Raw genomic sequence first — 57,235 nt, forward strand, 5'->3', positions numbered from 1 at the left:
AGACAGGCTCATAGGCCAGAACAATCCGACCAAGCTGCTCGATAGACAGCGCATCGATGACAGCCTGCAACTGGCGGCCCACCACGGCTTCGGTCTGGCCGGCTTCGCGCTCGGCCAGGGTCTCGCCGACACAGACCACGGGCACGAGGCCGGATTCCAGCGCACGCAGGGCCTTGGCAGCTACGGTGGCGTCAGTCTCGCCGTGATAGGTCCGGCGCTCCGAGTGACCCACCAGCGCATAGGTGCAGCCGAACTCGGCCAGCATCGGCGCAGCGGTCTCGCCGGTGAACGCGCCGCGCGCCTCCGCCGACACATCCTGCGCACCCCAGGCCACCTGGGAACCCGTGAGCAGCGACTGGCACTGGGCAAGATAAGGAAACGGCGCGCAGACCGCCAGCTTCGCCTTGGCGGGCGCGACCTTGATGCCTTCCAGCAACGCCGCGTTGGCGGCCAGGCTGCCGTGCATCTTCCAGTTGCCGATGACCAGCTTTTGTCTCACAACGGTCCCCCTCGAAAATCAAACCCGCTATTGTAGCGTGGTCAAGGGGTTGCGGCCAGCGCGCGGCAGACAATCGCCGCCCGTCCGCGCGCCGGGCCGATCACCAGGTCAGCACGATCTTGCCGATATGTTCGCTCGACTCCATCAGGCGATGAGCATCGGCGGCCTGCTCGGCCGGGAACACCTTGTGGATCACGGGCTTGATCTTGCCGGCCGCCAGCAGCGGCCACACGTTCTGGTGCAGCGCCTGGGCGATGGCGCCCTTGAACGACGCCGGGCGCGGACGCAGCGTGGAGCCGGTGATCGTGATGCGCCGGCGCAGGATGTCACCAAGCGGAATCTCGGCCTTGCCGCCACCCAGCAGCGCGATGATCACGATGCGGCCATCGTCGGCGATGCACGACAGTTCGCGGGCCAGGTAAGAGCCCACCACCATGTCGAGGATCACGTCGACGCCCTTGCCCCCGGTCAAACTCTTGACCTCGGCCGCGAAGTCCTGCGTCTTGTAGTTGATCGCCCGATCCGCGCCCAGCTCCTCGCACGCCTTGCACTTGTCGTCGCTGCCCGCCGTGACAAACACCTTGAAGCCCATCGCCTTGGCCACCTGGATGGCCGTGGTACCGATGCCACTGGAACCGCCCTGGATCAGCAGCGTTTCCGCCGCGCCGCGCGGGCCCTTGCCCAGCAGGCCACGGTCGAACACATTGCTCCAGACCGTGAAGAACGTTTCGGGCAGCGCCGCCGCCTCGATGTCGCTGAGGCCCTCGGGCACCGGCAGGCACTGCTCGACCGGCGCGGTGCACAGCTCCGCGTAGCCGCCGCCCTGCACCAGCGCGCAGACGCGGTCGCCCACCTTCAGGCCAAAGCGGTTGGCCGCGTTCGACAGGTCACCGCCCACCACCACCCCGGCCACTTCGAGGCCCGGCAGATCCGAGGCGCCCGGCGGCACGGGATAGTTGCCGGTGCGCTGGAACACGTCGGGGCGGTTGATGCCGGCCGCCGCAACGCGGATCAGGATCTCGCCGGCCTTCGGCTCCGGGTCGGGACGCTGCGCGGGTTGCAGGACCTCGGGGCCGCCGTACTCGCGGATCTCGATGGCTTTCATGATGTCTCCTTATGAATGGCGGGATCGATGCACGCGCGGGCTTGGCACTCGGCGCGCGGCACACGGAAAAATGACTGACCGGCAGTGTAAACAAAAAAGCGGCTGGACATCGCCAGCCGCTTTCATCGCTACTACCGCCGCGAAAATCAGCTTACTGCTGCTGTTCCGGTGCGGCCGAGCTGTCGCCCTGCGGGTTGATCGGGCTGATGCTGCCGCCCTCTTCCGCCAGCGCAGCCTTCAGCGACAGGCGCAGACGACCCTTCTCGTCGGCCTGGATCAGCTTCACGCGCACCTGCTGGCCTTCCTTCAGCCAGTCCTTGATGTCCTTGACGCGCTCGTTGACGATCTCCGAGATATGCAGCAGACCGTCCTTGCCCGGCAGGATGTTCACGATGGCGCCGAAGTCCAGCAGCTTCAGCACGGTGCCGGCGTAGATCTTGCCCACTTCGGCTTCCGCGGTGATGCCCTCGATGCGGCGCTTGGCTTCGGCCATGCCGTCGGTCGAGGTCGACGCGATCGTGATCGTGCCGTCTTCCTGGATGTCGATGGTCGTGCCGGTTTCCTTGGTCAGCGCCTGGATCGTCGAGCCGCCCTTGCCGATCACTTCGCGGATCTTGTCCGGATGGATCTTCATCGTGATCATGCGCGGTGCGTGCGCCGACAGTTCCGTGCGGGCATGGCCCATGGCGTCCTGCATCTTGCCCAGGATGTGCATGCGGCCTTCGCGGGCCTGCGCCAGCGCCACCTGCATGATTTCCTTGGTGATGCCCTGCACCTTGATGTCCATCTGCAGTGCCGTGATACCGGTATCGGTACCCGCCACCTTGAAGTCCATGTCGCCGAGGTGGTCCTCGTCGCCCAGGATGTCGGTCAGCACGGCAAACTTGTTGCCTTCCAGGATCAGGCCCATGGCCACGCCGGCCACGTGCGCCTTGACCGGAACGCCGGCGTCCATCAGTGCCAGGCAGCCGCCGCAGACCGAAGCCATCGACGACGAACCGTTCGACTCGGTGATTTCCGAGACCAGGCGGATCGTGTAGGCGAATTCGTCTTCCTTCGGCAGCACCGGGATCAGTGCGCGCTTGGCCAGGCGGCCGTGGCCGATTTCACGGCGCTTCGGGCTGCCCACGCGGCCCGTTTCGCCGGTGGCGAACGGAGGCATGTTGTAGTGGAGCATGAAGCGGTCGCGGTACTCGCCGGCCAGTGCGTCGATGATCTGCTCGTCGCTCTTGGTGCCCAGCGTGGCCACGGCCAGCGCCTGGGTTTCACCACGCGTGAACAGCGACGAACCGTGGGCGCGCGGCAGCACCGACGAACGGATCTCGATCGGGCGCACGGTGCGCGTGTCGCGGCCGTCGATACGCGGCTCGCCGGCCAGGATCTGGCCACGCACGATCTTTGCCTCGAGGTCGAACAGGATGTTGCCGACTTCGACCTTCTCGGCCTCGACACCGGCCTCGGCCAGCTTGGCCTGCACGGTGGCGTAGACTTCCTTGAGCTTGGCGCTGCGGGCCGACTTCTGGCGCAGCTGATACGTTTCCTGCAGCAGCGGCAGGCCAATCTCGCTCACCTTGGCGATCAGGGCTTCGTTCTTGGCTGCCGGGGCCCATTCCCACTCGGGACGGCCGCCTTCACGCACCAGTTCGTGAATCGCGTTGATGGCGACCTGCGACTGCTCGTGGCCGAACACCACGCCGCCCAGCATCACGTCTTCCGACAGTTGCTTGGCTTCCGATTCCACCATCAGCACGGCGCGCTCGGTACCGGCGACCACGAGGTCCAGGTCCGACGTGGCGATCTGCGAGCGGGTCGGGTTCAGCAGGTACTGGCCGTCCTTGTAACCCACGCGGGCAGCGCCCACCGGGCCGTTGAACGGGATGCCCGACACGGCCAGCGCGGCCGACGAGGCGATCAGCGCCGGGATGTCGGCCGGCACTTCCGGGTTGATCGACAGCACGTGGATCACCACCTGCACGTCGTTGTAGAAGCCTTCCGGGAACAGCGGACGCAGCGGACGGTCGATCAGGCGCGACGTCAGCGTTTCGTTTTCCGACGGACGGCCTTCGCGCTTGAAGAAGCCACCCGGGATCTTGCCGGCGGCGTAGGTCTTCTCGATGTAGTCGACGGTCAGCGGGAAGAAGTCCTGGCCCGCCTTCGGGCTCTTGGCTGCCACCACGGTGGCCAGCACCACGGTGTCTTCGATATCGACGATCACGGCGCCAGACGCCTGGCGGGCGATTTCGCCGGTTTCCATGCGGACCTTGTGCTGGCCCCACTGGAATTCCTTGACGATCTTGTTGAACATGGTCATGAGCGTTCCTTGATTACTTGCTTTGCCGGCCGTCAATACCGATACGGCCAGCTGGCGCCTGCGCTCGCAGCGGCAGGCGAACTGCCGGAGTCGCTCCGGACCGCAGTCTCAGGGAAGTGCTATGCCATTCCATCGCGCCACCGTTCGGGAAATCCGTACGATGACGATGCGCGCGCGATGGAATGACACAAAACCCCGTTTCCTTGGCCGGCTCCGGTGTCACGAAGCTTGTTAAAGCACGATAAAGAGCGAGGTAACTTACTCCGTCGCATCGCTCGATGCAACGGCGCCAGGCGCTCGGGCCCAGCCGAATAGTGACGCAATTACCACTTCAATGCCAACCGGGCAGCGCAAACCACCCGGCCAGAAAAGCAAAATGCCTGCCTCAGCAGAGCTGACGCAGGCATTGCGGCCTCACGTGAAATCGTGCGCGAACCACTGACGCAGGACCCGTGCTGCCATCCGCGGACCTTACTTGCGCAGGCCCAGGGCTTCGATCAGGGCGCGGTAACGGTCGGCGTCGCGGGCCTTAAGGTAGTCCAGCAGACGGCGACGGCGGCTCACCATGCGCAGCAGACCGCGGCGGCTGTGGTGATCCTTCATGTTGGCCTTGAAGTGGGGGGTCAGTTCGTTGATGCGGGTGGTCAGCAGAGCGACCTGGACTTCGGGGCTACCCGTGTCGTTGGCGCCGCGGGCGAACTTCTGGATGACTTCGGTCTTGTTGATTTCGGCAAATGCCATGACGATTTCCTTTTACTTGCGAACGCTGCAGCACGGAATGTGCCGCCTGCGTCGTGCCTTGTCGGAACTTGGCAACCGCCGCCCGGGAACGGACGACAGCCGCGCATTATAGCCCAAAACGGCCCGTCCGCGACATCGGGCGGTGCCACCGCGGTCAGCGCGCCGCCGGGCGCTCCATGCGGCACGTGGTGGGCAGCGTGGTCTGGGCGGTCTTGAGCTTCTTCACCGTCCGGAACCCATAGCCCGAACCTTCGTTGTCGAAGCGCACCGCGCCGCCCTGCCGGGCCATTGCCGAGACGTATAGCGGCTGCAGTACCTGGTGGTCGTCGGCCCGAACCGTCGCGTCGTGGAAGCCGTTCGTGAACCGCATGTTTTCCAGCGCGTAGGCCACGGCCACGGCGTCCGTGGAACCGGCCTGCTCGATGGCGCGCGCCAGCATCTCCACCATCATCTGCATGCGCAGGTGGACATAATCGTCGCGCGGGTCCGGATAGCGGGCGCGGAACGACTGGTAGAACGCGTCGGAGGCCGCGCCGCCCACGTTCGGGTGCCATTCGGCCACCGCCAGCACGCGGCCCACGCCGGCGTCGCCCATTGCCGCCGGGGCGCCTAGGCCATTGCCGTAGAAGGTATAGAAGCGCGCATAGAGCCCGCCTTCGCGTGCGGCCTTGACCATCAGCGTCAGGTCGTTGCCCCAGTTGCCGGTAATGACGGCGTCGGCGCCGCTGGCCTTGATCTTGGCGATATAAGGCGCGAAGTCCTTGATCTTGCCGATCGGATGGAACTCGTCGCCCACGATCTGGATATCGGGCCGCTTGGCGGCCAGCATCTCACGTGCCGAACGCGCCACCTGATGGCCGAAGCTGTAGTCCTGGTCGATCAGGTAGACCTTGCGCACCCCGTGTTCGCCCCGGATGGCCTCGGTCAGCGCCTGCATGCGCATGTCCGAGCTCGCGTCGAACCGGAAATGCCAGAAACTGCAATTCTCGTTGGTCAGCGTGGGATCGACGGCGGAGTAGTTCAGGAACAGCACGCGGGCGTCGGGCTGGCGCTGGTTGTGGCGATTGATGGCCGCCACCAGCGCGCCGGCCACGGCCGAACTGTTGCCCTGGAGCACGAACGGGATGCGCTTGTCCACCAGGCTCCGGAACTGGATCAGGCTCTCGTCGACATTGCCCTTGCTGTCGAACGTCACCAACTCCAGCGGGTGCTGGCCGTCGGGCAGCTTCACGCCACCCGAGGCATTGATGCGCTCGATCGACAGCCGCAGGTTGCGCACCACGGCGTCGCCCGCATTGGCGAACGGCCCCGAGAGGCCATCGATCATGCCGAGCCGGATCGGCTTGCCCTCCGCCTGCGCCTGGACCCCCGCTGCCAGGCACAGCAACGCCGCCCCCAGGCAGGCACCCAGCCCGCGCTTCACCAAACCTACCATCTACCCACTCCAATACTGCTGCGCAATGCAGGACGCGCGATCTTACGGCAGTTGCCACCGATGCCGCAACGCGCCCGCCACGCCACCGCCGGCGCACATCGTCGTCGTCAGGCCACTACACTTGCGGATATCTCACCAGACGACACTCGGGGCCATGGCCATGCAACACCCTCTCCTCCGTTTCCCACACGCCCGCCGCTGGGCCGCCGCCCTGCTGCTGGCCGCGACGATGTCAGGCTGCGCGACGCTGGCGCCGGTCAATACCGGCCTGAAACTGGTCGGCCAGCCACAAAGCGCCGTACAGGCTACTTTTGGCAAGCCGACCGATGTCTATCAGCTTGCCGATGGCACGACCCGCTGGTTCTACTCGGAGCAACCGCTGGGCGAATATTCCTACGCTGCCGATTTCGACCGCGAAGGCCGGCTGACCAATTTCCGCCAGATGCTGACCACGGCGGAGCTGTACAAGGCCAAGATCAACGTCTGGACCAAGCAGGACGTGCTGGAGCACTTCGGCGCGCCGCGCGAACCCAACCAGTACTACCCGCGCCTGAAACGCGAGGCGTGGAGCTACCGCTTCCTGCACGAGGACCAGTGGTACTCGATGTTCAATTTCATGTTCGATGATGCCGGCGTGCTAAGGCAGACGCTGATCACGCCGGACCCGCTGCGCGACCGCGCCGAGCGGGACTAGCTCCCCCACTCTCCCCGCGAGAAACGGAAAAACCGCCCTGCCGCGCTGGATCAGCGCCGGGGGCGGTCCTTGCCAGCCGGGCCTTCTGGGCCCGACCGGCGCATCGCAGGTTTCCGAATCAGATCTGCGGGTTGATCTTCTGCACGGCCTTGTCGTGCAGCTTGTTCAGTGCAGCCAGGTAAGCCTTGGCCGAGGCGGCGACGATATCGGGATCGGTACCCACGCCGTTGACGATGCGGCCAGCCTTCGACAGGCGCACGGTCACTTCACCCTGCGCCTGCGTGCCCGCCGTGATCGCGTTCACCGAGTACAGCACCAGTTCGGCGCCGCTGCCAACCTTACCTTCGATCGCGTGCAGCGTGGCATCCACCGGGCCGTTGCCCTCGGCCTCGCCCACCTGCTCGGTGCCGTCGGCGTTGAACACCACGCGGGCGTGCGGCCGCTCGCCCGTTTCGGAGCGCTGCGACAGCGAGACGAAGCGGTAGTGCTCATTGGCGTGCTCCTGCTCCTCGTCGGACACGATCGCCATGATGTCTTCGTCGAAGATCTCGGCCTTCTGGTCTGCCAGTTCCTTGAAGCGCGTGAACGCGGCGTTGACTTCCGCCTCGCTGTCGAGCGCGATGCCAAGTTCCTGCAGGCGCTGCTTGAACGCGTTGCGGCCCGAGAGCTTGCCCAGCACGATCTTGTTGGCGGTCCAGCCCACGTCCTCGGCCCGCATGATCTCGTAGGTATCACGCGCCTTGAGCACGCCGTCCTGGTGGATGCCCGAGGCGTGCGCGAAGGCGTTGGCGCCCACCACGGCCTTGTTCGGCTGCACCACGAAGCCGGTCACCTGCGACACCAGCTTCGAGGCCGGCACGATCTGCGTGGTGTCGATGCCGACATCCATATTGAAGTAGTCGCGGCGCGTCTTGACGGCCATCACCACCTCTTCGAGGCTGGTATTGCCGGCGCGCTCGCCCAGGCCGTTGATCGTGCATTCGATCTGGCGGGCACCGCCAAGCTTCACGGCAGCCAGCGAGTTGGCCACGGCCATGCCGAGGTCGTTATGGCAGTGCACCGACCATACCGCCTTGTCCGAATTCGGAATGCGTTCGCGCACCGAGCGGATCAGTTCGGCATAGCCTTCCGGCACGGCGTAGCCCACGGTATCCGGCAGGTTGATCGTCGTGGCGCCTTCGGCGATCACGCCTTCGAGCACGCGGCACAGGAAATCCATGTCCGAACGGCTGCCGTCTTCTGGCGAAAATTCGATGTCGTCGGTGAACTGGCGGGCAAAGCGCACGGCCAGGCGGGCCTGTTCGTACACCTGATCGGGCGTCATGCGCAGCTTCTTCTCCATGTGCAGCGCCGACGTGGCGATGAACGTATGGATCCGGAACGAGTTGGCGGGCTTGAGCGCCTCGGCTGCGCGGGCGATGTCCTTGTCGTTGGCGCGGGCCAGCGAGCAGATCGTCGAATCCTTGACCACCTGGGCAATCGAGCGGATGGCCTCGAAGTCGCCATTGGAGCTGGCCGCAAAGCCGGCCTCGATCACATCGACCTTCAGGCGCTCCAGCTGGCGCGCGATGCGGATCTTCTCCTCGCGGGTCATGGAGGCACCGGGCGACTGCTCGCCGTCGCGCAAGGTGGTGTCGAAAATGATGAGTTTGTCAGACATTTGTGGAGCTCCTGGGCTGTGCCTTATGTGCTGTGTGTGCCGTATCTGCCGACGACCCGCATTCCGTACACCGGGCATTCGGTCGGAATGCAAAACGCCCCGGCGTGCATCGATGCAGGCCGGGGCGTTTGAAAATCCTGGTGATTTCCGCGCTAGGGCGAAACGACGATCCCTTAGCGCGCGCGCAACCCGACCTGACGGCCTAGTAGGCCACCTAGTGCGGTGCGGGCGATGAGGATCTGGCGCGAAATCATGTCGGCGACTATAGCCGGTTTGCAGCAGGCTTGCAACCGGGGCGTTTCCCGGGGGCCAGCCGCGAACCGGAGGCTACCGCTCAGCCAATCACTTCGGCGGGATGCGCAGCTTCTGGCCCGGATAGATCTTGTCCGGGTGCGTCAGCATCGGCTTGTTGGCCTCGAAGATCTTGTTGTACTCGGCGCCATTGCCGTAGGCGGCCTGCGAGATGGCCCAGAGTGTGTCGCCCTTGACCACGGTGTGCCACTGGGATTCGGCGGTCTCCACGTTGACCGACATCTTGTCCTCCACCGATTCCACGCCCTCCACGTTGCCGGCGCACAAAATGATCTTCTCGCGCGTGGCCTGGTCCGGTGCAACGCCGAACACGGTCACCTTGCCCTGCGACCCGTCCACGGTCACGGTCAGTCCCGTCGCGCTCAGGCCCATCTGCGCGATATACGCCTCGATGGCGTCGCCGGCGGCACGGTTGGCGGCCTCGGCCTTGTCGCTGGCGGACGGGTCGGCCTTTGCAGCCTCCTGGGCCGCCTTGGCCTCGCCCTTGCCGAACAGCTTCTCTCCCGCTTCCTTGATGAAGTCGAACATGCCCATGACATTCTCCTTGGTGTGGCGCAGAAAAACGAAGGGCGCCCGAGAGCGCCCTTCATCAGAAAAACTTTAATTGTCCTTGCCGGGGTTGCCGCCGGCACCCAGTGCACGCTGCTTCCGTACGCCGCCGGGATCGCCATGGATGGACCGCCAGGCCCACAGGATGTAGCCCGAGATCGCATAGGCCACGAACAGGCCGAACAGCGCGACGGGCGGGTCCGACGACACCACCACGAACAGCACCAGCACGAGCACCATCATGCCGAACGGCACGCGGTAGCGCACGTCCAGGGCCTTGCCGCTGTAGAACGGCGCGTTGGATACCATCGACAGGCCGGCGTACATCGTGATCCCGAACGCCGCCCACGGCATCCACAGTTCCTTGACCGGCAGCTTGTTGTCGATCGCCAGCCAGACGAAACCGGCGATCAGCGCCGCCGCGGCCGGGCTCGGCAGGCCCTGGAAAAAGCGCTTGTCGACCACGCCGATATTGGCGTTGAAGCGCGCCAGACGCAGCGCCGCACAGGTGCAGTAGACAAACGCGGCGATCCAGCCCCACTTTCCGAGGTCGTGCAGGATCCACTCGTACATCACCAGCGCCGGCGCCACGCCGAACGAGGTCATGTCGGACAGCGAATCGTACTGCTCGCCGAAAGCGCTCTGGGTATTGGTGATGCGCGCCACGCGGCCGTCCATGCCGTCAAGCACCATGGCCGCGAAAATGGCGATGGCCGCCACATCGAAGCGCATGTTCATCGCCTGCACGATGGCAAAGAAGCCGGCGAACAGCGCGGCGGTGGTGAACGCGTTGGGCAGCAGGTAGATGCCGCGCCGGCGCGGGCGCACGTATTCGATGTCGTGCTCGTCGTCGGCGTCGTAGGCGTCGGCCTCGTTGCGCAGCTGGTTATGGCGGAACGGCCGCAGGTGCGTCACGTTGCCGCTGCTGACGCGCTTGTTGCGTCGGTTGAAGGCACCCATGCCTGGTCTCCTGTCCTGACGGTTCGGGGGCCGCTCAGCCCTGGACGTCCAGTTCGGCCAGCACGGTCGCGGACGCCGACACCTTCTCGCCGATCGTCACGCGCGGGCGGGCATCCACCGGCAGGTACACGTCCACGCGCGAGCCGAAGCGGATAAAGCCGTAGCGCTGGCCGCGCGACAGCGTGTCGCCCACCTTCGTGTAGCACAGGATACGGCGGGCCACCAGGCCGGCCACCTGCACCAGCGTCACCAGCTGGCCATCGGCCGCGCGGCGCACCACTACCGCGTTGCGCTCGTTCTCCAGCGACGCCTTGTCGAGGTCCGCGTTGACGAACTTGCCCGGGAAATATTCGAGCTTCTCGACCTTGCCATCGAGCGACGAGCGGTTCGAGTGCACGTTGAACACGTTCATGAACACGCTGATCTTGAGCGCCTCGCGGCCCGCATACGGGTCCATGGTCTTTTCCACCACGACGATGCGGCCGTCCGCAGGCGCCAGGATGGCGTTCGGGGCAGAGGGAATCGGGCGCGGCGGGTCACGGAAGAACTGCAGCACGAAAACCGTGATGATCCACAGCGGCAACGCCCACCAGAAACCCGCGCTGACATGGACCAGCAGCGAGATGATGAAAGCGCCGGCCAGGAACGGCCAGCCTTCACGGGCGATCAGCGGATGAGGATAGTTCATGCAAGCATTGTTCTGTTGGTCGCGCGGTTTTTGCAAACCCTGTCGACAAGGCCGGGGCGGCGCATGGCGCGCACGCGTTTCGCGCCTGTCGAAGCGAAATATAAGAAAAAATCAGGCCTGCGCCTGAAAAAGTCCGACAAGGATAACAAAAAGCCGCCCAGTCCCCGCCGAAATGTCTCCCGATAGGCAGGGAAACCGGCGCCCGACTGGGCGGCTGTGGCAGGTGGCGGGTGTCCGGCCAGCCGGCCGGGCCCGCCCCTGGCCCGTACTGCTTAGTTCTTCGACTGGTCGACCAGCTTGTTCTTGGCGATCCACGGCATCATCGCGCGCAGCTTGCCGCCCACTTCCTCGATCTGGTGCTCGGCCGTCAGGCGGCGGCGCGAGATCAGCGTCGGGGCGCCGGCCTTGTTCTCCAGCAGGAAGCTCTTGGCGTACTCACCGGTCTGGATGTCCTTCAGGACGTCCTTCATGGCCTTCTTGGTCTCTTCGGTCACGACGCGCGGGCCGGTGACGTATTCGCCATATTCGGCGTTGTTCGAGATCGAGTAGTTCATGTTGGCGATGCCGCCTTCGTAGATCAGGTCGACGATCAGCTTCAGCTCGTGCAGGCACTCGAAGTAGGCCATTTCCGGCGCGTAGCCGGCTTCCACCAGCGTCTCGAAGCCAGCCTTGATCAGCTCGACGGTACCGCCGCACAGCACGGCCTGCTCGCCGAACAGGTCGGTTTCGGTTTCTTCGCGGAAGTTGGTCTCGATGATGCCGGCACGGCCGCCGCCGTTGGCGGTGGCGTACGACAGGGCGATGTCACGCGCGGCGCCCGACTTGTTCTGGTGCACGGCGATCAGGTGCGGCACGCCGCCACCCTGCGCGTACGTGGAACGCACCGTGTGGCCCGGGGCCTTCGGGGCGATCATGATCACGTCCAGGTCGGCACGCGGGATCACGGCACCGTAGTGCACGTTGAAGCCGTGGGCGAAGGCCAGCGCGGCGCCTTCCTTGATGTTGTCGTGCACTTCGTTCTTGTAGACATCGGCGATCTGCTCGTCCGGCAGCAGGATCATGACCACGTCGGCGCCCTTCACGGACTCGGCCACTTCCTTGACCTGCACGCCGGCGTTCACGGCCTTGTTCCACGACGCGCCGCTCTTGCGCAGGCCGACCGTCACGTTGACGCCCGAATCCTTCAGGTTCAGCGCGTGGGCGTGGCCTTGCGAGCCGTAGCCGATGATGGTGACGTTCTTGCCCTTGATGAGGGAGAGGTCGGCGTCCTTGTCGTAAAACACTTTCATGATGGTTCCTTCAATTTCTCAAATCTTCGTATAGGGGTGGCGGCGGGACGCTACGGCTATTGGTAACGTGCGCCGCGCCGCTTCGGGATACTGCTGTCGGCTTGTGGCCGTGCTCTGTTGCCGGGGGCGCCGGTCAGACCTTCAGGATGCGCTCGCCACGGCCGATGCCGGAGCCGCCCGTGCGGACGGTTTCCAGGATCGCGGTGCGGTCGATGGCATCGAGGAACGCATCCAGCTTGCCGCCGTTGCCGGTCAGCTCGATGGTGTACGTCTTTTCGGTCACATCGATGACGCGGCCACGGAAGATGTCGGCGGTGCGCTTCATTTCCTCGCGCTCCTTGCCCACGGCACGCACCTTGACGAGCATCAGCTCGCGCTCGATGTGCGCACCTTCGGTCAGGTCGACCACCTTGACCACCTCCACCAGCCGGTTCAGGTGCTTCGTGATCTGTTCGATCACGTCATCCGAACCGGTGGTGACGATGGTCATCCGCGACAGCGACGCATCTTCGGTGGGGGCCACCGTCAGCGTCTCGATGTTGTACCCGCGTGCAGAGAACAGGCCCACCACGCGCGACAGCGCGCCGGCTTCGTTTTCCAGCAGGACCGAGATAATGTGTCGCATCACAGGTCCTCCACGCCGAGCAGCATTTCGGAGATACCCTTGCCGGCCTGGACCATCGGCCACACGTTCTCGGTGGGGTCGGTCTGGAAGTCCAGGAACACGGTGCGATCCTTGAGGCGGAACGCTTCGCGCAGCGCCGGCTCGACGTCTGACGTCTTCTCGATGCGCATGCCGACGTGGCCATAGGCCTCCGCCAGCTTCACGAAGTCAGGCAGCGCGGTCATGTAGGAATGCGAGTAGCGGTTGTCGTACTCGATTTCCTGCCACTGGCGCACCATGCCCAGGTAGCCGTTGTTGAGCGAGCAGATCTTGACCGGGGTGTCGTACTGCAGGCAGGTGGACAGTTCCTGGATACACATCTGGATCGAGCCTTCACCGGTGATGGTGACGACTTCCTTGTCCGGGAACGCCTTCTTGATGCCCATGGCGTACGGCAGGCCCACGCCCATCGTGCCCAGGCCGCCCGAGTTGATCCAGCGGCGCGGCTCGTTGAACTTGTAGAACTGCGCGGCCCACATCTGGTGCTGGCCGACGTCGGAGCAGACGAACGCGTCGCCCTTGGTCAGTTCCCAGATCTTCTCCACCACGTACTGCGGCTTGATGATCTCGGAATCGCGGTCGTACTTGAGGCAGTTCACCGAACGCCACTGCTCGATCTGGTCCCACCACTTCGCCAGCGCCTCGCGCTTCGGCTTGACGTCGCTGGCCTTGATCTGGGCGATCAGTTCCTGCAGCACGTCCTTGACGTTGCCGACGATGGGGATATCCACCTTGACGCGCTTCGAGATCGACGACGGATCGATGTCGATATGGATAATCTTGCGCGCCTGGGAAGTGAAGTGCGCCGGGTTGCCGATCACGCGGTCATCGAACCGTGCGCCGATGGCGATCAGCACGTCGCAGTTCTGCATGGCCATGTTGGCTTCATACGTGCCGTGCATGCCGAGCATGCCCAGGAACTGCTTGTGCGAACCCGGGAACGCGCCCAGGCCCATCAGCGTGTTGGTGACCGGATGGCCCGTCAGCGCCGCCAGTTCGCGCAGCTCGTCGCTGGCATTGGCCAGCACCACGCCGCCGCCGGTGTAGATGTACGGACGCTCGGCGCCCTGCAGCAGCGCCACGGCCTTGCGGATCTGGCCCGAATGGCCCTTGTTGACCGGGTTGTACGACCGCATGTCCACGGCCTTCGGGTACTCGAACTTGCAGGCGTTGCGCGACACGTCCTTCGGGATATCGACGACCACGGGGCCGGGACGGCCGGTGGCGGCGATGAAGAACGCCTTCTTGATCGTCGCGGCCAGGTCGCGCACGTCCTTCACGAGGAAGTTGTGCTTGACGATGGGACGCGTGATGCCAACGGTATCGCACTCCTGGAACGCGTCCTGGCCAATGGCGTGGGTCGGCACGTTGCCGGTGATCACCACCATCGGGATCGAGTCCAGGTAGGCCGTGGCGATGCCGGTGACGGCATTGGTCACGCCGGGACCCGAAGTCACCAGGGCGACGCCGACCTTGCCGGTCGCGCGGGCATAGCCGTCAGCGGCATGCACGGCGGCCTGCTCGTGGCGCACCAGGATGTGTTCGAATTTCTTTTGCTTGTGGAGCTCGTCGTAGATATACAGCACTGCTCCGCCGGGGTAGCCCCAGACGTACTCGACGCCTTCTTCGGCAAGTGCGTGAACGAGGATTTCCGCTCCGATCATTTCGCGAGCGGAGGATGAATTGCTGTCTGCGTGGGAGAATTCCGCGCTGGGCATGTTCATTTCAGTCCTTTGCAATTTTCGGCAAAAAATTGTTTGGATGCTCTCTGCCGGGCTTTTGGCTCGGGTTCAAGCGGTGCGCGTCTGCATGAAAAGACCGCCTTATAAGCGGTCTGATGAGACAACCACTGATGTCGTGTGAACCGCCGATGATACTGCAATGCACCAGCGCGGACAATGGACTTTTGCACCACGGCGCCCCGTGCGGCGCATGGACGCGACAGCCGCCCCGCCAGGGGCAGGCATCCATGTCTGCACATCCAGACAGCAGTGGCCGGGCACAGCCGTTTTTTGCTAGGATCGCAGACATTTCCGGCGTGCCACAGGACTTCCAAGGCACATTTGCCGGTGTCATCCCTCGATTCCTGCCCAACCCGCCGCTTTTCGCCTGCATGGCCACCGACAAGGAACTCTCCGATTTTCTAGCCAGTGTGGAACGCCGCGCCTTCAAGCAGGCCGTGTTCGCCGTGCGGGACGACGAAGCCGCGCTCGATATCGTGCAGGACGCCATGATCAAGCTGGCGGAGAAGTATGGCGACAAGGGCGCCGCGGAGTTGGCGCCGCTGTTCCAGCGCATCCTGCAGAACACCATCCACGACTGGTTCCGCCGCCAGAAAGTGCGCAATACGTGGGTCACGCTGTTCTCGAACCTGCGCGACGAGCGCGACGGCGACGACAGCGACCTGCTGGACACGCTGGTGTCCGAATCGGGCACCGAAATGTCCGAAAGCAGCGCCGACAAGGTTGAGCGGGCACAGGTCATGCATATCATCGAACAGGAAATCCAGCGCCTGCCCACGCGTCAACGCGAGGCTTTCCTGATGCGTTACTGGGAGGATATGGACGTGGCCGAGACGGCAGCCGTGATGGGCTGTTCGGAAGGCAGCGTCAAGACGCACTGTTCCCGTGCAACGCACACACTGGCGCAGGCCTTGCGCGCGCGGGGGGTCCGACTATGAGCAGAAACGAACGAGATATCCACGAACGGCGCATCGCCCGTCAGATCCGCTCGGCACTCGATGCCTCGGCGGACGCGGTGCCGCACGACATTGCCGAACGGCTGGCCGCCGCGCGGCGCATGGCGCTGGCCGCGAAAAAGGCCGAGGCGCCCGCCCACGTGCCGCAACTGGCCATGCCGGGCGCCGCGCGCGGCTACAGCTTCGATGACGGTGACGATGGCCCGCTGCACCGTGCCGGGGCATGGATGCGCAAGCTCGCCCTGGTCTGGACGCTGGTGGCGCTCGGCGCCGGCCTGCTCGGCATCTACCGCTGGCAGGAGCAGAAGCGCATCGAGGAACTGGCCGATGTCGATGCCGCGATGCTGCTCGACGACCTGCCGCCCACCGCCTACGCCGACCAGGGATTCCACGTGTTCCTGAAGCGCGACCACGATCAGTGATGGCGCACCGCACCCCTCTGACCGCCGCGCTGCGCCGCCGGTTTGCCGCACTATGCGTTGCAGTTTCGGCGGTGGCTGCGCTCGGTGTCGATGCTGTGATCGATACGGCACGCGCACAGGGCCACGGCGCCAGCCAGCCGGTGGCGCGGCCCGTGGTCAACGCCCGCCCCACCTGGGCCGAGTTGTCGCCGGGCCATCAGAAGGTGCTCGCCCCGCTGCAGCCGCTATGGGACACCATTCCAGAACTGAACCGCCGCAAGTGGCAGCGCATCGCCGATCTCTACCCGCGCCTCAAGCCCGAGGAACAGGCCCGGCTGCAGGAACGTATGGCCGAGTGGGTCAGCATGACGCCGCAGCAGCGCCGCCTGGCGCGCGAGAACTACCAGATCACCCGCACGCTGCCTCAGGAAAAGAAGGCCGAGGCCTGGGATCGCTACCAGCAACTGCCGGAAGACCAGAAGAAAAAGCTGGCGGCCGCCGAGAAGGTGCCGGGCCGCCCCGGCGCGGTCAGCGCCCTGCCCTCGGGCAAGCGTCCGCTGCCGGAGAGCAGCCGGCCGGCTCACCATCCGTCGCGCAAGGCCGCCAGCCACCCGGAGGCGGCGCCGGCCTCCGCGCCCGCCGCGGAAGCCGTGGCGGGCGCGTCGGCACCCGCCCTGCCCGTGGCGCCCGCTGCCGTGCCGGGCGCCGGCGCTTCGGCGGTGGCCGCCGCTACGGCCGATTCGCTGACGCCCCCTGTCACCGGCGAAGCCTCGACGAACTTCCCGCAGTCCGAGGCGCCGCGCCAGTAATACCGGTACAGCGGCACGGCAAGTCACACGGACGCCCGGCTGGCCCGGACCGTTTGGCATAATGGCCGCTCGATCCCCTGCCCCGCCGCCCAGCGCCATGCCCGCCGTCACGCCAGCCTTTCCCAGCCCGTCCGCCGCTTCCGCCCCGCGCACCCCGCCGCTGCGCCGCCGCCTGCTCTGCATGCTTTATGACGGCGTGCTGCTGTTCGGCGTTCTGATGCTCGCCAGCGCCGTCTATGTGGGCGCCCGCCCGCTGCTGCAGCAGGCCGGACTCGACCATCCCTACGCCCGCCAGGCGTGGATCTTCGTGGTGCTGGCGCTGTATTTCTCCTGGTTCTGGCAACGCAGTGGCCAGACGCTGGCAATGCAGACCTGGCGCATCCGCCTGGAAAACCGCGCCGGACACGCCCCGGGCTGGACGCAGGCGCTGCTGCGCTATGTGCTGGCGTGGCTGTGGCTGCCGCCGGCCGCCGCCGTGGGCCATGCGCTGGGGCTGACCAAGGGGCCGTTTCTCGGCGTGCTGGCCGTGGGCCTGCTGATCTGGATGTCGCTGGCGTGGCTCGATCCGCGCCGGCAGTTCCTGCATGACCGCCTGGCGGGCACCCGGCTGACCGACCTGCGTCCGCAGCAGTCGTGAGCCTGACGGCAGCCGCGCTGCGCCGCGTGGCCGTGGTGGTACAGGCCACGGCGGCACTCGCGCTGGCGGCCTGGCTCGCGCGATGGGTCGGCTGGCCCGTCCCGCTGGCCGTGGCGGCGGCCGTGGCGGCGGTGCTGGCAGGCTTTGGCCTCGGCGTGGCGCTGGCGTTTGCCGCCACGCTCGGCGGTTTCGGCATCGCGGCATCCGACCGCCTGCCGCTTTCGCCGAACTCCCCTTCGCATCCCGCGCTGGGCGCCGTGCCCGCGCTGCGCGGCTACCTGGCCGAATGCCGTGCCGTGTTCCGCATGTTCAACTGGCTGCAGCCGTTCCATTCGCGTCTGGCGTTTGTCCAGCCCGCCCGGCCGCTGCCCGACGCCCCGCCCGTGCTGCTGGTCCATGGCTATGGCTGCAACCATGCCATCTGGCTCGACATGGCGCCGGCGCTGGCGGCCGCCGGTTACCGGTGCGAAGGCATCGACCTGATGCCGGTGCTCGGCGATATCGACGACTATGCCCGCCCGCTGCTGGCCCGCGTGCGCGAGATCGCGGCGCGCACCGGCCGGGCGCCGCTGCTGGTTTGCCACAGCATGGGCGGGCTGGCCGCGCGCGCGGCCCAGGTACTGGCCGTGGCCGAGGCGGAAAGCGATGTGCCGCCCTGCGCCGGCATCGTCACGCTCGGCAGCCCCCACCATGGCTGTGCGCTGGCGCGCCTTGGCGGCGGACGCAACGCGCGGCAGATGCGCTGGCGCAGCCCGTGGCTGGCGGCACTGGCGGCCGCCGAATCCCCGGCCATGCGCGCGCGCATCGTCTCGGTCTTCAGCTGGCACGATTCGATCGCCGGCCCCGCAGGCACCGCATGGCTCGATGGCGCCCACCATATCGCGCTCGGCGGCATCGGCCATGTTTCGCTGCTGCGCGACCCGCGTGCGATCGACGCCACGCTCGCCGCGCTGGCCCACCTGCGCGGCGTGGCGGCCCCGGCACCGTGCGTCACCGATCGCTGAAACTGTCCGGCGAATTCATGTGACATTCATGTTTCCGTCATGGCTCCGTCATGGCGCGCTGGCCCAATGCAGCCATCGCCGACACCGGGGCCGCCATGGTTCAAGCCATCCGATCTACACGCGGTAGTTTCTCCAGGCTTGCGCAGCGCCTGCGCGGCAAGCCTGACGTGGCACTTCAGATGTCGGCCGCCTTCGCGGCGTTCATGCCGCCGCAGATGGACCTGCCGAGCTCGGCAACGGCAGCACCCTCCGCACTGCACCCGACCAGCGAGTCCGCCTCGCGCCCCGTGGCCGAGGGCGATGCCCCGACGCAGCGCTACCGCGCAATCTGGCTCTCGGACATCCACCTCGGCACGCCGGGCTGCCAGGCCACCTACCTGCTCGATTTCCTGAAGCACAACGACTCCGACGTGCTGTATCTCGTCGGCGACATCATCGACGGCTGGCAGCTGCGCCGTGGCTGGTACTGGCCGCAGAGCCACAACGACGTGGTGCAGAAGCTGCTGCGCAAGGCGCGCAAGGGTACCGAGGTGATCTACGTGCCCGGCAACCACGACGAAGCCGCGCGCCAGTTCGACGGCATGGCTTTTGGCGATATTACGGTGCGCGAAGACACGGTCCACGTGACCGCCACCGGCAAGCGGCTCTGGGTGGTGCACGGCGACCTGTTCGACGGCGTGGTGCAGCATGCCAAGTGGCTGGCGCACCTCGGCGATTCGCTCTACACGATGATCCTGGCGCTGAACCGGCATTTCAACCGCATCCGCGCCCGGCTCGGCTTCGACTACTGGTCGCTCTCGCAGTACCTGAAGCACCAGGTCAAGAACGCCGTGAGCTACATCAACTCGTTCGAGCACGCCATGGTGGACGAGGCGCGCCGGCGCGGCTGCGATGGCGTGGTCTGCGGCCATATCCACAAGGCCGAGATCCGCGAGGTGGACGGCCAGCTCTACTGCAACGACGGCGACTGGGTGGAAAGCCTCTCCGCGCTGGTCGAGACCATGGAAGGCGAGCTGAAGATCGTCTACTGGACCACGCTGATCGACCCACCCGAGCCGGTGAGCCGGCGCCGGCGCCGCTCGGCCACGGTGGCCGCCTGACCGGCACCCACTCCCTTCGCGCTGCCTGCGCGCACCGGCCTGCCGGCGTGCGCAGGCGCCGCGTCACCTCCCGCATCACCCCACTTCGGCCCGAACCGCCGCAAGGAGCCTCCCTATGAGAGTCATGATCGTCACCGATGCCTGGGAACCGCAGGTCAACGGCGTGGTGCGCACGCTCAAGTCCACGCGCCGCGAACTGGAGGCCATGGGCCACACCGTGGATCTGCTCACGCCGCAGGAATTCCGCACGATCCCCTGCCCCACCTACCCCGAGATCCGCCTGTCGATCCTGCCGGGCAGCCGCGTGCGCCGCCGCATCGACGCTTTCAGGCCCGAGGCGCTCCATATCGCCACCGAGGGCCCGCTCGGCATCGCCGCCCGCGCCTACGCGATCAGGCACCGGCTGCCGTTCACCACGGCCTACCACACGCGCTTCCCGGAGTACGTGCAGGCGCGTTTCGGCATTCCGCTGGCCTGGACCTACCGCTTCCTGCGCTGGTTCCACGGCCCGGCGCGCGCCGTCATGGCGCCCACGCCCGTGGTGCTCGACGACCTGCACCGCTATGGCATCACCCACGGCGTGCTGTGGACGCGCGGCGTGGACCTCGATGTCTTCACGGCCCAGCGGGCAAACGTTTTAAACACCGCACATCCGATCTTTCTCTACGTGGGCCGCGTGGCGGTGGAGAAGAACGTCGAGGCCTTCCTGCAGCTCGACCTGCCCGGCTCCAAGTGGGTGGTGGGCGACGGCCCGGCGCTGGCCGGACTCAAGGCGCGGTATCCGACCGCGAACTATCTGGGGGTGCTGAAACAGCCAGAACTGGCAAAGGTGTATGCTTCAGCAGATATTTTCGTGTTCCCGAGCCGGACCGATACCTTCGGGCTGGTTCTGCTCGAGGCGCTGGCCAGCGGCCTGCCCGTGGCGGCCTACCCGGTGACGGGTCCGATCGATGTGCTTGGCGACAGCCCGGCCGGCGTCATGCACGAAGACCTGCGGGAAGCCTGCCTGGAAGCGCTGCGCATCGACCGCGCCACGGCGCGCGCGCATGCCGAGAAGTTCTCGTGGCGCGCGGCCTCCGAGCAGTTCCTTGCCCATCTGCGCCCGCTGATGTCGAAGGCGGGTGGCACCGACAACCCGGCACAATCCGTCGCACCCGATCATGGCCAAGCCCCATCCCACGCAACCGCCCGATCCGTCGCTGCACCGGCCGACAGCCGCCCGAATGGCAGCTGAGGTGGAATCGGACTATTCCGTCGAAAACAATCCCCACAAGGGCAATCGCGGCCTGAGCCGTGCCTGGCATGCCGGCATCAACTCGCTGTCGGGCCTGCGTTACGCGGTATTGGAGGAAAGCGCGTTCCGTCAGGAACTGACACTGGTGGTGATCCTGGCGCCGTGCGCGTTCATCCTGCCGGCGACGATCGTCGAGCGCGTGCTGTTGCTCGGCACGCTGCTGCTGGTGCTGATCGTGGAACTGCTGAATTCAAGCGTGGAAGCGGCCATCGACCGGATTTCACTGGAGCGGCACAGCCTGTCGAAGCGCGCCAAGGACTTTGGCAGTGCGGCCGTGATGCTGGCGCTGGTGCTGTGCGGCGGGACGTGGCTGGCGATCGGCGGGCCGCACGTGGCGCGATGGATCGGAACCTGGCTGGGGTAGGTCCGCCACTCAGGGATAGTGGATCGATATCGTGGCCGAGCCGTCGATGGGAATGTCATCCACCAGCGGCGGCAATAGCGAGCGCTTGTTGATGCCGGGGTGGACGAAATAGACCTGGGTGATGGTCCGGAACTGCCCGGGGAACAGGGTCCCGGGCGCCGCCCAGCCGTGCTGGCGATCGGCGTGCGAAAGCCCGTTCATGCCGTCGTCCACCGGCTTGCCGGGTACCCAGGTCTTGCCACCGTCGTTGGACGTGATCATGTCGGCGAGGACGCCGTCGCCAGTGCCCTCCTTGTTCCGATAGATCAGGTACCCGCCGACATACTTGCCGTCCACCATGCCGACTCCGAACACATCGGCGTCGGTGCGATGATTCTTGTCCATGAACTTCCCCAGGCCCGGCGCCGCGGTTCCGGAGCGGTTGTCCGAGGCCGAAATCGACAGGCGGACCGGGTCGCTGCACGTCAGCGTCAGCAGGACCGGCAACGGAATCACCGACTTGAAGTCGTTTTCAGGGACATCTCTGGACAGGATGATGCCGAAATCCGTCACCCCATGTTCCGAAAGCTCCACCGAACAGGCCACCGGCTTGATGGTCCCACGCAGCTTCAGGTCAGATGACTCGGCCGCGCGCGTGGATGCCGGCAGCGTTTGCAGCATGATGGCGGCGAAAGAGACGACGGCGAAACAGCGTGGCATGGCAGGTCTCCGGACAAGGACTATCCGAAGTATTAGAGAAAAAGTGGCGAGAAGGTAGCAACCTCGGCACAGTCAGTGATTGGGCAGACGCTCCGGCCGTGGCTGTCAGGTCTTCTCGCGCCCCGCCTGCCACTTGTCCACCACCACGCGCGGCGCCGCCGCCAGTTTGCCGATCAGGTCTTCGGGGCGGGTCGACACGTGGAGCATGTCGGCATGGACCTGCTTCAGGAAACCCTCGTCCACGGCATGACCGATGAACTGCAGCATGCCATCGTAAAAACCTGAAATGTTGAGCAGGCCAACCGGCTTGTCGTGGTAACCGAGCTGGGCCCACGTGAACGTCTCGAACAGTTCTTCGAGCGTGCCGACGCCGCCGGGCATGGCGATGAAGGCATCGGCGCGGTCCGCCATCATCTGCTTGCGCTCGTGCATGTTGCGCACGACGTGGAGTTCGGTCAGGCCGCGATGACCCACCTCCTTCTGCATCAGCGCATCGGGGATGATGCCGATGGCCGTTCCGCCATGCGCCATCACGCTATCGGCCACGATGCCCATCAGTCCCACCTTGCCGCCACCGTAGACCAGAGCCAGGCCCTGCCCGGCCATGAGCCGGCCGAGTTCCTGCGCGGCCTCGGCGTATTCGGGCCGGAATCCGGGGCTGGAACCGCAGTAGACGCAGATCGATTTCACTTGCGTTCCTTGTCGGCGCGGGCCTGGTCTTCCGCTGCCTTCTGCGTGGCGTACTCGCGTGCCAACTGGTCGAACGCCTCGCGGGCCTTGCCGCGCAGGTAGGGGGCCAGAATGGAGAAAATGTGATAGCTGGAGCCGTGCAGGTAACCGCGGATCTGTTCGGGATCGTTGTACTGGCGCGGATGCTGCACGAACTGGAACGACAGCCAATAGGTGGCTATAACAACGATATTGGTGCACACCGCATCGACCTGTTCGGGCGTGGCCTCCATGTCGCCGTCTTCCTGGAACTGCCGGCAGATCTCCAGCGCAAAGCGCTTCTTCTGCTCGACAATGCGCTTGAAGTTGGTTTCCAGCATCCGGTTGCGCGCCAGCAGGTCGTTGATGTCGCGGTACAGGAAGCGGTAGTTCCAGAGAAACTCGGACATGTACTGCAGGTAGCCCCAGCTCTCGCCCAGCGTGGCCTTGTGGTCCTCGGGCATCTTCAGTCGCCGCTCCATCTCCTGCTCGAAGCGCACGAAGATGGAGTTGATGATGTCGTCCTTGTTGCGGAAGTGATAGTAGAGGTTGCCGGGACTGATCTCCATGGCCTCCGCGATCGTCGTGGTAGTGACGTTTGGCTCGCCCAGTTCGTTGAACAGGCGCAGCGAGACGTCGAGAATGCGGTCCCGGGTGCGACGCGGGCCAGTTTGCGGCTTGGCTTCCATGGTTATCTGGAGAGACTTTCGATCGGCAGGATTGGGATTATAAGCACAGCGGCCTGGCGAATCGGACGGGCCAGTATCGGCCAGGCGACCCGGCCATCACGGAATCAAGGAAACGGCTATTCCCGCAACCCATGCTGACACCGACAATTCAGCCGTGATCCACACGTAATTCGGGAGACTCCGCCATGCGCCCACGCCGTCTGCTCTCTGCCATGAGCCTGCTGGCCGCGGCGGCTGCATTCTCGGCGTCGGTTGCCACAGCCGGTTCCACCGCCCCGTTCCGCGTACGCGCCGACGTGCTGCCGGTATCGTGCGACGTGATCCTGGCCAACAATGGCGTGGTCGACTTCGGCGTCATTCCGGCCCGAAACCTCAGCGACAACGCGTTCGTCATGGCCGGCGAACGCTCCATCAACCTGACGCTGACGTGCGACGCACCGGCGCAGGTCTCGATCACCGCGACCGATGGCCGCAAGGGCACGGCGGTGGCGGGCATGGGAGCCTTCCTGTTCCCCGGCGCGCAGAACGACCAGTCGACCTTCGGCGTCGGCAGCGTCGACGGCAAGAACGTCGGAGGCTATGTCCTGTGGCGCAGCACGGCGGCAGTCGCCGACGGCGGCAGCACCGATTTCATCGCCTCTTCGGACAACGGCGCGGTCTGGCAGCGCGGCACGACCGCCACCAACGCGCTGATTCCCGACGCCCGGATGCACGGCTGGGCGCTGACTGGCACGACCATGCCGGGCGCCTACTCGACGATCAGCCAGACTTACAACATCCGGCTGGGCCTGAACAGCCGCAACGGCCTGCCACCGCTGACCGGCGACACGGCCATCGACGGCCTGGCCACCATCACGATCCACTATCTCTGACCGGCGGCACCCCGCTCAGAACGACGAGCCGGGCTGCTTCAGGAAGTCCACCTCCTCCGCCGAACTCTCGCGCCCCAGCACCGCGTTGCGATGCGGGAAACGTCCGAAGCGCGCGATGAAATCACGATGCTTCACGGCCCACTCCACCACGTCGACGGCACCGGCCGTCTCCTCACGCAGCGTGACGAACTCCCGCACCGAAATATCCTGTAGCGCCATGTCCTCGGCATGCTCGAACGGCAGGTAGCAGAACATGCGATGCCACGGCGAGGGCATCTGACGGTCCCAGCCGTCGGCCAGCAGCCGCTGCGCCAGCGCCAGCGCCTGGCCATCGGTGGCGAAGCTGCGCGGATCGCGACGGAACATGTTGCGCGGGAACTGGTCCAGCAGCACGATCCGCGCGCAGGCGCCGGCGGGCGTCACGGACCAGTCGTCCGGCGCCCCATCGTGCGCGGCCTGCCAGTCGGGCAGGAAGCGCGCGCGGATTTCGGCATCGAACGCATCTGACTTGGCGAACCATTCGCGGCGCGCCTGGTTCCACGTGGGCGCGTCCGGCAGGCCAAACCAGAAGTCGAGCACGGCCCGGGCGGCGGCGGGCGTCTGATCAGCGCTGGACATTGCGCATCCAGTCGGCGGTCTGGAACAGGGCCTGCATCAGCCGCATCTGCAAGGTTTCCGGCACGTTCACGTCCTGCATGGCCAGCGCGATGCAGCGCATCCACTGGTCGCGCTCGCTGGTGCCGATCTCGAACGGCAGGTGGCGGGCGCGCAGCTTGGGATGGCCGAAGCGGTCGATGAAATAGTTCGGGCCGCCCAGCCAGCCGCACAGGAACCAGAACAGCTTGTCGCGCGAGCCGTCGAGCGACGGCGGATGCAGCGCGCGCAGGCCGGCGAACTGGGGCTCCAGGTCCATCAGGTCGTAGAAACGGTCCACCAGCTCGCGCACGCGCGCCTCGCCGCCCAGCAGCTCGTAGGCGGTGATTTCCTGGCGCTGTTCGCCCTGGTTGTCTTCCTTGCCCGTCTCGGGGGTGTTCTCACTCATGGCAAAAATGCTTAATTCACGTCGCGCAGGGTTGCCAGCGCGGGTTGGCGCAAGACCTCGCGCAACCCCAGCCAGCCCCCCGCAAAAGCGCACAGCATGCCAGAAACCACGCCGACCGGCAGAATCCATGCATTGAAGCGATACGGGAAATCGAACACGAATTGCGACAGGCCCCAGCCCACCGCCACGGCGCCCAGGCTGGCCAGCAGCCCGGCCAGCCCGCCCACGACGAGGAACTCGGCATACTGCGTCTGCCGCACCATGGCCGCTGACGCGCCGAGCGCCTTGAGCAGGCCGGCATCGCGCTTGCGCTCGTCGCGCGCTCCGGACAGTGCCGCATACAGCACTGTGACGCCGGCCAGCAGCGTGAAGACGAACAGGAATTCCACGGCGGCGATGACCTGGTCGAGCACGCCCTGGATCTGACGCAGGATCAGGTCGGTATTGACCACGGTGATGTTCGGGAACGCCGCCGTCAGCCGGTTGCCGAGCGCGGCCTGGGCCGGCGGCAGGTGGAAGGCCGTGATGTAGGTGGCCGGCATTTCCTGCATCCGGGCCGTGGGCAGGATGACGAAGAAGTTCACGCGCATCGAGCCCCATTCCAGCTTGCGCAGCGAGGTCACCGGGGCTTCCACGGTCTGCCCGGCGACGTCGAACCGCAGCGTGTCGCCAAGGCGGATATTTAAGGTTTTTGCGATGCCCTCCTCGACCGACGCCCCCTCGGCGCTGTCCCACTTCCCGGCGATCACCTCGTTGCCCTCGGGCAGCGTATCCATATAGGAGAGGTTGAATTCGCGCTCCACCAGCCGCCGCGCGCGGTCGTCATGGTAGGTGTCGGCCTGCACGGCCCGGTCGCCGATCTGGATCAGGCGCCCACGCACCATCGGATAGATCAGGTCGGTCACGCCACTGCCGGCCAGCATGTCGCGCACCGGCTCGCGCTGGTCGGGCTGGATATTGATGATGAAGCGGTTTGGCGCGTCGGCCGGCGTGGCGTTGCGCCACGAGTCGATCAGGTCATTGCGCGTCATGCCGAGCAGCAGCAGGGCCATCAGCCCCACGGCCAGCGCCACGGTCTGCAGCACGGTCACGCCCCGGCGCCGCTCCAGCACGGCCAGCGCAAAACGCCAGCCCACGTTGCCGCGTGCCCGGCCCCGCATGCCGCGCGAGAACGCCAGCAGCAGCCCCAGCGCCAGCACGGCGAACACCGCGCCCGCCCCGACGAAGCCGCCCGCCGTGGTGATGCCCAGTTTCACGTCGCGCGCCGCCACCAGCAGCAGCGCCACGAACGCGGCAAGGCCGAGCGCGTAGGCAATCCACGCCGACACCGGCGGCGGGCCGATATCGCGGCGCAGCACGCGCAGCGGCGCCACCCGCGTCAGCGCCAGCAGCGGCGGCAGCGCGAAGCCCGCCAGCAGCACCAGCCCGGCGGCCACCCCTACCAGCGCGGGCAGCAGCGACGGATGCGGCAGCGAGACCTGCAGCACCCCGCCCAGTGATTTCAGCAGCCCGTAGTGGGCCGCGTAGCCGATCGCCACGCCCACCACGGCGCCGCCCAGCCCCAGCAGCACGAACTCGATGCCGAACGCCGTCAGGATCTGGCGGCGCGACAAACCCATGCATTTGTAGACCGCGCAGGCGTCGGTATGGCGCTGCATGTAGCGGCGCGCGGACATCGCAATCGCCACGGCCGCGATCATCGCCGACAGCACGGCCACCAGCGACAGGAAGCGCTCGGCGCGGTCCAGCGTGGCGCGCATCTGCGGCTGGCCCGATTCGAGCGATTCCACGCGGGTGTTGCGCAGATGCTTCTGCTCGATCTCCTGCCCGGCCCATTTCCGGTAGGCGTCGCCGGCCGCGTCGGGGCCGGCCACCAGCAGGCGGTAAGTCACCCGGCTACCCCAGCCGATCAGTTTCGTGGCGTCGAGTTCGGCCATCGGAAAGATCACGCGCGGCGCGAAGTTCATGAAGCCGGCGCCCCGGTCCAGCTCCTGCGTGATCAGCCGCTCGATCCGGAACGTGCTGCTGCCAAGCTGGATGCTGTCGCCCATGCGCAGGTTCAGCGCCACCAGCAGCGATTCGTCCACCCACGCCGTACCGGGCGCCGGAATGCCCTCGGCCGCCATCTCCGCGCCGCCAGGCACCTGCGCCACCTTGAGGCTGCCGCGCAGCGGATAGCCATCACTGACGGCCTTGAGCGCGGCCAGCTGGCTGGCAGCCTCGCCGGTCTGCGGGCCACCAGCCGGGCGCGCCGTGGCCATGCTCGGGAAGGTCACGGTCTGCGCCACCTGCAGGCCATCGCGTTTTGCCCGGTCGAGGAAGGCCGGCTCGAACGGCTGGTCGGCGCTCAGGCGCACATCGGCGCCGATCATCTGCCGCGCGTCGCGCTCCAGCCCCAACCGCATGCGGTCCGCCAGGAACCCCACGCTCGACAGCGCGGCCACGGCCAGCACCAGCGCAAACAGCAGCAGCGTCAGCTCACCGGCCAGCCAGTCGCGGCGGGCCATGCGCAGGGCCTGGCGCCAGGCGGAAAATCGGACGGGGGGATCGGCGGGAACGGTCTCGGCAGGCATCGGGGCTCGGTGGTCGGAATTCGGCAAGCGGAAGAACGGAAAAACGGGATTCGGCAGGTGGGCGCCCTCAGGGCCGGTGCGACGGCCCCTGCGTGGAGCCGCGGCCGACGCCGCGCAGCCCGGCATGCAGGCGCTTGACGCCGCGCCAGAGCCGGGGCAGCAGCCAGATCGCCACCAGCAGGAACACGCCCAGCAGCACCAGGAACACCACTGGCAGGAAGATCGCCAGCAGCAGGCCGCCCACGGTGCCCACATCCTCGGTGAATGAGGCCACCCAGTTCGAGAAAGGTTCGGGCGAGACGTTGATCAGGGCCCGCGTGCCGGCCTTGGCGGCGTGGGCGGTGCCGGCCAGCGTGCCGCCCACGAGCCCGGCGGCCACGGTCCACTGCGGGTCCATATGGCCGAACGCGGCGGCGGCCAGGATGGCCCCGGCCGGAATGCGGATGAAGGTCTGGATGCCGTCCCAGGCGGTGTCGAAACCCGGCACCTTGTCGGCCACGAACTCGGTCACGGTCAGGATGGCGGCCACGCCGATCACCCACCACGACGACAGCACCTCCAGCCCGGACGGCAGGTCGAGCCAGCCCAGGCGGGCCAGCACGCCGGCCGTCAGCACGGCCAGGTAGAGACGGAAGCCGCTGGCCCACGACATGCCGGCGGCCAGCGCGGCGGTTTCGAGCATGGCATTCCCTCGTTTGCAGCGCGTCAGCGCATTGGCGCAGCCGCGTCAGGCAGTGTAATCCCACCGCCGCCGGCGTGCGCTCCTGCCGCGATTATGCCTTTTTCGCCACCTCAGGGCCCGGCGCTCACCGGTTCGAGGCGGGGCAACTGCGGCAGGTCGGAGGCCACCTCGGCGATCATGCGGCGCAGCCACATCACGTCCGGCGCCGCGTGGCAGCGCTCATGCCAGAGCTGGTAGAAGCGCATGCGCGGGAACGACACCGGCGACGGCACCATCCGGATCGGCAGGTACTGGGCGTAGTGGGCCGCGAACTGGCGGCCCGTGGTGAAGACCATGTCGGTCTTCATCAGCACGTAGGGCACCAGCCCGAAATACGGGAGCGTGACCTGGATATTGCGCTTGTAGCCCTGTTCGGCCAGCGCCTGGTCGATCATGCTGCGCTGCATCGACGCGTACGGCGCCGGCGCCAGGTGCGGCATTTCGAGATAGTGCCGCAGCGTCAGGCCATGGCGCGCCAGCGGGTGCTGGGCGCCGAGCATGCAGACCACCTCGTCATCGAACAGCGGCGAGATATGCAGGTGTTCCGGCGGCGACAGCCAGTTGCCCACCACGATGTCGAGATGGCCCTGCTCCAGCGCATCGAGGAAGTCGGTGGACTGCGTCATCGGGTGCACGAACAGTTTGGCACCCGGCGCCAGCCGGCGCACGCGCTCGACGATGTTGGGCAGGAAGAACGCGTCCAGGTAGTCCGGCGCGCCAAGGTGGAACGTGCGCGTGGTGGTGGTGGGATCGAACTGCTGGGGCGGCCGGGCGATGCGGTCCATCGCCGCCAGGCTTTGCTCGGCCAGCAGCAGCAGTTCGCGGCCGCGTTCGGTGGGCACCATGCCGCTCTTGCCGCGCACCAGGATGGCGTCGCCGGTGATCTCCCGCAGCCGCTTCAGCGTGTTGCTGATGGCCGGCTGCGACTGGCCCAGCCGGACGGCGGTGCGGGTCACGCTCTGCTCGGTGAGCAGCGTGTGCAGTACCCGCAGCAGGTAAGTATCGAGATGGTCGCGTCCGTGCATGGCAGGTGCCCGCGCGCGCGGCGGCTCTTGCGGGCTGGCGCGGCTGGCGTGGGGGAAGGGAACGGCGCATAGTGTATGACAGCCACCCCTGATGCGGTCAAATCGGGCGCCCGCCGGGCCCCGACTACGGGAAGACCCGGAGAATGCCGCCAGACCGCCACGGGGCTGGGCTCCAGGCGCCGGCGCGCCTTCGGGGGCGCGCCTTGATGGGGCATATCACATGGGCCGAATATTGCATCAGGAGGCCAATGCTATGTTTGCAGCCATCCCCGAAAGAGAGAAGACCATGGAGACGCAAACCATCCGCTTTTTCCACCGCGGCCAGGTCCAGGAAGTTGCCGACGCCCCCGTGACCCGCACGGTGCTGCAGTACCTGCGCGAGGACGTGCGCTGCACCGGCACCAAGGAAGGCTGCGCCGAGGGCGACTGCGGTGCCTGCACCGTCGTGCTGGGCGAGCTCAAATCCGACGGCGACGTCGAGTTCAAGGCCGTCAACGCCTGCATCCAGTTCCTGCCCACGCTCGACGGCAAGGCGCTGATCACGGTGGAAGACCTGCGCCAGGCCGACGGCGCGCTGCACCCGGTGCAGGAAGCGATGGTGGAGTGCCACGGCTCGCAGTGCGGCTTCTGCACGCCTGGCTTCGTGATGTCGCTGTGGGCGCTGTACCAGCAGCACACGCCCGGCGCGGCGCCGCCGGCCCGGCAGGAGATCTGCGACGCGCTGACCGGAAACCTGTGCCGCTGCACGGGCTACCGCCCGATCGTCGACGCCGGCCAGCGCATGATGGCCCTGCCGGCCCCGACCGCCAGCCGCCTGAATCCGAAGCAGATCGCCGATACGCTGCGAAACCTCAAGCGCGGCGAGACCTTCCACTACAGCGTGCGCGGCCAGCATTTCTACGCCCCGCGCACCGCCGCCGAATTCGGCGCGATCAAGGCCGCCGAGCCGGGCATCCGCATCCTGGCCGGCAGCACCGACGTGGGCCTGTGGGTGACCAAGCAGTTCCGCGAACTGGGCAACCTGCTCTACGTGGGCCAGGTGGCCGATCTCAACACGGTGGCCGAGCGTGACGGTTTCATCGAGATCGGCGCCGCCGTGACGCTGGAAACCGCCTACGCCGCGCTGGCCGCCGCCCACCCGGACCTGACCGAACTCTGGAAGCGCTTTGCCTCGCTGCCGATCCGCAACGCCGGCACGCTGGGCGGCAACGTGGCCAACGGCTCGCCGATCGGCGACTCGATGCCGGCCCTGATCGCGCTGGGCACCGAGGTGGTGCTGCAGCGCGGCGAGACGCGTCGCACGATGCCGCTCGAAGACCTGTACCTGGCCTACCAGAAGACCGCCATGGCCGAGGGCGAATTCGTCGCCGGCCTGCGCGTGCCGGTGAAGGGGCCGCAGCATTTCCGTACGTACAAACTGTCCAAGCGCTTCGACGAGGACATCTCCGCCGTGTGCGCCGCGTTCGGCATCGATGTCGAGGATGGCATCGTCAAATCGGCCTGCATCGCCTTTGGCGGCATGGCGGCTACGCCCAAGCGCGCTGCGCTGGCGGAAGCCGCCCTGACGGGCCAGCCGTGGACCGAAGCCACGGTGCGCGCCGGCATGGCCGCACTGGGGCAGGACTACACCCCGCTGTCCGATATGCGTGCCACCGCGGCCTATCGTGCCCGTGGGGCCGCCAACCTGCTCTATCGCTTCTGGCTGGAGACGCGCGAAGGCGCCCTGCCCGCCGCCATGGTCAACGTCCGCGCGCCGGGCGCCGGCGAGGCCGTGGATGCCGGTGAAACCGCAAGCGCCTGAGGAGAGCCAGCATGAACAAGCAAACCGAACCCTTCCTGCTCGACGCCAGCGTGGCCGCCGAGTCCACGCCGCAAGTGGGCATCTCGCGTCCGCACGAATCGGCGCACCTGCACGTGGCCGGCACCGCCACCTATACCGACGACATCCCCGAGCTGGCCGGCACGCTGCACGCGGCGCTGGGCATGAGCACCAAGGCGCATGCCCGCCTGAAATCTGTCGGTCTCGACCGCGTGCGCAAGGCGCCGGGCGTGGTGACCGTGCTGACCGTGGACGATATCCCCGGCGTCAACGACTGCGGCCCGATCATCCACGACGATCCGATCCTCGTGAAGGACACCGTCCAGTTCATCGGCCAGCCCATCTTCATCGTGGTGGCCACGTCGCACGACGCCGCCCGCCGCGCGGCCCGTCTGGCCGACATCGACTACGAGGACCTGCCGCCCGTGCTGTCGCCCGAAGCCGCCCACGCGGCCGGCAGCTACGTGCTGCCGCCGATGCACCTGACGCGCGGCGAGCCGGCCGCGCGTCTGGCGTCGGCCACGCACCGCGACAGCGGCAGCATCCGCCTGGGCGGACAGGAGCAGTTCTACCTCGAAGGCCAGATCGCCTACGCCGCGCCGCGCGAGAACGATGGCATGCACGTGTGGTGCTCGACGCAGCACCCCACGGAGATGCAGCATGCCGTGGCCCATATGCTGGGCTGGCATGCGCACCAGGTGCTGGTGGAGTGCCGGCGCATGGGCGGCGGCTTCGGCGGCAAGGAATCGCAATCGGCCATGTTCGCCTGCTGCGCCGCGCTGGCGGCGTGGAAGCTGCTGTGCCCGGTCAAGCTGCGTCCGGACCGCGACGACGACATGATGATCACGGGCAAGCGCCATGACTTCACGTTCGACTTCGACGTGGGCCACGACGACGACGGCCGCCTGGAAGGCGTGCGCGTGGAGATGGTGTCGCGCGCCGGCTTCTCGGCCGACCTGTCCGGGCCGGTGATGACCCGCGCGATCTGCCACTTCGACAACGCCTACTGGCTGCCGGACGTGCAGATCGACGGCTTCTGCGGCAAGACCAACACGCAGAGCAACACGGCCTTCCGGGGCTTCGGCGGCCCGCAGGGCGCGTTTGCGATCGAGTACATCCTCGACAACGTGGCGCGCAACGTGGGCAAGGACTCGCTGGACGTGCGCCGCGCCAACTTCTATGGCAAGGGCGAGCGCAACGTCACGCCGTACGGCCAGACCGTGGAAGACAACGTGATCCACGAACTGATCGACGAACTGGTGCTGTCGAGCGAGTACCAGGCGCGCCGGGCCGCCACGCGGGCATTCAACGAGACCAGCCCGATCCTCAAGAAGGGCATCGCCATCACGCCGGTGAAGTTCGGCATCTCGTTCAACGTGGCCCACTACAACCAGGCCGGCGCGCTGGTGCATGTGTACAACGACGGCTCGGTGCTCGTAAACCACGGCGGTACCGAGATGGGCCAGGGCCTGAACACCAAGGTGGCGATGGTGGTGGCCCACGAACTCGGCATCCGCATGGAGCGGGTGCGCGTGACGGCGACGGACACCAGCAAGGTGGCGAACACCTCGGCCACGGCGGCCTCCACCGGCGCCGACCTGAACGGCAAGGCCGCGCAGGACGCCGCGCGGCAGATCCGCGAACGCCTGGCCGAATTCGCCGCCCGCAAGGCCGGCGTGGACGTGGCCACGGTCCGTTTCAACGATGACCTGGTGGTTGCCGGCGAACTGCGCCTGCCGTTCGGCGACCTGGCCCGCGAAGCCTATGTGGCGCGCGTGCAACTTTGGTCGGACGGCTTCTACACCACGCCCAAGCTCCACTGGGACCAGAAGGCGCTGCAGGGCCGGCCGTTCTACTACTTCGCCTACGGCGCCGCCTGCTCGGAAGTGCTGGTCGACACGCTGACCGGCGAGTGGAAGCTGCTGCGCGCCGACGCGTTGCACGATGCCGGCAAGTCGCTGAACCCGGCCATCGACATCGGCCAGGTGGAAGGCGCGTTCGTGCAGGGCATGGGCTGGCTGACCACCGAGGAACTGTGGTGGAACGCGGCCGGCAAGCTGATGACCCATGCCCCGTCCACGTACAAGATCCCGACGATCAACGACGTGCCCGAGGGCTTCCACGTGCGGCTGTTCCAGAACGCCAACGTCGAGGACAGCATCCATCGCTCGAAGGCCGTGGGCGAGCCGCCGCTGCTGCTGCCGTTCTCGGTGTTCTTCGCCATCCGCGATGCGATTGCCGCCGTGGGCGACTACCGCGTCAACCCGCCGCTGCGCGCGCCGGCCACGAGCGAGGCCATCCTCGATGCCGTGGAAGCCGTGCAGGCCAGCATGGCCCCGGCAGCCTGAGCGAAGCGAGGATCATCATGCAGGACGCCCCGCTCAAGCCGTTCCGGTTTGCCGATGCCGCCCGCTGGCTGCGCGCCGGCGTGCCGGTGGCCATGGTCACGATCGTCGAGGTCAAGGGTTCCGCGCCGCGCGAGGCCGGTATCCGCATGCTGGTGACGGCCGACGACCTTGTCGGCACGATCGGCGGCGGGCATCTGGAATGGCGGGGCATGGATATCGCCCGGGCGATGCTGGCCAATCGCCACGTCGGCGGCAACCCGCACCGGCGCGTCGAGCGCATTCCGCTCGGGCCGGCGCTGGGGCAGTGCTGCGGCGGCGTGGTGAAACTGGCGTTCGAGGTGCTCGGCCCGGCCGACCTGGCGTGGCTCGATACGCTGGAAGAGACGTTTGCCGAGGGCAGATCGTTGCAACGGTCCGTGCCGCTGGCTGGCGCCATCACGGTATCGGACAGCCGCGCGTTGCTGCCGTCCGTGACGCTGCACGCCGACGACAGCTGGACCGACACGCTCGTCCCCTCGCCCATGCACGTGGTGCTGTTCGGCGCGGGCCACGTGGGCCACGCGCTGGTCAAGGTGCTGGCCACCCTGCCCTGCACCGTGCACTGGGTGGACGAGCGCGACACGCTGTTCCCGGGCGGACTGCCCGAGAACGTCGAGGCCGAGGCGTCCGACACGCCCGAGGCCGTGGTGGACCAGGCGCCCCCTGGCACGTATTTCCTGGTCATGACGCACAGCCACGCGCTGGACCAGAGCCTGTGCGAGCGGATCTTCCGCCGCAACGATTTTGCGTACTTCGGGCTGATCGGCTCGAAGACCAAGCGGGCCAGGTTCGAGCACCGCATGGCGGAGCACGGCATCGACCCCGCGCGCTTCCCGGAAATGACCTGCCCGATGGGTGTGTCAGGCATCACAGACAAGGCACCGGCTATGATTGCGGTAGCCATCGTCGCCCAGCTGCTCCAGGTACGCGACCAGCGCATTGCCGCGCTGGCCGCCAACCGGCTGGAGGCGATGCATCCGTAACAGGACGGCCGTGATCCGGCCGTCGCCATAGAAAAGAGGCCCCATGACCATTGATGCCGCGCTGGCGGACAAGATCCGCCGTACCCCCAAGGCCGAACTCCACGTGCATATCGAAGGCACGCTCGAACCCGAGCGCATCTTCCGGCTGGCCCAGCGCAACAACGTCAAGCTGGCCTACCCGGACGTCGAGGCGCTGCGCGCCGCGTACGCCTTCACGGACCTGCAGTCGTTCCTGGACATCTACTACGCCGGTGCCAGCGTGCTGCTGACCGAGGAAGACTTCTTCGACATGACGATGGATTACGTCAAGCGCGCCGCCGCCGACAACGTGCGCCACGCCGAGATCTTCTTCGACCCGCAGACCCATACCGAGCGCGGCGTGCCGATGGGTACCGTGATCGACGGGATCTCCGACGCGCTGGCGCAGGCCAGCACCGAGTACGATTTTTCCAGCAGCCTGATCCTCTGCTTCCTGCGCCACCTCTCCGAGGAAGACGCGTTCGCCACGCTCGAAGCCGCACTGCCGTACCGCGACCGCTTCGTGGGCGTGGGACTCGACTCGTCGGAGCGCGGCAACCCGCCCGAGAAGTTCGCGCGCGTGTTCGCCCGGGCGAGGGAACTGGGCTTGCGCCTGGTGGCCCATGCCGGCGAGGAAGGCCCGGCGCAGTACGTGACCGATGCGCTGGACATCCTCAAGGTGGAGCGCATCGACCACGGCGTACGCGCCATCGACGACGATGCCCTGGTACAACGGCTGGCGCGCGAGCGCATCGCGCTGACGGTCTGCCCGCTGTCGAACCAGAAGCTGAAGGTGTACCCGGATCTGGCCGACCATTCGCTGAAGCGGCTGCTCGACGCCGGCGTGGCCGTGACGCTCCACTCGGACGACCCGGCCTACTTTGGCGGCTACATGAACGCCAACTGGGAAGCCACGTTCGACGCGCTGCCGCTGGACGCCGCCGACGCCTACAAGCTGGCCCGCAACAGTTTCGAAGCGGCCTTCCTGCCTGACGCGCGGAAAGCCGATTTCCTGGCCGAAGTCGACCATTTCTGGTCGGCCTCGCCCGCCAACCCGCCCGCGACGGCCAACGTGAACCCCACGACCTGACCGGGCGCATACGAAGAATGCCGGAGCCGCGCCCGCCGCAAGGTCGACAGACCGCGCGGGCGCCGGCCCCGGCCGCCCCGAGACAAGACGATGACGACCACCGCCCCCACCTCCCGCCCGTCCACAACCCGCGCCGTGCGCGGCCGCATCCTCCATTTCCTGCGCGATCCGCAGTTCCATGAGGATGCCTTTCAGTATTGGGAGGATGGCCTGCTGATCGTTACCGACGGCCGCATCGCGGCGGCTGGCGCCTATGCCGACCTGTCGCGCGACATCCCGGCCGGTGCGGAGGTGATCGACCATCGCGGCAAGCTGATCGTGCCGGGCTTCATCGACACGCACATCCACTATCCGCAGACCGACATCATCGCGTCGCCATCGCCGGGCCTGCTGCACTGGCTGGACACCTATACGTTCCCGGAGGAGCGCCGTTTCAGCGATGCCACCTACGCGCGCGGCGTGGCCGACTTCTTCACGGACGAACTGCTGCGCAACGGCACCACCACGGCGATGGTCTGGAGTACCGTGCACGCGGCCTCCGCCGACGCGCTGTTCGCGGCCAGCCAGGCCCGCAACCTGCGCATGATCACGGGCAAGGTGCTGATGGACCGCAACTGCCCCGATTTCCTGCAGGACACCGCCGAGAGCGGCGCCCGCGAATCGGCAGACCTGATTTCGAAGTGGCACGGCAAGGACCGCCTGGCCTACGCCATCACGCCGCGTTTCGCGCCCACCTCGACCGAGGCCCAACTGGCGGCCTGCGGCGAACTGGCGCGCGCCCATTCGGACGTCTTCATCCAGACCCACGTGGCCGAGAACCGCGACGAGGTGAAGTGGGTGGCCGAACTGTTTCCGGACGCGCGCAGCTACCTGGACGTGTACGACCGCTACGACCTGCTGCGCCCGGGCGCGTTCTACGGCCACGCGATCTATCTCGACCCCGACGACCGCCGCCGCCTGGCCGACAGCGGCGCGGCCGTGGCGCACTGCCCCACGTCCAACCTGTTCCTGGGCAGCGGCTTCTACGACTTCCACCAGTCGGACGCCAACCGGCTGAACGTGACGCTGGCCACCGACGTGGGCGGCGGCACCTCGTTCTCGATGTTCCGTACCATGAACGCGGCGCACAAGGTGGCACGGATGGGCGGCTACCACCTCACGGCGCTGCGCATGTTCTACCTGGCCACGCGTGCCGCCGCCGATGCGCTGGGCTGGCAGGACAAGGTCGGCAGCTTCGAAGTGGGCTGCGAGGCCGATTTCATCGTGCTCGACCCCGAGGCCACGCCGCTGATCGGACGCCGCAGCAGCCGCTGCGAGACACTGGAAGAGCAGTTGTTCGCGTTTGCCATGCTGGGCGACGACCGGGTCATCGACAATGTTTATGTGATGGGAGAGGCCACCCGGCCGGTGGCGGCCTGAGGCGAGCCCGGTCGGGATGCCGGGAAATACCCCTTTCCCGAAGGTGTCTTGACCGGAATCAACACAGAAGTCATCAAACCCTTCTAGCCTGTCGGATTCGCGCCCCTTCCCTCGATTGCCGTTTAGGATGGGCGCAGCCAAGACCACGACTTGCCCGACCATCGATGACTGCCCGACCCGATACCTTTGCCCCGGCCGACGCCGGCAGCCCGGCGGAAGACGCCGGCCCGGCGCGCCGGACGCGCGCCTCCGGCGACCTGCCCCTGCCGGAACCCATCGCCTTCGAAGCCCCGTTCCCGAACCGCAAGACCATTCGCAGCTGGCTGATCCCGCTCGGTGACCGCAGCACGCCTCGCGCGCTGATGCTGTTCGCGTTCGACTACCTGCTGTTCGCGGCCGTGCTGGCCGGCGTCGTCCTGGCCCCGGCCTGGTGGGCCAAGGTTGGCCTCGGCATCCTGGCCGGCCTGATCATCGCCCGCCTGTTCATCATTGGCCACGACGCCTGCCACCAAAGCCTGACCAACCGGCGCGGCCTCAACAAGTGGCTCGGCCGGCTGACGTTCCTGCCGTCGCTGACGCCCTACAGCCTGTGGGAAGTCGGCCACAACGTGGTCCACCACGGCTATACCAACCTCAAGGGATTCGACTTCGTCTGGGCGCCCTACTCGCTCGAAGAGTTCCGCGCGCTGCCGCGCCGCCGCCGCGTCATGGAACGCATCTACCGCAACGGTTTCGGTGCGGGCCTGTACTACCTCATCGAGATCTGGTGGTTCAAGCTGTTCTTCCCGAGCAAGCGCCAGATGGCCACGCGCCGCCCGATCTTCCTGTGGGATTGCGCGCTGGTTGCCACTTTCGGCGCCCTGTGGATCGGCGCGCTGGCCTGGCTGGCCGTCGCCACGGACCAGTCGGTGGTGCTGATGGTCGGCACCGGCTTCGTGCTGCCGTTCCTGGTCTGGAACACGACGGTCGGCTTCGTGCTCTACGTCCACCACACGCACACGAGCGTGGCGTGGTACGACACCAAGCCGATGTGGGCCAAGGCGCAGCCGTTCGTCTCGACCACGGTCCACCTGCGCTTTGGCATGGGCATCGGCGCCGCGCTGCACCACATCATGGAACACACGGCGCACCACGTGGACATGAGCGTGCCGCTGTACCAGCTCAAGCGCGCCCAGGCCCTGCTGGAACACGCGCTGCCGGGCCGCATCATCATCGAGAACTTCTCGTGGCGCTGGTACTTCCAGACCGCGCGCCGCTGCAAGCTCTACGACTTCAAGGCGCTCTGCTGGACCGATTTCCGCGGCCGCCAGACCAGCGAGAACTCGCCGGTCCCTGTGTAGGAACGATTGCCAGCTTCATCGCATTTCAGCCAGATCGGTGGACAGCCTCCGCTCATCTGGCTACAATGCCGACTTCCATTGGGGAGTAGCCGCCCTGATCTCACCGCGCCGCGCAATGCGGCAACCGGAAGACAGGGGCGTACGTCAACAGACTTGACTGCAATGCAGTTATGGCGTGCGCAGCTTCGGACCTTGCGTCCGGCGCCTGGCGAGACCGATGACCATACGTTTCCGGCCGGGCCGGGGAAATGTATGTGTCATTGGCATCTCGCAGATGCGCCTTCGGCCCGGTTATTCGTACCTATAAGAACATGGCATCCTCATTCCTCGTCTCCACGGGAATCGTCGCGCTCGCTGAAATGGGCGACAAGACACAACTGCTTTCGCTCGTGCTGGCCGCGCGCTATCGCAAACCCATTCCAATCATTCTCGGCATCCTGATCGCCACGCTGGTCAACCATGGCTTCGCCGGGGCACTGGGCGGATGGCTGACCAACGTGCTGGGCGCCAACCTGCTGCGCTGGATACTCGGACTTGGCTTTATTGCGATGGCGGCGTGGATGCTGATTCCCGACAAGCTCGATGACGCCGAGGAAGCCCGCCCGGCCAAGGGCGCGCTTGGCATCCTGGGCACGACGATCGTGGCCTTCTTCTTTGCGGAAATGGGCGACAAGACGCAGATCGCCACCGTGGCACTGGCTGCGCGCTTCCATGGCGAGGTACTGGCGGTGGTGGCCGGCACGACGCTTGGCATGATGCTGGCGAACGCCCCGGCCGTGGTGCTGGGCGACAAGTTCGCCAACCGGATGCCGATCGCACTGGTGCACAAGATTGCCGCAGCCATCTTCCTGGTGCTGGGCCTGCTGGCCCTGTTCAACGTCGGCAACTAAGCGAATCGTAGAAACGCCATAAAAAAACGGGGCACGAAGCCCCGTTCAAACCCTCGCCGGTCCGGAACAGCCGGCTGCCAACTGCGCAGCCTCCGGACCGTCGATCACCGATGCACGGTCAAATTCAGTTGGTGGTCTTGGCGCCGCCCTCGAACCACTGGCCCAGCAGCGCACGTTCGTCGTCCGTGATCTGCGTGACGTTGCCCAGCGGCATCGCCTTCTGCTGCACGGCCTGCTGGTAGATCAGCTGGGCGTGCGACTTGATGTCATCCACGGTATCGAGCTTGATGCCCTTGGCGGCGGTAGGCATCATCTTTGGCTGCTCGGCATGGCACTGCACGCAGCGCGAGTTCATGATCTCCTGCACCTTGACGAAGCTCACCGCGTTGGCGGCACCCGCGCCGTCGGCCTTGGCCACCTGCTGGCGCGGCTGCGGCGCGATCAGGAACGCCACCACGCCCAGGCACGCCACCCCGGCCGCCGGCCACGCGATGTTGATCTTGCCCTTGTGCTTCAGGATGAAGAACTGGCGGATGAACACGCCGGCCAGCATGATCGCGATCAGCACCGCCCAGTTGTTCTTGGCCGCGTAGGTCATGCTGTAGTGATTCGACAGCATGGCGAACAGCACCGGCAGCGTGAAGTACGTGTTGTGCACGCTGCGCTGCTTGGCCCGCTTGCCGTGGATCGGGTCCACCGGCTTGCCTTCCCGGAGCGCCGCCACGGTCTTGCGCTGGCCCGGGATGATCCAGAACAACACGTTGGCGCTCATGATCGTGGCGATCATCGCGCCGGTCAGCAGGAACGCCGCACGGCCCGAGAAGATGTGGCACGCCACGTACGCGGCCACGCCGACATAGATCGCCACCAGGATGCCCACGGTCTTGTCGCTCTTGCCGAAGATGCGGCAGATGGCGTCATAGACTACCCAGCCCACGATCAGGTACGACACCGCAAAGCCCACGGCCGCGCCGGGCGACATGTCGTAGACGTTCTTGTCGATCAGGAACGTGCTGGCATTGAACAGGTACAGCACCACGAACAGCGCGAAGCCGCTCATCCACGTGGAGTACGACTCCCAGTAGAACCAGTGCAGGTGTTCCGGCAGCTTGGCCGGCGACGTAAGGTATTTCTGCGGGTTGTAGAAGCCGCCGCCGTGCACGGCCCAGAGTTCGCCGCCGACACCTTTCTGCCTGAGGTTCTCGTCGGTGGGGGGCGTCAGGCTGTTGTCGAGCCAGACGAAGTAGAACGATGAGCCGATCCAGGCGATGGCCGTGATGACGTGCAGCCAGCGCAGCAGCAGATTGGCCCAGTCGAGAATGTAGCCTTCCATGACTTGTCTCCTTTCCCTTCCGCCGGTCTCAGCTGCCGCGGTAGGTCGAGTACGACCACGGCGATACCAGCAGCGGCACGTGGTAGTGGCCGCTTGTGTCGGCAATGCCGAAGCGCAGCGTCACCACGTCGAGGAATGCCGGCTCGGGCAGTTTCGCGCCCTGCGCCCGGAAGTAGTCGCCCGCGCCGAAATCGAGTTCGTAGACCCCCACCTGCAGGTCGGCGCCTTCCAGCAGGGGCTGGTCGGCACGGCCGTCGTGGTTGGTCCGCATCGTTTTCAGCGTCTCGCGGCGATTGTCGACAATTTTATGCAGGGAAACCGACATGCCGGCGCCGGGAGTGCCGGCCGCGGTGTCGAGAACGTGAGTGGTCAAGCGTCCCATCCTGTTCTTCCTTTGGAGTGTGGGTTGTGAGGGGCGCCGCTGCCTTCACTAGCACCATTTGTGGGGAATGGTGCCCGCTCGGTACGTGTTTCAACGCATCCCGGCGCTAGGTTGGTGCGAGGCGACAATGCGCCTGCACCGACCCGGTGACAACTCGGTAGATACCCGTAGTTGTCGAAAACCGTCCTTGGTTTTGTTGACAATAGTGCTTGCATATCCAAATAATTGTCAACAATTTTTAGATCCGCGCAGCCGTATGACCGATATCAAGACGCTTGATGTCGATATCGGAACCGGTCGCTACGATCGCTGACCATCGCCCTTCAAAGTTTCCAGCGAGTGTCCAGGATGTCCAAGAATCTCAAGCTCATTGCCGCCACCCCCGCCGACGTCCTGACCGCGTCACCCGACAACAAGCCAGTCCGCAAGGGATCGGTGGAAGAGCGCATGTATCACGAGATCTATGACGCGATCATGGAACACCGCCTGCCGCCGCGCACCAAGCTGACGGAGCACTCGCTCTGCGAGATCTATGCCACCGCGCGCCACACCGTGCGCAAGGTGCTGTCGCGGCTGGCCGCGGACGGCATGGTGGACCTGGAGCCGAACCGCGGCGCGTTCATCGCCAGCCCGTCCACCGACGAGGCGCACGACATGTTCGAGCTGCGCCAGATGCTGGAGCGCGCCGTACTGGAGAAGCTGGCCTCGCTGCCGAACGTGCGCACCGTGATCGCGCCGCTGCGCAAGATGGTGGCCGATGAGCGCCAGGCCTTCCTCACGCACGAGCGGCCGCGCTGGATTCGCCTCTCGGCCGAATTCCACACCGCGCTGGCCGAGCTGTCCGGCAACCACCTGCTCGTGACGATGATGCGCCGCCTGGTGTCGCGCACGACACTGATGATCGCCAGCGTGGAAGCCCCCGGCCACAACGCGTGTTCGTTCGACGAGCACGACGAGATTCTCGACGCACTGGAACAGGGCGACGCCGCCCTGGCCCGGTCGCGCATGGCGCACCACCTTGGCGCGTGCGCCGACCGCGTGCAACCCGACGAACCAGGCAATTTCGATCTTCGCAGCGTGCTGGGCCGCTCCACCTAGCGCAATGTTCCCGCCGCCGGGCAACAGAGGTCCCCTGTTGCCGATGCCGCCCACCGGTTTTCGCCATCCCATCCGCCCGTCAGAGGCACGGTGAATTTCCGGACAAGAACCGTCGACAAATGCCCACGACAAGAGGCACCGACAGAACGGTCAAGGGCAGAACCCGGCGCGCGTTCCCATCCAAAACCAAAGGAGAGGAGACAACTCATGAATTCCGCAAGCACCACGGTCCCCACGGACCTCACGAACGAGCGGCTGCCCTCAGGGCGGTTGCTGGCGCTGGGCCTGCAGCACGTACTGGTGATGTACGCCGGCACGGTGGCGGTCCCGCTGATCGTTGGCGGCGCACTCAGGCTCCCCAAGGACCAGCTGGCATTCCTGATCAACGCCGACCTCTTCGCGGCCGGCCTGGCCACGCTGATCCAGGCCATCGGGTTCTGGAAATTCGGCATCCGGCTGCCGGTGATGATGGGCGTGACGTTCGCCTCGGTGGCGCCGATGATCGCCATCGGCAATGATCCCAACGTGGGCCTGCTCGGCATCTATGGCGCGGTGATCGCGTCAGGGCTGTTCGGCATCCTGATCGCGCCGATGATGGGACGCATGCTCGGGCTGTTTCCGCCCGTGGTGACCGGTACCGTGATCACGCTGATCGGCGTGTCGCTGATGCGGGTAGGGATCAACTGGGCCGGCGGCGGGCAGCCCACCACGCGCGCCGTGATCGACGGCGTGGTCAAGGAGGTGCCCAACCTAGCCTACGGCGACCTGGGCAACCTGGCCATCGCGGGCCTGGTGCTGGTGGTGATCCTGGTCCTGAGCAAGTTCGGACGCGGGCTGATCTCCAACTGCGCGGTGCTGCTCGGCATCGTGATCGGCACGCTGGTGGCCATGGCCATGGGCAAGGTGTCGTTCGAGGGCCTGCACGAGGCAAGCTACGTGGCGATCATCACCCCGCTGCACTTCGGCATGCCGACCTTCGAGATCACCGCCATCCTGTCGATGTGCATCGTGATGCTGATCACGCTGGTGGAGTCCACCGGCATGTTCCTGGCGCTGTCCGACATCACGGGCCGCAAGCTCAGCCGCAGCGACCTGACCGCCGGCCTGCGCGCCGACGGCCTCGGCACGGTGATCGGCGGCGTGTTCAACACCTTCCCGTACACCTCGTTCTCGCAGAACGTGGGCCTGGTCACGGTCACCGGCGTGCGCTCGCGCTACGTGGCGGCAGCCGGCGGCGTGATCCTGATCGCGTTCGGGCTGTTTCCGAAGATGGCGCACGTGGTGGCCTCGGTGCCGCAGTTCGTGCTCGGCGGCGCCGGCATCGTGATGTTCGGCATGGTGGCCGCCACGGGCATCCGCATCCTGGGTTCGTGCGATTTCAACAAGAACCGCCACAACCTGTTCATCGTGGCGATCTCGATCGGCTTCGGCATGATTCCCACGCTGTCGCCCACGCTGTTCCAGTACCTGCCCAAGTGGACCGACCCGTTCACCCACAGCGGCATCGTGCTGGGCACCATCGTCGCCGTGGCGCTGAACCTGTTCTTCAACGGCATGCAATCGGCCGACGAAGCCATGCGCAACGCCGCCGCCAACTCGCACGGAACGGAGTAACGACACCGACGATTGACCCACGACAATCCATGACGACAATCGGGCGGCAACAATCGCTGCACGCCGCCGCCACGATGTCAAGCCCGCCAGTGCGCCTCTGGCACGCGCTTTGCGTAAGTGAAGCCGCTGCCAGGCGCCCGGCCGAGCGGGCAGATCCAGTTTCTCCCTGGGCATCCGAAGCACCTGAAGCAGACACAAGAACAGATGACACACGATAACTATCCACGCGATCTCATCGGCTACGGCGCGCGGCCGCCGCACGCCCGCTGGCCGGGCGGCGCACGCATCGCGCTGCAGTTCGTGCTCAATTACGAAGAGGGCGGCGAGAACTGCGTGCTGCATGGCGACGCCGCCTCGGAGCAGTTCCTGTCCGAGATCATCGGCGCCGCGGCCTACCCCGCGCGCCACATGAGCATGGAGGGCGTCTATGAATATGGCTCGCGCGCCGGGGTCTGGCGCATCCTGCGCGAGTTCGAGCAGCGCAAGCTGCCGCTGACCGTCTTCGGCGTGTCGATGGCGCTGCAGCGCCATCCGGAGCTGACGCGCGCCTTTGTCGAACTGGGGCACGAAATCGCCTGCCACGGCTGGCGCTGGATCCACTACCAGGGCATCGACGAAGCCACCGAGCGCGAGCACATGCGCATCGGCATGCAGATCATCAAGGACCTGACCGGGGAGATGCCGCTGGGCTGGTACACGGGCCGCGACAGCCCCAACACCCGCCGGCTGGTCGTGGAACACGGCGGGCTGCTCTACGACTCGGACTACTACGGCGACGACCTGCCCTTCTGGACCGAAGTGGAAGTCAGCGGCGGCGCCCGCAAGCCGCACCTGGTGGTGCCGTACACGCTCGACTCCAACGACATGCGCTTTGCCACGCCGCAGGGCTTCAATACCGGCGAGCAGTTCTTCCAGTACCTCAAGGATGCGTTCGACGTGCTCTACGCCGAGGGCGATCCGAGCGGGCTCGATTCGCCCAAGATGCTGTCGGTGGGCATGCACTGCCGCCTGCTGGGCCGGCCGGGCCGGTTCCGGGCGCTGCAGCGCTTCCTCGACTACGTGCAGTCGCACGACAAGGTCTGGATCAGCCGGCGTATCGATATCGCCCGCCACTGGATCGAACACCACCCCCATCGGAGCGCAGCATGAGCCAGACCACGTTTTCCATCGCCGAGCTGAACGCGCTGCCGGAAGCTGAATTCGTCAAAGTACTAGGCGGGATCTACGAGCACTCGCCGTGGTTCGCCGAGGCGGCCGCCAAGCATCGTCCTTTCGCCAATACGGCCGAACTGGCCACGGCGCTGCGCGGCGCCGTCGATGCCGCGGGCCGGGACGCCCAGCTGAAGCTCGTGCGCGCCCACCCGGAGCTCGCCGGCAAGGCGGCCGTGCGTGGCGAGTTGACCGCCGAATCCACGCGGGAACAGGCCGGCGCCGGCCTGGACCAGTGCACACCCGAGGAATTCCAGCGGCTGCAGGGGTTGAACGCGGCCTACAACCAGAAGTTCGGCTTCCCGTTCATCCTGGCTGTCCGGGGCTATGACCGCCACGGCATCATCGACGCTTTTGCAAGACGTCTGGAGAACACACCCGATGTCGAGTTGCAAACTTGCATCAACCAGATCCACCGCATTGCGCAGTTCCGGCTGAACGACTTAGTATCCGCCTGAAAAAAAAGTCCACGGCAGTCAAGGAAGAGAAATCCGAAAGACGCAAAAGAAGCCCAACAGGGCTCCGGCACACAAGAAAAAACGTTTCGCGCAGCATTTCACAACCACGGAGGTCTTTACATGAAGAAGCAGTACAAGCCGGCTCTCAAGCTGGCGGCAATCGCGGCCACCCTTTTCTCCGGCGCGGCCATGGCCCAGTCCAGCGTCACGCTGTACGGCCAGGCTGACATGTTCGTCGGCGGCATCAAGAGCGTGGGCGGCGCCGACCGCGCCTACGTGGCCAACTCGGGTGGCATGCAGACGTCGTACTGGGGCATCAAGGGTACGGAAGACCTGGGCCTGGGCACGAAGGCGATCTTCGACCTGAACGGCTTCTTCCGCACCGATTCGGGCAGTTCGGGCCGCTTCAACGGCGACGCCATGTTCAGCCGCAACGCCTATGTCGGCCTGCAGAACGACCGCCTGGGCTCGGTCAAGCTGGGCCGCAACACCACGCCCTACTTCGTGTCGACCATCCTGTTCAACCCGCTGGTTGATTCGTACGTCTTCAGCCCGATGATCTTCCACACGTACTTCGGCGCCAACAACGGCAGCGTGTACGATCCGGGCATCATCGGCGATTCGGGCTGGAACAACTCTATCGTCTACTCGACGCCAAACTTCGGCGGCCTGGTGGCCAACTTCATCTACAGCGCGGGCGAATCGGCCGGCAACGCCAGCAAGGCCAAGTGGGGCGGCAACGTGACCTACTTCTCGGGCCCGCTGGCCGCCACGGTGGCCTTCCAGCAGGTCAAGTTCGACAACACGCCGTTCGACCTGACCAACCCGCCGACCACCCCGAACGCCAACACGCCGTACATCGTCGGCTTCGACAAGCAGACGGCCGTCCAGGCCGGCGCCTCGTACGACTTCAAGATTCTCAAGGTCTTCCTGCAGGGGCAGTACATCAAGACCGACGTCAATGCCAACCCGAACGGCGATATCAAGCATATCGACGGCCAGGGCGGCGTGTCGATCCCGGTGGGTGCCGGCAACATCCTGGCGTCGTACACGTACGGCCGCGTGCTGAACGAAGTGTCGAGCTTCAAGCGCAACACGATGGCCGTGGCCTACGACTACAACCTGTCGAAGCGCACCGACGTCTACGCCGCCTATTACTACGACAAGATCACCGGCATCGAGCACGGCGACAGCTTCGGCGTGGGTGTCCGCCACAAGTTCTAAACGCGAACCCCGCGTTCGCGAGCCGTACCGCAGCCCTGAAGCCTGCCCTGGTGGCAGGCTTTTTCATGCGTGCAAAGCTCCGCCTGGGGCCATAAATCCTCACGTCCATGGTGCATCGCAGCACGTCATTGCGCGGCGGACAAGGATGGGAAACGGCCGCTTCATAGTCGCTTTCAATTGGCGGCGCCCCGCGCTTATACCTAGATTGGTTTTCCGGACTGTGTGCCGGACCACGTAAATCAGGACGAGTGAGGTGACGCATGCGGCGCTATGTGAAGTCCCGATCGGAACTCATGGCCATATTGAGCCAGTGCCTGGACAACAATCCGGAATGCGGCGAGATGGAATTGCACGCGATGCGTGTGCATCAGCCGGACCATACGGGTTGCAACTGGAGCGCGGAGGTCGATTTGCGGCAGGAGTCGTTCGATGACGTGGCATTGCAGATGGCCGCGGCTCGCTCGATCATCGTGGTAATGCGGGAGCAATACAACGTGCTGCAGTGAGCGGCACGATCGTGCGTATTGACCCGCCGACGCGCTGGTACCCCGGCAGAAGTGCCAGCGCACCGACAAAAAAACCGGGCCGCATCAGCGGCCCGGTTTCTTTTTTGCGATGACGCCCGGATCAGCGGATCGCGTTGGCTTCCGCCACGGCCACGGCCGTCATGTTGACGATGCGGCGGGTGGTGGCCTGCGGGTTCAGGATGTGCACCGGCTTGGCTGCGCCCAGCAGGATCGGGCCCACGGTCACGCCCTGGCCGCCCGTCATCTTGAGCAGGTTGAACGCGATGTTGGCCGCGTCCAGTGTCGGCATCACCAGCAGGTTGGCGCTGCCGGCCAGCTTCGTGCCCGGCAGGAAGTGACGGCGCACGTCCTCGTCCAGCGCGGCATCGCCCTGCATTTCCCCTTCCACTTCCAGTTCCGGCGCCACGCGGGCCAGGATCGCAGCCGCCTCGCGCATCTTCTGCGCCGACGGGCGGTTCGACGAACCGAACATCGAGTGCGACATCATCGCGGCCTTCGGATGCAGGCCGAAGCGTGCAATCTCCGCCGCCGCCAGTTGGGTGATGTCCGCCAGTTCCTCGGCGCTCGGGTCATCGTTGACGAAGGTGTCGGTGATGAACAGCGTGTGCTTTTCGAGCATCAGCGCGTTCATCGCGGCGAACACCTTGGCGTCCGGCGCCAGGCCGATCACGTCGCGCACGTGCTCCAGGTGCGCCTCGAAGCGCCCCACGGTGCCGCACAGCAGCGCGTCGGCGTCGCCCATGTGCATCAGCATCGTGCCGATCAGCGTGTTCGAGCGGCGCAGCGCCACCTTGGCCATGTCCGGCGTCACGCCGTCGCGGCCACGCAGCGCGTGATACGCCTCGTGGTACGCACGGTAGCGCGGATCGTCTTCCGGGTTGATCAGTTCGAAATCCACACCGGGACGCAGGCGCAGGCCCGCCTTCTCGATGCGCATCTGGATCACGTGCGGACGGCCGATCAGGATCGGACGTGCCAGGCCCTCGTCCACCACGCCCTGCACGGCGCGCAGCACGCGCTCTTCCTCGCCCTCGGCGTAGGCCACGCGCTTCGGCGCGGCCTTGGCGGCCGAGAACACGGGCTTCATGATCAGGCCCGTGTGGTAGACATAGCTCGACAGCTGCTGGCGGTAGGCGTCCAGATCCTGGATCGGACGCGTTGCCACGCCCGACTCCTCGGCGGCCTTGGCCACGGCCGGCGCGATCTTCTCGATCAGGCGCTGGTCGAACGGGGTCGGGATGATGTAGTCAGGGCCGAACTTCAGCTCGCGGCCACCATAGGCGGCGGCCACGGCGTCGTTCAGTTCGGCTTCGGCCAGCTCGGCAATCGCCTTCACGCAGGCCAGCTTCATTTCTTCCGTGATCTTCGTCGCGCCGCAATCGAGCGCGCCGCGGAAGATGTACGGGAAGCACAGCACGTTGTTGACCTGGTTCGGATAGTCCGAACGGCCCGTGGCGATGATGCAGTCCGGACGCGCGGCCTTGGCCACTTCCGGGCGGATTTCCGGTTCCGGGTTGGCCAGCGCCAGGATGATGGGCTTGTCGGCCATGGTCTTGACCATGTCGCCGGTCAGCACGCCCGAGGTGGAGCAGCCCAGGAACACGTCGGCGCCGTTGACGATGTCGGCCAGCGTGCGCGCCGTGGTGTCCTGCGCGTAGCGGGCCTTGTTGGCTTCCATGTTGGCGTCGCGGCCCTGGAAGATCACGCCCTTCGAATCGACCACGAAGACGTTCTCGCGCTTCACGCCGAGGCTGACCATGGTGTCCAGGCAGGCAATCGCGGCAGCGCCGGCGCCGGAGACGGCCAGCTTCACATTGCCAATCTCCTTGCCCACGACCTTCAGGCCGTTCAGCAGGGCGGCGGCCGAGATGATGGCCGTGCCGTGCTGGTCGTCATGGAAGACGGGAATGTTCATGCGCTCGCGCAGCTGCTTCTCGATGTAGAAGCACTCGGGCGCCTTGATGTCCTCGAGGTTCACGCCGCCCAGCGTGGGCTCCAGCGCGGCCACGATCTCCACGATCTTGTCCGGGTCGCGTGCGTCGAGTTCGATGTCGAACACGTCGATGCCCGCGAACTTCTTGAACAGGCAGCCCTTGCCCTCCATCACCGGCTTGCCGGCCAGCGGGCCGATGTCGCCCAGACCCAGCACGGCCGTGCCATTGGTGATCACGGCCACGAGGTTGCCGCGCGAGGTGTACTCGGCAGCCATCGCCGGATCCTTGTGGATCTCCTCGCACGCATACGCCACGCCGGGCGAATAGGCCAGCGACAGGTCGCGCTGGTTCGAGAGCGCCTTCGTTGCCGTTACCTGAATCTTGCCTTTGGTCGGGCTGCGGTGATATTCGAGTGCCGCCAGGCGCAGTTGGGCTTCGGGGCTGTTCGGGGCGTGTTGCGGTGCATCACCGCTGGTCTTGCTGCTCATCTGCTTGGTCCAGGAGAGAAGGCGAAAAAAATCGAGGAGCCATTCTAGCCCAGTCAATACGCGCCGGCGGACCTTTGCAACGTGCATTTCAAGGTTTTTGCCGGCCGCGCCGGCAAATCACCTGTGACCATGTGGCACGCAATGCGCGCCGTCTCACCAGTCAACCGCGAAGGTGGACGAATGTCGACGATTGCATGCGGAGCCCGTGCCCCCGGCGGCTACGGTTTGCTGTCCTTTTCCACCTCCAGCGTCACGCGCCGGGGCCGCCCGCTTTCCGCCGGGAAATCGGTGAACGCGCTGCGGATCATGTAGGGCATCACGCCGGTCAGGGTGCCGCCCTCGGTCGTGTTGCGGGCCGTCACCTGGTAGACGCGCTTGCCGCTGGCAGCGTCCTTGAAGAAGACGCGCAGGTTCGAGAATGTCACCGGCACGTCGCGCACCACGGTCTGCGGCGGCCAGTAGCCCGGCCCCCAGCCGTACGGGCCCCAGGGGCGGTACCAGCCGTAGGGGCCCCAGTACGGCCCCCACGGGCCGTACCACGGATCGGGATAGTAGGTTTCGGCCACCCGCACGAAGCCCGGCGCCGCGTCGTAGTCCATCGAGACCAGGTAGCGCGCCTGTTTCGGCGGCAACTGTTCGAAGCCAAGCCCGGCCAGCGATTGCGCCAGCCACAGCTCGTAGGTCTGCCGGTCAAGCTGGTCGGCCTGCTGGGGCGTCCGGTCGAAGGCGTAGGTGCGCGGGGCGTCGTTCTGCCAGCCGGCCTCGCGAAATGCCGTCACCTCGGTGGTGATGGTACTGGCGCAGCCCGACAGCCACAGCGCCCCGAGCGCGATCAGCGCCCAGCTTCCACCCCGCCGTGCCGGGCCGGTCCAGCCCGCCCCGCCGACCCGTCTGCTCCACGCCGTCACCGCTTGCCACATCGTAAATCCTTGAAATAGTTGGTCCGCTCACGTTTCCTCAGACACGTCCGGGGCGTCCGAATTCCCGTGCCCGCCCCCCTCCGGCGCAGCCCGGCAACCCCTTGGCTACAATGAGGGCTCCAGGGACCGTTCCGCACGGCCCGCCGCCCCCGGTCACTCCGAAGACAGGACTTCCCCATGCTGCGCACCGATACGCCCGTTACCGTCTATCGCAAGGACTATACTCCGCCCGCGTTCGCCATCGACCACGTCGAACTGGTGCTCGATCTCGACCCGCAGCGCACCATCGTCACCAGTACGCTGACGCTGCGGCGCACCGCCACGACCGACGTGCCGCTGGTGCTGGCCGGCGAGGCGCTGGAACTGGTCGGCATCCGGCTCGACGGGCAGCCGTTCACGGCGTTCAGCCTGGACGACGACACGCTGACGCTGAGCGGCCTGCCCGAGCAGGGCACGCTCGAAATCACCGCCGCGTGCAATCCGGCCGCCAACACCACGCTGTCCGGCCTCTACGTGTCGAACGGCAACTTCTTCACGCAGTGCGAGGCCGAAGGCTTCCGCCGCATCACGTACTTCCTCGACCGGCCGGACGTGATGGCCACCTACCGCGTCACGCTGCGCGCCGACCGCGCGGCCTGCCCGGTGCTGCTGTCGAACGGCAACCTGCTGGGCGAGCGCGACCTGCCGGACGGCCGCCACGAAGCCGTCTGGGAAGACCCGTTCCGCAAGCCGTCCTACCTGTTTGCATTGGTCGCCGGCAAGCTCGAACGGATCGAGAAAACGATCCGGAGCGCCTCGGGCCAGGACAAGCTGCTGCAGGTCTGGGTGGAGCCGCAGGACCTCGACAAGACCCGGCACGCGATGGACTCGCTGGTGCACTCGATCCGCTGGGACGAGCAGCGCTTCGGGCTGGAACTCGATCTCGACCGCTTCATGATCGTTGCCGTGAGCGACTTTAACATGGGGGCGATGGAGAACAAGGGCCTGAACATCTTCAACACCAAGTACGTACTGGCCAATGCGGAGACGGCTACCGACGTGGATTTCGCCAATATCGAATCGGTGGTGGCCCACGAGTACTTCCACAACTGGACCGGCAACCGCGTGACCTGCCGCGACTGGTTCCAGCTCTCGCTCAAGGAGGGCCTGACGGTCTTCCGCGACCAGGAATTCTCGGCCGACATGATGGGCTCCGAATCGGGCCGCGCCGTGAAGCGCATCGAGGATGTGCGCGTGCTGCGCCAGGTGCAGTTTCCCGAGGACGCCGGTCCGATGGCCCACCCGGTGCGGCCCGACAGCTTCGAGGAGATCAACAACTTCTACACGGTCACCGTCTACGAGAAAGGCGCGGAGGTGGTGCGGATGTACCAGACGCTGCTGGGCCGCGACGGCTTCCGGCGCGGCATGGATCTCTACTTCCAGCGCCATGACGGCCAGGCCGTGACCTGCGACGACTTCCGCGCCGCCATGGCCGATGCCAACGGCCGCAACCTCGACCAGTTCGGGCTCTGGTACAGCCAGGCCGGCACGCCGGTGGTAACCGCCACGACGCAGTGGGACGCCCAGGCCGGGGCCCTGACGCTGACGCTGGCCCAGCGCTGCCCGAAGGTAGGCATCGAGACCCGCGCCGGCTCCCCCGACAAGCAGCCGTTCCACATTCCGTTCGCCATCGGCCTGCTCGATGCGCACGGCAACGACCTGCCGCTGCAACTCGATGGCGAGGCCGCCGCCGGCGCCACCACGCGCGTGCTCGATTTCACGCAGGCCGAGCAGACCTTCCGCTTCGTCGGCCTGCCCGCCGGTGACCGCGCGCCCCTGCCCTCGCTGCTGCGCAACTTCTCCGCGCCGGTCATCGTCGACCATGAGTACAGCGACGCCGACCTGACGTTCCTGCTGGCCCACGACAGCGATGCCTTCAACCGCTGGGAAGCCGGCCAGCGGCTGGCCACCCGTGCGCTGCTGCAACTGGTGCAGGACGTGCAGGCCAACCGCGAGCTGACGCTCGACCCGGCGCTGGTGTCGGCCTTCCGCACCGTGCTGACCGATGGCTCGCTGAACCCGGCGTTCCGCGAACAGGCGCTGATGCTGCCGGCCGAGGCCTATCTGGCCGAGCGCATGGGCGTGGCCGACCCCGCCGCGATCCACCGTGCCCGGCTGTTCATGCGCGAGGGCCTGGCCCGCGCGCTCAAGGCCGAATGGCTGGCCGCCTACGGCGCCAACGCCACGCCCGGCGACTACAGCGCCGATGCCGACTCGATGGCCAAACGCGCGCTGCGCAACCTCGCGCTCGGCTATCTGGCCGACACGGGCGACGCCGACATGCAGGCGCTGGCCGACGAGCACTATCGCGATAGCACCAACATGACCGACCGCTTCGCGGCGCTCTCGGCACTGGTCAACAGCTTCGCGCCGGGCCGCGAGCACGCGCTGGCCGATTACTACGAGCGTTTCGAGACCGACGCGCTGGTCATCGACAAATGGTTCTCGCTGCAGGGCATGCAACGCGGCGAGGTAGGCCCGCACGCCGGCAAGCGCACGATCGACACCGTGCGCGCGCTGATGGAGCATCCCGCCTTCAACCTGCGCAACCCGAACCGCGCCCGCTCGCTGATCTTCAGCTTCTGCTCGGGCAATCCGGCGCAGTTCCACGCCCAGGACGGTTCGGGCTACCAGTTCTGGGCCGACCAGGTGCTGGCGCTCGACGCGATCAACCCGCAGGTGGCCGCGCGGCTGGCACGTGTGATGGATCGTTGGCAAAAGTACGAGATCCCGCTGCGCGACCGCATGCGCGCGGCGCTGGAACGCGTGGCGGCGGCTTCCACGCTCTCGCGCGACGTACGCGAGATTGTGGGCAAGGCGCTGGCCAGCTAAGGGCCTCCGGGCGACCGAAAACGGGCTGTCCGTAGCGGCGGCCCTGTAGAATGGCGGCCATCCAAGGAGAACGCACCATGACACGCATCAGCCTCACCCGCTATCTGGTCGAGGAGCAGCGCAAGCACAACACGATCCAGCCGGAACTCCGGCTGCTGATCGAGGTGGTTGCGCGCTCCTGCAAGGCCATTTCCAACGCCGTCAGCAAGGGCGCCCTCGCCGGCGTGCTGGGCTCGGCCGGCACCGGCAACGTCCAGGGCGAGACCCAGCAGAAGCTCGACGTCATCGCCAACGAAGTGCTGCTGGACGCCAACGAATGGGGCGGCCACCTGGCGGCCATGGCATCGGAGGAAATGGACTCGTTCTACGAGATCCCGAACCGTTACCCGAAGGGCGAATACCTGCTGCTGTTCGATCCGCTCGACGGCTCGTCGAACATCGACGTGAACGTGTCGATCGGCACGATCTTCTCGGTGCTGCACATGCCCAAGCCGGGCGAAACCGTGACCGAGGCCGATTTCATGCAGCCGGGCACGCAGCAGGTGGCGGCCGGCTACGCAGTCTACGGCCCGCAGACCACGCTGGTGCTGACGGTGGGCAATGGCGTGCACATGTTCACGCTGGACCGCGAGGCCGGCAGCTTCGTGCTGACGCAGTCCGACGTGAAGATCCCCGAGGACACCAAGGAATTTGCCATCAATATGTCGAACATGCGCCACTGGGCACCGCCCGTGCGCAAGTACATCGACGAATGCCTGGCGGGCGAGGACGGCCCGCGCGGCAAGAACTTCAACATGCGCTGGATCGCCTCGATGGTGGCCGACGTGCACCGCATCCTGACCCGCGGCGGCGTCTTCCTGTATCCGTGGGACAAGCGCGAGCCCGAGAAGCCGGGCAAGCTGCGCCTGATGTACGAGGCCAATCCGATGGCGTTCCTGGTCGAGCAGGCCGGCGGCGCGGCCACCAACGGCCACGAGCGCATCCTGGACGTGCAGCCGACCAAGTTGCACCAGCGCGTCTCGGTGATCCTCGGTTCGAAGAACGAAGTGGACCGCGCCACGCGCTACCACCTCGAAGACGGCGCGAAGCCGGTGAACTGACCGCCGGTTCGGCCGGGCGACGGAACACGGGGTGCCTGCGGGCACCCTGTTTTTTTATCGGGCGTCGATCTCCCACTGCATCCGCCATGTGGCCGAGGCGCCCGGCTCCAGCCGCCGCAGGCCCGTGCCTTCCCAGCCGCGCGCCGCGAGATTGACGGCGTCAGCCACATGCGAGACCGGTTCGAGGCAAAAGAAGTCGCAGCCGCCCGGGGCATGCAGCACGAGGTGTTCGAGCCCTTCCCCGGCGCGCAGCGTCAGCGCGGCACCATCGGGGCGTTTCAGCGTTGCCGTACGCTTCCAGCCGCCGTAGTAGCGGCTGAAATCACCCTCGGGCAGGTCGCGCTCGCGCAGGAAGCGCTCGCGCTCGCCCACAGTGGTCCGCGCGGTAGCCACCCCGCCCGCATCGGCCGGCCACACGTACGCGGCATCGAACTGCACGCGCAGCCCCGGCACCCGGGCGAAGAACGGGTGAAAGCCACCGCCCACGGGCATCGCCGTTTCGCCATCGTTGCGAACCGCCATTTCCACTTCGAGCCCTTCCGGCGTCAGGGTCAGTGTCTGCCGCGCGGCGACCCGCCATGGCCAATCCTCGCCCGAGGGCGCGTGCGCCAGCGTCATGACGATGCGGCCCTCGCCCGGCTCGGCCACCCACGGCCGCGCATGGCCGAAACCGTGCATCGCGTGGGCCTGGCCCGGGTGGGCGGGCAGCACGATATCGCGCCCGTCCCAACGGAAGCGCCCTTCGCGGATACGGTTGGAGAACGGCAGCAGCGGATAGCTGCCGGACTTGGGCCACTGGTGCGCGTCGAAGCCCTGGGTTGTGTCGAGTGGGGCCAGCCAATCGATGATCGCGCCGTTGGCGCGCGTGGTTTGAAGCGACGCCATGCGGCCGCCGAGCGATGGGGCGATGACTAGCGTGTGAAGGCCGGCTTGGAGAGTGTGAATGGGGCCGGCGGAGAGCAAAGCCATGTTCAACGTTTCACAATGTTTGCTCCCCTCTCCCCCGCAGTGGGAGAGGGGAGACAACCGGGAGCATCTGATACTTGCCCTCGCGATTACTTCAACAACATCTCAGGCAGCCACAGCGAGAACGCCGGCACATACGTCACCAGCAGCAGCGCGGCCAGCAGGGCACCGTAGAACGGCCAGATCGTGCGCATCACCTGCCCCACCGACACGCCGCCAATGGCGCAACCCACGAACTGGGTGGTGCCCACGGGCGGCGTGTTCAGCCCCAGCGCGCAGTTGATCAGCATCATCATGCCGAACTGGACCGGGCTCATGCCGTAGTGGATGCAGATCGGCAGGAAGATCGGCGTGCAGATCAGGATCGTGGCGGCCATGTCCAGGAACGTGCCCAGGATGAACAGCATCACGTTGACCATCAGGAAGATCATCCACGGGCTGCTCGACATCGAGCCCAGGAACTCGCCGGTCAGCGCCGCCACGCCGTACAGGCTGATCATGTAGCCGAACGTGGCCGAGATGCCGATCAGCAGCAGCACCACGCCGGTGGTCTTCACGGCCTTGGCGGCCGCCTTGATGAACTGTTCCCGCGTCAGCGAGCGGTACAGGAACACGGTCAGCGTCAGCGCGTAGAGCACGGCCACGGCCGCGGATTCGGTCGCCGTGAACACGCCCGACAGGATGCCGGCGATGATCAGCACCACCACGAACAGACCCGGCAGCGCGGCGGCCAGCGAATGGCCGACGATTTCCCAGCCCGGGAACGAACCGGCCGGATAGCCCCGCTTGCGTGCCACGAAGTACGCGGCCGCCAGGTTGCAGATGGTCAGGATCAGCGCCGGCAGCAGGCCGGCCAGGATCAGCGCGGCAATCGACACCTTGCCGCCCGCGGCCAGCGTGAAGATGATCATGTTGTGGCTGGTCGGCATCAGCGCGCCCACCAGCGACGCATGCGTGGTCACGTTGACCGCGTAGTCGGCGTGATAGCCCTCCTTCTTCATCATCGGGATCATGACCGCGCCCATGGCCGACACGTCAGCCACCGGCGACCCCGAGACGCCGCCGAACAGCGTGCAGGCGACCACGTTCGACATGCCCAGCCCGCCGCGCACATGGCCGGTCAGCGACTTGGCGAAGTCGACGATGCGGTTGGCGATGCCGCCGTACAGCATCAGCTCGCCCGCGAAGATGAAGAACGGGATGGCCAGGAACGAGAACGCGTTCATGCCCGAGGTCATCTGCTGGAACACCACGGCCAGCGGCAGGCCCTCGTACAGGATGGTGGCCACGGCCGACAGGCCAATGGCGAATGCAACCGGCACCCCGAGGATCAGGAAGCCGAAAAAGCTGATGGTGAGAATGATCAGTGCCATGCCGGCTCCACTTCCGTGCCTTTCAGCACTGCAATCAGGTGTTCGATCGAAAACAGCACGATCAGCACGCCGGCGATGACCGGCGGCAGGTAGCGCCAGCCCTCCGAGATGCCGAGCGTGGGCAGCTTGTAGTCGGCCACGGACAGCGCCAGCAGCGCGCAGTTGTAGGCCATGATGGCGCCGAAGCTGCCCACCAGCACGTGGATCAGCAGCTCGATCTTGGTGCGCACCGCATCGGGCAGCAGCACG

At 66.4% G+C, this 57,235-nt stretch carries 52 protein-coding genes and 1 riboswitch (2 of these 53 running past the window's edge); of the genes, 25 read left to right on the forward strand and 27 right to left on the reverse strand.

Annotation, left to right across the window (positions count from 1 at the left end; all coding sequences use genetic code 11):
• The 5 genes from tpiA to EV147_RS08595 form a co-directional block, all read right to left on the reverse strand.
• Positions 1–499 carry the 5' portion of a triose-phosphate isomerase gene (tpiA, locus tag EV147_RS08575; RefSeq protein WP_130390664.1) on the reverse strand. 239 nt of this gene lie to the left of the window's left edge, so 499 of the gene's 738 nt are visible here — the first part of the coding sequence; the start codon lies at positions 497–499; the stop codon falls past the left edge of the window.
• Positions 500–599: 100 nt separating this feature from the next.
• Positions 600–1,604, reverse strand: coding sequence for an NAD(P)H-quinone oxidoreductase (locus EV147_RS08580; protein WP_130390665.1), 1,005 nt, complete (start codon positions 1,602–1,604; stop codon positions 600–602).
• 151 nt (positions 1,605–1,755) lie between these two features.
• Complete coding sequence (gene pnp, locus EV147_RS08585) at positions 1,756–3,915, reverse strand: polyribonucleotide nucleotidyltransferase (RefSeq protein WP_130390666.1); 2,160 nt, start codon at positions 3,913–3,915, stop codon at positions 1,756–1,758.
• 471 nt (positions 3,916–4,386) lie between these two features.
• Positions 4,387–4,656 carry a 30S ribosomal protein S15 gene (rpsO, locus tag EV147_RS08590; RefSeq protein WP_130390667.1) on the reverse strand — a complete coding sequence of 90 codons (270 nt, stop codon included), beginning with the start codon at positions 4,654–4,656 and terminating at the stop codon, positions 4,387–4,389.
• Positions 4,657–4,810: 154 nt separating this feature from the next.
• The gene (locus EV147_RS08595; RefSeq protein ID WP_198680190.1) at positions 4,811–6,091 is read right to left on the reverse strand and encodes a branched-chain amino acid ABC transporter substrate-binding protein; all 1,281 of its coding nucleotides are present in this window, start codon (positions 6,089–6,091) and stop codon (positions 4,811–4,813) included.
• Positions 6,092–6,251: 160 nt separating this feature from the next.
• Here EV147_RS08595 and EV147_RS08600 point away from each other — a divergent pair, with 160 nt between their 5' ends.
• Complete coding sequence (locus EV147_RS08600; protein WP_130390668.1) at positions 6,252–6,785, forward strand: hypothetical protein; 534 nt, start codon at positions 6,252–6,254, stop codon at positions 6,783–6,785.
• A gap of 118 nt (positions 6,786–6,903) precedes the next feature.
• Here the strand turns inward: EV147_RS08600 and EV147_RS08605 are convergent, their stop codons facing one another.
• From EV147_RS08605 to EV147_RS08635, 7 genes are all read right to left on the reverse strand, one after another.
• Positions 6,904–8,445: a 2-isopropylmalate synthase gene (locus EV147_RS08605; RefSeq protein ID WP_130390669.1), complete on the reverse strand. Its 1,542-nt coding sequence runs from the start codon at positions 8,443–8,445 to the stop codon at positions 6,904–6,906.
• 342 nt (positions 8,446–8,787) lie between these two features.
• A complete protein-coding gene (gene lysM / locus EV147_RS08610; protein WP_130390670.1) occupies positions 8,788–9,291 on the reverse strand; it encodes a peptidoglycan-binding protein LysM in 504 nt (167 codons plus the stop codon).
• Between the two features lie 66 nt (positions 9,292–9,357).
• Entirely contained in the window at positions 9,358–10,266 is a 909-nt protein-coding gene (pssA, locus tag EV147_RS08615) for a CDP-diacylglycerol--serine O-phosphatidyltransferase (RefSeq protein WP_130390671.1), read from the reverse strand.
• Between the two features lie 34 nt (positions 10,267–10,300).
• On the reverse strand, positions 10,301–10,954 hold the full coding sequence (locus tag EV147_RS08620) for a phosphatidylserine decarboxylase (RefSeq protein WP_130390672.1): 654 nt from the start codon (positions 10,952–10,954) through the stop codon (positions 10,301–10,303).
• Between the two features lie 272 nt (positions 10,955–11,226).
• Positions 11,227–12,243 (reverse strand): ketol-acid reductoisomerase, encoded by a 1,017-nt coding sequence (gene ilvC, locus EV147_RS08625; RefSeq protein WP_130390673.1) that lies wholly within the window; start codon positions 12,241–12,243, stop codon positions 11,227–11,229.
• A gap of 133 nt (positions 12,244–12,376) precedes the next feature.
• On the reverse strand, positions 12,377–12,868 hold the full coding sequence (gene ilvN / locus EV147_RS08630) for an acetolactate synthase small subunit (RefSeq protein ID WP_130390674.1): 492 nt from the start codon (positions 12,866–12,868) through the stop codon (positions 12,377–12,379).
• Positions 12,868–14,631, reverse strand: coding sequence for an acetolactate synthase 3 catalytic subunit (locus tag EV147_RS08635; RefSeq protein WP_130390675.1), 1,764 nt, complete (start codon positions 14,629–14,631; stop codon positions 12,868–12,870). Before EV147_RS08635 ends, ilvN begins: the two co-directional genes overlap by 1 nt.
• Before the next feature lie 389 nt (positions 14,632–15,020).
• Here EV147_RS08635 and EV147_RS08640 point away from each other — a divergent pair, with 389 nt between their 5' ends.
• The 8 genes from EV147_RS08640 (at position 15,021) to EV147_RS08675 (ending at position 21,214) form a co-directional block, all read left to right on the forward strand.
• Complete coding sequence (locus EV147_RS08640) at positions 15,021–15,587, forward strand: RNA polymerase sigma factor (RefSeq protein ID WP_130391238.1); 567 nt, start codon at positions 15,021–15,023, stop codon at positions 15,585–15,587.
• A complete protein-coding gene (locus EV147_RS08645) occupies positions 15,584–16,027 on the forward strand; it encodes a DUF3619 family protein (RefSeq protein ID WP_130390676.1) in 444 nt (147 codons plus the stop codon). Before EV147_RS08640 ends, EV147_RS08645 begins: the two co-directional genes overlap by 4 nt.
• Positions 16,027–16,815 carry a DUF3106 domain-containing protein gene (locus tag EV147_RS08650; RefSeq protein ID WP_130390677.1) on the forward strand — a complete coding sequence of 263 codons (789 nt, stop codon included), beginning with the start codon at positions 16,027–16,029 and terminating at the stop codon, positions 16,813–16,815. The genes EV147_RS08645 and EV147_RS08650 overlap by 1 nt, the downstream gene beginning before the upstream one ends.
• Positions 16,816–16,912: 97 nt before the next feature.
• Positions 16,913–17,452: an RDD family protein gene (locus EV147_RS08655; protein WP_130391239.1), complete on the forward strand. Its 540-nt coding sequence runs from the start codon at positions 16,913–16,915 to the stop codon at positions 17,450–17,452.
• Complete coding sequence (locus tag EV147_RS08660) at positions 17,449–18,456, forward strand: esterase/lipase family protein (protein WP_130390678.1); 1,008 nt, start codon at positions 17,449–17,451, stop codon at positions 18,454–18,456. Before EV147_RS08655 ends, EV147_RS08660 begins: the two co-directional genes overlap by 4 nt.
• A gap of 95 nt (positions 18,457–18,551) precedes the next feature.
• Positions 18,552–19,556, forward strand: coding sequence for a UDP-2,3-diacylglucosamine diphosphatase (locus EV147_RS08665; RefSeq protein ID WP_130391240.1), 1,005 nt, complete (start codon positions 18,552–18,554; stop codon positions 19,554–19,556).
• 115 nt (positions 19,557–19,671) lie between these two features.
• Positions 19,672–20,790, forward strand: coding sequence for a glycosyltransferase family 4 protein (locus EV147_RS08670; protein ID WP_130390679.1), 1,119 nt, complete (start codon positions 19,672–19,674; stop codon positions 20,788–20,790).
• Positions 20,717–21,214, forward strand: a complete 498-nt coding sequence (locus EV147_RS08675; RefSeq protein ID WP_130390680.1) for a diacylglycerol kinase — start codon at positions 20,717–20,719, stop codon at positions 21,212–21,214. Before EV147_RS08670 ends, EV147_RS08675 begins: the two co-directional genes overlap by 74 nt.
• Positions 21,215–21,223: 9 nt before the next feature.
• Here EV147_RS08675 and EV147_RS08680 read toward each other — a convergent pair whose 3' ends face one another.
• The 3 genes from EV147_RS08680 to EV147_RS08690 form a co-directional block, all read right to left on the reverse strand.
• The gene (locus EV147_RS08680) at positions 21,224–21,913 is read right to left on the reverse strand and encodes a DUF1120 domain-containing protein (RefSeq protein ID WP_130390681.1); all 690 of its coding nucleotides are present in this window, start codon (positions 21,911–21,913) and stop codon (positions 21,224–21,226) included.
• 105 nt (positions 21,914–22,018) lie between these two features.
• Positions 22,019–22,603 carry an LOG family protein gene (locus tag EV147_RS08685; protein WP_130390682.1) on the reverse strand — a complete coding sequence of 195 codons (585 nt, stop codon included), beginning with the start codon at positions 22,601–22,603 and terminating at the stop codon, positions 22,019–22,021.
• Positions 22,600–23,310 (reverse strand): TetR/AcrR family transcriptional regulator, encoded by a 711-nt coding sequence (locus EV147_RS08690; RefSeq protein ID WP_130390683.1) that lies wholly within the window; start codon positions 23,308–23,310, stop codon positions 22,600–22,602. The genes EV147_RS08685 and EV147_RS08690 overlap by 4 nt, the downstream gene beginning before the upstream one ends.
• Positions 23,311–23,495: 185 nt before the next feature.
• Here EV147_RS08690 and EV147_RS08695 point away from each other — a divergent pair, with 185 nt between their 5' ends.
• Positions 23,496–24,182 carry a DUF1120 domain-containing protein gene (locus EV147_RS08695; protein WP_130390684.1) on the forward strand — a complete coding sequence of 229 codons (687 nt, stop codon included), beginning with the start codon at positions 23,496–23,498 and terminating at the stop codon, positions 24,180–24,182.
• A 15-nt stretch (positions 24,183–24,197) separates the two neighbouring features.
• Here EV147_RS08695 and EV147_RS08700 read toward each other — a convergent pair whose 3' ends face one another.
• The 5 genes from EV147_RS08700 to EV147_RS08720 form a co-directional block, all read right to left on the reverse strand.
• The gene (locus EV147_RS08700) at positions 24,198–24,800 is read right to left on the reverse strand and encodes a DUF924 family protein (protein WP_130390685.1); all 603 of its coding nucleotides are present in this window, start codon (positions 24,798–24,800) and stop codon (positions 24,198–24,200) included.
• The gene (locus tag EV147_RS08705; protein WP_235844632.1) at positions 24,787–25,224 is read right to left on the reverse strand and encodes a group II truncated hemoglobin; all 438 of its coding nucleotides are present in this window, start codon (positions 25,222–25,224) and stop codon (positions 24,787–24,789) included. The genes EV147_RS08700 and EV147_RS08705 overlap by 14 nt, the downstream gene beginning before the upstream one ends.
• Before the next feature lie 11 nt (positions 25,225–25,235).
• Positions 25,236–27,797, reverse strand: a complete 2,562-nt coding sequence (locus tag EV147_RS08710; RefSeq protein ID WP_130390686.1) for an ABC transporter permease — start codon at positions 27,795–27,797, stop codon at positions 25,236–25,238.
• Positions 27,798–27,864: 67 nt separating this feature from the next.
• On the reverse strand, positions 27,865–28,479 hold the full coding sequence (locus EV147_RS08715; protein WP_130390687.1) for a DUF4126 domain-containing protein: 615 nt from the start codon (positions 28,477–28,479) through the stop codon (positions 27,865–27,867).
• A gap of 110 nt (positions 28,480–28,589) precedes the next feature.
• Positions 28,590–29,543: a LysR substrate-binding domain-containing protein gene (locus EV147_RS08720; RefSeq protein WP_130390688.1), complete on the reverse strand. Its 954-nt coding sequence runs from the start codon at positions 29,541–29,543 to the stop codon at positions 28,590–28,592.
• 286 nt (positions 29,544–29,829) lie between these two features.
• On the opposite strand from EV147_RS08720, the gene xdhA reads away from it, so the two are divergent.
• The 7 genes from xdhA to EV147_RS08755 all read left to right on the forward strand — a co-directional run bounded on the left by xdhA (position 29,830) and on the right by EV147_RS08755 (position 39,489).
• Positions 29,830–31,344, forward strand: coding sequence for a xanthine dehydrogenase small subunit (xdhA, locus tag EV147_RS08725; RefSeq protein WP_130390689.1), 1,515 nt, complete (start codon positions 29,830–29,832; stop codon positions 31,342–31,344).
• 11 nt (positions 31,345–31,355) lie between these two features.
• Positions 31,356–33,710, forward strand: coding sequence for a xanthine dehydrogenase molybdopterin binding subunit (gene xdhB, locus EV147_RS08730; protein WP_130390690.1), 2,355 nt, complete (start codon positions 31,356–31,358; stop codon positions 33,708–33,710).
• 17 nt (positions 33,711–33,727) lie between these two features.
• A complete protein-coding gene (gene xdhC, locus EV147_RS08735) occupies positions 33,728–34,732 on the forward strand; it encodes a xanthine dehydrogenase accessory protein XdhC (protein WP_130390691.1) in 1,005 nt (334 codons plus the stop codon).
• 43 nt (positions 34,733–34,775) lie between these two features.
• Entirely contained in the window at positions 34,776–35,840 is a 1,065-nt protein-coding gene (locus EV147_RS08740; protein ID WP_130390692.1) for an adenosine deaminase, read from the forward strand.
• 90 nt (positions 35,841–35,930) lie between these two features.
• Entirely contained in the window at positions 35,931–37,259 is a 1,329-nt protein-coding gene (gene guaD, locus EV147_RS08745) for a guanine deaminase (RefSeq protein ID WP_130390693.1), read from the forward strand.
• Positions 37,260–37,423: 164 nt separating this feature from the next.
• A complete protein-coding gene (locus tag EV147_RS08750) occupies positions 37,424–38,599 on the forward strand; it encodes a fatty acid desaturase (protein ID WP_130390694.1) in 1,176 nt (391 codons plus the stop codon).
• 68 nt (positions 38,600–38,667) lie between these two features.
• A riboswitch (yybP-ykoY riboswitch) is annotated at positions 38,668–38,875 on the forward strand.
• 35 nt (positions 38,876–38,910) lie between these two features.
• Complete coding sequence (locus EV147_RS08755; protein WP_130390695.1) at positions 38,911–39,489, forward strand: TMEM165/GDT1 family protein; 579 nt, start codon at positions 38,911–38,913, stop codon at positions 39,487–39,489.
• Between the two features lie 124 nt (positions 39,490–39,613).
• Here EV147_RS08755 and EV147_RS08760 read toward each other — a convergent pair whose 3' ends face one another.
• A complete protein-coding gene (locus tag EV147_RS08760; RefSeq protein WP_130390696.1) occupies positions 39,614–40,822 on the reverse strand; it encodes a urate hydroxylase PuuD in 1,209 nt (402 codons plus the stop codon).
• Between the two features lie 28 nt (positions 40,823–40,850).
• Positions 40,851–41,204, reverse strand: a complete 354-nt coding sequence (gene uraH, locus EV147_RS08765; protein ID WP_130390697.1) for a hydroxyisourate hydrolase — start codon at positions 41,202–41,204, stop codon at positions 40,851–40,853.
• Between the two features lie 348 nt (positions 41,205–41,552).
• Between uraH and EV147_RS08770 the strand changes: the two genes are divergently transcribed.
• From EV147_RS08770 to EV147_RS08795, 6 genes are all read left to right on the forward strand, one after another.
• Positions 41,553–42,302, forward strand: a complete 750-nt coding sequence (locus tag EV147_RS08770) for a GntR family transcriptional regulator (RefSeq protein ID WP_130390698.1) — start codon at positions 41,553–41,555, stop codon at positions 42,300–42,302.
• Between the two features lie 207 nt (positions 42,303–42,509).
• Positions 42,510–43,916 (forward strand): nucleobase:cation symporter-2 family protein, encoded by a 1,407-nt coding sequence (locus EV147_RS08775; protein WP_130390699.1) that lies wholly within the window; start codon positions 42,510–42,512, stop codon positions 43,914–43,916.
• 204 nt (positions 43,917–44,120) lie between these two features.
• Entirely contained in the window at positions 44,121–45,065 is a 945-nt protein-coding gene (gene puuE, locus EV147_RS08780; protein WP_130390700.1) for an allantoinase PuuE, read from the forward strand.
• Entirely contained in the window at positions 45,062–45,583 is a 522-nt protein-coding gene (uraD, locus tag EV147_RS08785; protein WP_130390701.1) for a 2-oxo-4-hydroxy-4-carboxy-5-ureidoimidazoline decarboxylase, read from the forward strand. Before puuE ends, uraD begins: the two co-directional genes overlap by 4 nt.
• Before the next feature lie 120 nt (positions 45,584–45,703).
• On the forward strand, positions 45,704–46,807 hold the full coding sequence (locus EV147_RS08790) for a porin (RefSeq protein WP_130390702.1): 1,104 nt from the start codon (positions 45,704–45,706) through the stop codon (positions 46,805–46,807).
• Between the two features lie 260 nt (positions 46,808–47,067).
• On the forward strand, positions 47,068–47,313 hold the full coding sequence (locus tag EV147_RS08795; RefSeq protein WP_130390703.1) for a hypothetical protein: 246 nt from the start codon (positions 47,068–47,070) through the stop codon (positions 47,311–47,313).
• A 121-nt stretch (positions 47,314–47,434) separates the two neighbouring features.
• On the opposite strand, the gene EV147_RS08800 is transcribed toward EV147_RS08795, so the two are convergent.
• Together EV147_RS08800 and EV147_RS08805 are read right to left on the reverse strand one after the other, a co-directional pair.
• Positions 47,435–49,756: an NADP-dependent malic enzyme gene (locus EV147_RS08800; protein ID WP_130390704.1), complete on the reverse strand. Its 2,322-nt coding sequence runs from the start codon at positions 49,754–49,756 to the stop codon at positions 47,435–47,437.
• A 218-nt stretch (positions 49,757–49,974) separates the two neighbouring features.
• Positions 49,975–50,592, reverse strand: a complete 618-nt coding sequence (locus EV147_RS08805; protein WP_235844675.1) for a DUF4136 domain-containing protein — start codon at positions 50,590–50,592, stop codon at positions 49,975–49,977.
• A 261-nt stretch (positions 50,593–50,853) separates the two neighbouring features.
• Here EV147_RS08805 and pepN point away from each other — a divergent pair, with 261 nt between their 5' ends.
• Both pepN and EV147_RS08815 read left to right on the forward strand, forming a co-directional pair.
• Complete coding sequence (gene pepN / locus EV147_RS08810; protein ID WP_130390706.1) at positions 50,854–53,547, forward strand: aminopeptidase N; 2,694 nt, start codon at positions 50,854–50,856, stop codon at positions 53,545–53,547.
• Positions 53,548–53,624: 77 nt separating this feature from the next.
• Positions 53,625–54,647, forward strand: coding sequence for a class 1 fructose-bisphosphatase (locus tag EV147_RS08815; protein WP_130390707.1), 1,023 nt, complete (start codon positions 53,625–53,627; stop codon positions 54,645–54,647).
• A 54-nt stretch (positions 54,648–54,701) separates the two neighbouring features.
• Here the strand turns inward: EV147_RS08815 and EV147_RS08820 are convergent, their stop codons facing one another.
• The 3 genes from EV147_RS08820 to EV147_RS08830 form a co-directional block, all read right to left on the reverse strand.
• Positions 54,702–55,616 carry an aldose 1-epimerase gene (locus tag EV147_RS08820; protein WP_130390708.1) on the reverse strand — a complete coding sequence of 305 codons (915 nt, stop codon included), beginning with the start codon at positions 55,614–55,616 and terminating at the stop codon, positions 54,702–54,704.
• 86 nt (positions 55,617–55,702) lie between these two features.
• Entirely contained in the window at positions 55,703–56,986 is a 1,284-nt protein-coding gene (locus EV147_RS08825) for a TRAP transporter large permease (RefSeq protein WP_130390709.1), read from the reverse strand.
• On the reverse strand, positions 56,977–57,235 hold the 3' portion of the coding sequence (locus EV147_RS08830; RefSeq protein WP_130390710.1) for a TRAP transporter small permease. The gene runs 314 nt beyond the window's last position; the window shows 259 of its 573 coding nt (coding positions 315–573); the start codon falls outside the window, past its right edge; the stop codon is at positions 56,977–56,979. The genes EV147_RS08825 and EV147_RS08830 overlap by 10 nt, the downstream gene beginning before the upstream one ends.

Source organism: Cupriavidus agavae, from assembly GCF_004217045.1.
Taxonomy (GTDB): domain Bacteria; phylum Pseudomonadota; class Gammaproteobacteria; order Burkholderiales; family Burkholderiaceae; genus Cupriavidus; species Cupriavidus agavae.

Excerpts from the sequence above, each read along its gene's own strand:
- EV147_RS08740 (WP_130390692.1), top strand. The coding sequence starts at position 34,776 with ATGACCATTGATGCCGCGCTGGCGGACAAGATCCGCCGTACCCCCAAG.
- EV147_RS08760 (WP_130390696.1), bottom strand. The coding sequence starts at position 40,822 with ATGGAAGGCTACATTCTCGACTGGGCCAATCTGCTGCTGCGCTGGCTG.
- EV147_RS08720 (WP_130390688.1), bottom strand. The coding sequence starts at position 29,543 with ATGCACGGACGCGACCATCTCGATACTTACCTGCTGCGGGTACTGCAC.
- EV147_RS08700 (WP_130390685.1), bottom strand. The coding sequence starts at position 24,800 with ATGTCCAGCGCTGATCAGACGCCCGCCGCCGCCCGGGCCGTGCTCGAC.
- EV147_RS08635 (WP_130390675.1), bottom strand. The coding sequence starts at position 14,631 with ATGAACATGCCCAGCGCGGAATTCTCCCACGCAGACAGCAATTCATCC.
- uraD (WP_130390701.1), top strand. The coding sequence starts at position 45,062 with ATGAGCCAGACCACGTTTTCCATCGCCGAGCTGAACGCGCTGCCGGAA.
- EV147_RS08750 (WP_130390694.1), top strand. The coding sequence starts at position 37,424 with ATGACTGCCCGACCCGATACCTTTGCCCCGGCCGACGCCGGCAGCCCG.
- xdhC (WP_130390691.1), top strand. The coding sequence starts at position 33,728 with ATGCAGGACGCCCCGCTCAAGCCGTTCCGGTTTGCCGATGCCGCCCGC.
- EV147_RS08800 (WP_130390704.1), bottom strand. The coding sequence starts at position 49,756 with ATGAGCAGCAAGACCAGCGGTGATGCACCGCAACACGCCCCGAACAGC.
- pepN (WP_130390706.1), top strand. The coding sequence starts at position 50,854 with ATGCTGCGCACCGATACGCCCGTTACCGTCTATCGCAAGGACTATACT.
- EV147_RS08775 (WP_130390699.1), top strand. The coding sequence starts at position 42,510 with ATGAATTCCGCAAGCACCACGGTCCCCACGGACCTCACGAACGAGCGG.
- lysM (WP_130390670.1), bottom strand. The coding sequence starts at position 9,291 with ATGGGCATGTTCGACTTCATCAAGGAAGCGGGAGAGAAGCTGTTCGGC.
- EV147_RS08645 (WP_130390676.1), top strand. The coding sequence starts at position 15,584 with ATGAGCAGAAACGAACGAGATATCCACGAACGGCGCATCGCCCGTCAG.
- rpsO (WP_130390667.1), bottom strand. The coding sequence starts at position 4,656 with ATGGCATTTGCCGAAATCAACAAGACCGAAGTCATCCAGAAGTTCGCC.
- EV147_RS08715 (WP_130390687.1), bottom strand. The coding sequence starts at position 28,479 with ATGCTCGAAACCGCCGCGCTGGCCGCCGGCATGTCGTGGGCCAGCGGC.
- EV147_RS08640 (WP_130391238.1), top strand. The coding sequence starts at position 15,021 with ATGGCCACCGACAAGGAACTCTCCGATTTTCTAGCCAGTGTGGAACGC.
- EV147_RS08770 (WP_130390698.1), top strand. The coding sequence starts at position 41,553 with ATGTCCAAGAATCTCAAGCTCATTGCCGCCACCCCCGCCGACGTCCTG.
- EV147_RS08670 (WP_130390679.1), top strand. The coding sequence starts at position 19,672 with ATGAGAGTCATGATCGTCACCGATGCCTGGGAACCGCAGGTCAACGGC.
- EV147_RS08710 (WP_130390686.1), bottom strand. The coding sequence starts at position 27,797 with ATGCCTGCCGAGACCGTTCCCGCCGATCCCCCCGTCCGATTTTCCGCC.
- EV147_RS08595 (WP_198680190.1), bottom strand. The coding sequence starts at position 6,091 with ATGGTAGGTTTGGTGAAGCGCGGGCTGGGTGCCTGCCTGGGGGCGGCG.
- EV147_RS08675 (WP_130390680.1), top strand. The coding sequence starts at position 20,717 with ATGGCCAAGCCCCATCCCACGCAACCGCCCGATCCGTCGCTGCACCGG.
- EV147_RS08580 (WP_130390665.1), bottom strand. The coding sequence starts at position 1,604 with ATGAAAGCCATCGAGATCCGCGAGTACGGCGGCCCCGAGGTCCTGCAA.
- EV147_RS08620 (WP_130390672.1), bottom strand. The coding sequence starts at position 10,954 with ATGAACTATCCTCATCCGCTGATCGCCCGTGAAGGCTGGCCGTTCCTG.
- ilvN (WP_130390674.1), bottom strand. The coding sequence starts at position 12,868 with ATGCGACACATTATCTCGGTCCTGCTGGAAAACGAAGCCGGCGCGCTG.
- xdhB (WP_130390690.1), top strand. The coding sequence starts at position 31,356 with ATGAACAAGCAAACCGAACCCTTCCTGCTCGACGCCAGCGTGGCCGCC.
- EV147_RS08825 (WP_130390709.1), bottom strand. The coding sequence starts at position 56,986 with ATGGCACTGATCATTCTCACCATCAGCTTTTTCGGCTTCCTGATCCTC.
- ilvC (WP_130390673.1), bottom strand. The coding sequence starts at position 12,243 with ATGAAAGTGTTTTACGACAAGGACGCCGACCTCTCCCTCATCAAGGGC.
- pssA (WP_130390671.1), bottom strand. The coding sequence starts at position 10,266 with ATGGGTGCCTTCAACCGACGCAACAAGCGCGTCAGCAGCGGCAACGTG.
- puuE (WP_130390700.1), top strand. The coding sequence starts at position 44,121 with ATGACACACGATAACTATCCACGCGATCTCATCGGCTACGGCGCGCGG.
- EV147_RS08665 (WP_130391240.1), top strand. The coding sequence starts at position 18,552 with ATGGTTCAAGCCATCCGATCTACACGCGGTAGTTTCTCCAGGCTTGCG.
- guaD (WP_130390693.1), top strand. The coding sequence starts at position 35,931 with ATGACGACCACCGCCCCCACCTCCCGCCCGTCCACAACCCGCGCCGTG.
- EV147_RS08690 (WP_130390683.1), bottom strand. The coding sequence starts at position 23,310 with ATGGAAGCCAAGCCGCAAACTGGCCCGCGTCGCACCCGGGACCGCATT.
- EV147_RS08680 (WP_130390681.1), bottom strand. The coding sequence starts at position 21,913 with ATGCCACGCTGTTTCGCCGTCGTCTCTTTCGCCGCCATCATGCTGCAA.
- EV147_RS08820 (WP_130390708.1), bottom strand. The coding sequence starts at position 55,616 with ATGGCTTTGCTCTCCGCCGGCCCCATTCACACTCTCCAAGCCGGCCTT.
- EV147_RS08790 (WP_130390702.1), top strand. The coding sequence starts at position 45,704 with ATGAAGAAGCAGTACAAGCCGGCTCTCAAGCTGGCGGCAATCGCGGCC.
- uraH (WP_130390697.1), bottom strand. The coding sequence starts at position 41,204 with ATGGGACGCTTGACCACTCACGTTCTCGACACCGCGGCCGGCACTCCC.
- EV147_RS08815 (WP_130390707.1), top strand. The coding sequence starts at position 53,625 with ATGACACGCATCAGCCTCACCCGCTATCTGGTCGAGGAGCAGCGCAAG.
- EV147_RS08755 (WP_130390695.1), top strand. The coding sequence starts at position 38,911 with ATGGCATCCTCATTCCTCGTCTCCACGGGAATCGTCGCGCTCGCTGAA.
- EV147_RS08600 (WP_130390668.1), top strand. The coding sequence starts at position 6,252 with ATGCAACACCCTCTCCTCCGTTTCCCACACGCCCGCCGCTGGGCCGCC.
- xdhA (WP_130390689.1), top strand. The coding sequence starts at position 29,830 with ATGGAGACGCAAACCATCCGCTTTTTCCACCGCGGCCAGGTCCAGGAA.
- EV147_RS08650 (WP_130390677.1), top strand. The coding sequence starts at position 16,027 with ATGGCGCACCGCACCCCTCTGACCGCCGCGCTGCGCCGCCGGTTTGCC.
- EV147_RS08655 (WP_130391239.1), top strand. The coding sequence starts at position 16,913 with ATGCCCGCCGTCACGCCAGCCTTTCCCAGCCCGTCCGCCGCTTCCGCC.
- EV147_RS08605 (WP_130390669.1), bottom strand. The coding sequence starts at position 8,445 with ATGTCTGACAAACTCATCATTTTCGACACCACCTTGCGCGACGGCGAG.
- EV147_RS08795 (WP_130390703.1), top strand. The coding sequence starts at position 47,068 with ATGCGGCGCTATGTGAAGTCCCGATCGGAACTCATGGCCATATTGAGC.
- EV147_RS08705 (WP_235844632.1), bottom strand. The coding sequence starts at position 25,224 with ATGAGTGAGAACACCCCCGAGACGGGCAAGGAAGACAACCAGGGCGAA.
- EV147_RS08695 (WP_130390684.1), top strand. The coding sequence starts at position 23,496 with ATGCGCCCACGCCGTCTGCTCTCTGCCATGAGCCTGCTGGCCGCGGCG.
- pnp (WP_130390666.1), bottom strand. The coding sequence starts at position 3,915 with ATGACCATGTTCAACAAGATCGTCAAGGAATTCCAGTGGGGCCAGCAC.